This is a genomic window from Thermocrinis ruber (assembly GCF_000512735.1).
Classification (GTDB): domain Bacteria; phylum Aquificota; class Aquificia; order Aquificales; family Aquificaceae; genus Thermocrinis; species Thermocrinis ruber.
In genome coordinates this window covers 53,641-109,346 of sequence record NZ_CP007028.1, presented here as the reverse complement: position 1 = coordinate 109,346, position 55,706 = coordinate 53,641, and the positions used below count along the sequence as shown (strand labels likewise).

The window sequence follows — 55,706 nt, the reverse complement described above, 5'->3', positions numbered from 1 at the left end:
GCCAAGTACCTCTCTTTCATACTTGGAGTAGTCCTCTTGGACCTTTTGAGCTGTTTGAAAGAGCCCTCTTGTGGTATAGAGGCTGTCCTTTTCGGATAGCTTAGAGAGCATTTCCGCCCTTGACATTCCGGTAAAGTCAAAGGCACCTGCCTTTATTAGGGCTTCCAAGACCTTTTTATTCACCTTTACACTTTTAACAAAGTCCGCAAGGCTCTTCCACCTACCATTTCTCTTTGACACTATAAGCCTGGCGGTTTCCTCTCCCACACCCTTTATCCTTGCAAAGCCGAACCTGATCTTTTTCCTATCCTCTATGACAAAGTCTGCGTCGCTTTTGTTTATATCCGGTGGTAGTATTTGTATTCCAAAGTTCGTTCTTGCATCGTTTATTAGGTTTATAAACTTCCTGTCGGATTTTTCCATTGAGAACTTTACAGCAAAGAACTCCTCAGGATAGTACACCTTCATGTATGCGGTCCAGTAAGAAAGGTAGCCATAGGCTACGGAGTGGGATTTGTTGAAGGAGTAGCTGGCAAATTTTTCTATGTCTTCCCAAAGCTCTACGATCTTTTTCTCTGGGTAGCCCCTTTCAACTGCACCTTTTATAAATTTTTCCCTCATCTCCTGCATAACTTCCTTTTTCTTCTTTCCTATGGCTTTACGCAATGTGTCTGCTTCACCCGGAGTAAATCCTGCCAATATTTGGGACGCCTTCATTATCTGCTCCTGATAGACCCAAACACCGTAGGTTTCTTTTAAGATGGGCTCAAGTTCTGGGAATGGATACTCTATCGGCTCCCTTCCGTGCTTTCTGTTTATGTAGCTGTCCACCAGACCGCTTTTGAGTGGTCCAGGTCTGTATAGGGCTAAAACTGCCACTATATCGTCAAAGCTGTCCGGCTCAAGCCTCTTTAATAGGTTCTTCATACCGCTACTTTCCAACTGAAAGACGCCGGAGGTAAGTCCCTTCTTCAAAAGTTCATAGACCTTTGGATCATCCAAGGGAAGTTTTAAAAACTCTATCTCCTTTCCGTGCCTTTGTGCCACCATTTGACGTATCTTCTCAAGCTCTGTGAGGGTCTTGAGACCCAAGAAGTCCATCTTTACTAGCCCAACCTCTTCAAGCTTTACCATATCAAACTGGGTGGCGAGCTCTCCGTCATCGTAGTAAAGGGGTACAAGCTCCTCCAAGGGAACGGGAGATATAACCACGCCCGCTGCATGGAGGGATGTATGCCTTGTTAAGCCTTCCAAACGTAAAGCAATTTCCAAAAGCTTTTTAATCTCTGGGTTTTCTTGGGCAAGCTTTCTTAACTTCTTTGCGTTGATTTCAATATCGGTTCTGTGCTTTCCGTATTTTTCAAGGAGCTCCTCTATGGGTGTCAGTAGCATTTCCTCCAAGGATAGCCAAGTGCCTTGCACATCTCCCGGGGGTATGAGCTTCGCCAATTTGTCCGCCTCTGAGTAGGGAAGTCCCAAAGCCCGGGCGGTGTCCCTCAAGGTTTGCTTTGCCTTCATCACATTGTAGGTGATGATCTTGGCTGTGTTCTCTGCACCGTATTTTTCCCTTACATACTCCAATACCCTGTCCCTGTTTTCCATGCAAAAGTCCACGTCTATGTCTGGCATGGATACCCTTTCGGGGTTTAAAAATCTCTCAAAGAGTAGTCCGTGCTTTATGGGATCCACGTCAGTTATGCCAAGGGCAAAGGCAAGCAAAGAACCCGCCGCTGAACCCCTGCCCGGACCTACGGGAATTTTCTGTCCCTTAGCCCAGTTTATAAAGTCCTGCACAATCAGGAAATATCCCGCAAAGCCCATCTTTTCTACCACGCTGAGTTCATACTCAAGCCTGTCCCAGTATTCTTTGGAATCCTTGGCAAGCCCTTGCTCAATTCTCTGTCTAAGTCCCTTTACGGCAAGCTCCTTTAATAGCTCAGCCTCTGAGGAGTTTTCAGAAAAGCTTGGGAGAAGATAGCCTTTATTTTCAAGCACTTCAAACCTATCTTGGCACTTTTCGGCTACCTCCAAGGTGTTTAGCAAAGCCTTTTCCCATCCGTCAAACTTTCCTTTGAACCTCTCCCACATCTCCTGTGGGCTGGCAAAGTGTAGGTATTCGTTGGCGCATTTGAATTCGGTCCTTTGAAGCTCGTTCAGAGTTTTCTTCATCTGCACTGCCATAAGCACCTGATGGGCTATACGGTCCTCCGGCAGTAGGTAGTGGGCATCCCCTGTAGCTACGAGCTTAACTCCCAACTTCTTGCCTATTTCTATCAAATTCCTGTTGGCAACCTCCTGCTCCGGAAGTGAGTTTACCTGAAGCTCAAGGTACAGGTCTTCTCCGAATATATCCTTAAATTTCTTTACCCAATCCTCTGCCTTTTGGACATCTCCTATGCTGGCGTAATAAGTAGGCACACCTTTGAGGCATGCGGTTATAGCTATTAAGCCCTCCGAGTATTTTGAAAGGAGCTCGTAGTCTATTCTTGGTTTATAGTAAAAGCCCTCCTTGAAGGCAAGGGAAGAGAGCTTGTATATATTTTTTAGCCCCACGTCGTTTTTGGCAATCAGGATAAGGTGGTGATTGTATCTATCGGTAATGTTGTCCTCTGAGCCCTTACCTTTCCTGTCAAAGCGAGAACCCGTGGTAAAGTAGGCTTCCATACCCAAAAGGGGCTTTATACCATGTTCCTTCATGCTCTTGTAAAAGTCCAAGATCCCGAATAGGTTTCCGTGGTCTGTGATGGCAACTGCTGAGTAGCCAAACTCTTTAGCCTTGCTTGCCAGATCCTTTATCTTTATAGCCCCGTCAAGGAGAGAGTATTGGGTGTGCAGGTGTAAATGCACAAAGTCCGTCATGTTTATATAGCATAACCCAAAAGTGGTCCCCTCCAGTTAAAGCTCCAATACAATTATTATTACCCAATGGACTTAAGAGAATTGGAAAAAATTCAGTTAGACTGTTCAAAGAGGGTTGTCCTGGAGGATAGATTTGAGAAGCTTGAGCTGGTGGGTGGAATGGACCTGACCTTTGAAGACATAAAGAAAACACCCACCAGGGCTTGGGCAAGTTTGGTGGTGTTGGAGCTCAAAAGCCTAAGGCCCATCTATCAAAAGGTGGTGGAAGGCATGGTGGATTTTCCTTACATTCCTACCTTCTTAGCCTTTAGGGAAATGCCTTTGATGTTGGAGCTTTATAAGGAGGCAAAGGTAAAGGCAGATGTCTATTTTATAGACGGGCAGGGTATTGCTCATCCGAGGGGTTGCGGTATAGCGTCCCACTTTGGTGTGGAAACAAACACGCCTACTGTAGGGGTAGCAAAAACGATCCTGGTGGGAAAGGCACAAGAACCTCCCCCAAAGCGTGGAAGTTTTTCGCCCATCCACTACAGGGGAAGGGTGGTAGGTGCAGTACTCAGAACAAAGGACAACACTGCACCCATTTACGTGTCCCCAGGACACATGATCAGCTTGAACACTGCCCTTGAACTGGTTTTAAAGACATCTTTGTATCGCATACCGGAGCCCACCCGTCTTGCCCACAACCTTTTGCAAAAGGTGAGGAAGTCAGTATGAAAAGACATCCATGCATAAAAAGCTTTTTTGCCAACTATGTTCTCAAGCCCCTTTGCCCTGTGGTAAAGCCCGTCTTTAAAGCGGTCTTTAAGATAGAGGTCTTTGGCTTGGAGAATATTCCATCTGAGCCTTGCATAGTGGCGTCCAACCACAGAAGCCACTTGGACCCTCCCGTCCTGAACGCAGTATTTCCCGAGCCCTTGATATTTGTGGCAAAGGAGGAACTCTTTAAAATCCCCATCTTTGGCAAGCTGATCTCCCATATGGGAGCTATTCCAATAAAGAGAGGTGCGGGAGACGTGCAAGCTTTGAGCACAGTCCTTGAGCTTTTGGAGAGGGGCTGTAAGGTATGCATATTTCCGGAGGGCTCAAGGGCAGAGCCTGGACAGTTTCTCAGACCCAAGCCGGGCGTAGGCCTTTTGGCTATAAAGAGCAAAAAGAAAGTCCTGCCAGTCTATATAGATGGCACCGATAAGGTTATGCCAAGGGGCAAGAGCTTTCCAAAACTGGGAGCCAAAATAAGGGTGTTCATAGGAAAACCAAAAGATTATTCCCATGAGAAAAACTACAAGGAGGTAGCCATCAAAATAATGGAGGAAATAAAAGCTTTGAGTCATTTCAAAAACTAAGAATGGAGTTTATAATACCTTCCCTAATATGCACATATTAGTAACTGGCTGTGCTGGTTTTATAGGCTGGCGTGTGTCAAAAAGACTTTTGGAGGAGGGGCATCAGGTAGTAGGCATAGACAACCTCAACGATTACTACGATGTTAGACTGAAGGAATATCGCCTTGAAGACCTAAAGGCCCACAAAAATTTCACCTTTTATCAGGGAGACATAGAAAACCTTGAGTTTTTGGAGGGTGTTTTTAAGAAATACTCCTTTGATGCGGTGATAAACGAGGCTGCAAGGGCGGGAGTTAGGGCATCTCTGGAAAATCCCTTTGTTTATTTTACCACCAACGCCTTGGGCACTTTGAACCTTCTGGAGCTTTGCAAAAACTACGGTGTGCCAAAGTTTGTGCTTGCGTCCACCTCTTCCCTTTACGCGGGACAGCCCATGCCCTTCAAAGAGGACCTGCCGGTCAATACACCCATTTCTCCCTACGCCGCCTCAAAGAAATCTGCGGAGGTAATTGCCTACACCTATCACTACCTCTATGGCATAGATGTTTCTGTGGTTAGATACTTTACCGTCTACGGTCCTGCGGGAAGGCCGGATATGAGCGTTTTTAGGTTCATAAAGTGTATCATGGAAGAAAAACCTTTGGAAGTCTTTGGAGATGGTTCTCAGAGCAGGGATTTTACTTACATAGACGACATTGCGGAGGGGACCATATTAGCCCTAAAGCCCTTGGGCTATGAAATAATAAACCTTGGCAACAACCAACCTCACAAGTTATCGGAGGTGATAGGGCTTATAGAAAAGTTCACGGGCAAAACCGCGAGAGTAGAAAACAGGGAGTTTCATAAGGCGGACCTAAAGGCTACCTGGGCAGACATAACAAAGGCAAAGGAGCTTTTGGGCTGGCAATCAAAGGTTTCCTTAGAAGAGGGCATCAGGCGAACTGTTGATTGGTTTAAAGAAAACTGGCATTGGCTTAAGGATATAAAGCTATGAAGGTTTTAGTGACTGGAGGGGCTGGCTACATTGGTTCCCACATGGTAAAGCTTTTGGTGGAAAAAGGACATGAGGTTTTAACCTTTGATAACCTTTCCAACGGTCACGAGTGGGCAGTCATAAACCGCCAGTTAGTGGTGGGAGACCTTTTGAACTACAAGCAGATAGAAGAGGTGCTTTTGGACTTCAAACCCGATGTGGTTATGCACTTTTCCGCAAAGGTGGTGGTGCCTGAAAGCGTGGAAAAGCCCTTGCTTTATTACGAGAACAACTTTTACGGCACGTTGAACCTATTGCAGGCTATGAAGAGGGCAAAGGTAAAGTATTTGATCTTTTCCTCCACTGCGGCAGTTTATGGTATTCCCGAGAGGGTTCCCGTCAAAGAAACAGACCCTACAAACCCTATAAGTCCCTACGGCTGGAGTAAGCTATTTTCGGAGCAAGCTATAAAGGACTTTGGAAGGGCAGAAGGTATAAAGTATGGAATACTCAGATACTTCAACGTGGCGGGTGCAGACCCAGATGGGAAAATAGGACAGGTGAGCAAAAATCCCACACATCTCATCCTAAGGGCGCTGAAGACCGCAAAGGGTGAGTTGCCTTACATAGAGGTTTATGGCACAGATTATCCAACCCACGACGGGACAGGAATAAGGGACTACATCCATGTAATGGACCTTTGCCAAGCCCACTTGGATGTTCTGGATTACCTTATGAACGGTGGAGAGAGCGATGTGTTTAATGTGGGCTATGGAAGGGGCTACTCGGTGTTGGAGGTTATAGAAACTGTAAAAAAGGTGACGGGCGTAGACTTTAAGGTGGTCTATGCGGACAGAAGACCGGGAGACCTTCCTCAGGTGGTGGCTGATGCCACAAAGCTAAAAACTCTGGTGGGATGGACTCCCAAATACGACGACCTGGAGTTCATAATCAAAACCGCATGGAATTGGGAGAAGAACTATACTTATAAGGCATGTTTGTGATAAACTATGTTCTTGAGCACCTTGGAATAAAAGCTTAGGAGCATAAGATGGAACCTTTGGGAGATAAGTTTAGGGCGTTGGCGGAAGCCATAGAAAGGGAATCCGTCTTGGTGCACAGGGCTGCACTCATTGACGGATACAGAGACATATACAAGTTTTCAAACTTGGGCATAGATAAGCTTATTAAAAAAGCTACCGAATACGGTGGAAAAAAGGGTGCCAAAATCCTAAAGGAAAGGTACGGAGTGATAACCGACCGGTTGGACGAGGCTTTGGAAATTCTAACGGTGATCGCAGAATCCTCAAGGCTTATAGATGTTTTTGAGTTTGACATAGATGCCATGGAAATAAGGGTGGAGGGTTCCATCTTAGTGGAGGCGGTGGGAAGTAGTAAAAAGCCCGTCTGTGAGCCAATGGCTGGCTTTTTTTCCGGCTTTTTAAGTGAGCTTTTGGGTAAAAAAGTAGAAGTAAAAGAAACCGCATGCGCTGCGCAGGGACACGAAAAGTGTATTTTTAAAATATCTATTAAAGAATGAGTGTGCTAAAGGTTAGGACTACCAAAAGGACAAGTTTTGTGAATATAACTCATATGGTCAAAGAAGAGGTTAAAAAATCAGGGGTAAAATCCGGTCTTTGTTTGATATATGTACCTCATACTACCTGTGCGGTTTTTATAAACGAGGGGGCGGACCCGGATGTGATAAGGGATATTTCCTATGCTTTAGAAAGGCTGATCCCTTGGAGCGATCCAAACTACGCCCACGCAGAAGGAAACTCCGCTGCCCACATAAGGAGCAGTATAATAGGCAACTCAAGGGTGGTACCCATAGAGGATGGAGAGCTTACCCTTGGCACTTGGGAGTCCATATTCTTGGCAGAATTTGACGGTCCAAGGGAAAGAAAGATTATAATAAAGGTTATCCCATGCTAAAGGAAGATGTGGTAGAAAAGGTTGCCCAGTTGGCAAGGTTGAAGCTAACAGAGGAAGAGAAAGAAACCATAGGAAAACAACTTCTGAGTATATTGGAGTTTGTTAATCAGCTGAACGAGGTTAACACAGAGGGAGTGGATGCGGTGTGGTATGGACAGGAGGGAACACCTCTGAGGGAAGATATTCCCAAAAGGGAGTTTTCCCAGGAGAAAGCTTTGGCGAACGCACCCGAAAGGGAAAATGGCTTTTTTGTGGTGCCAAAAATACTTGAACTTTAATCCCAGAGTGTTAAGATTAAAACTTATGATAGAGGAACAGCAAAAGGAAATTTTGGAAAAGAGGAAAGCCTTAGAAAGTGCGTTAGCCTCCATAGAGAGGCGCTTTGGTAAAGGTAGCATAATGCCACTGAGAAGTGCGGAAAGGGTAAAGGTGGAGGCTATTCCCACAGGCTCCCTTGCCCTGGATATAGCCACTGGTGTGGGCGGAATACCCAAGGGTAAGATAATAGAAATTTTTGGACCAGAGTCTTCGGGCAAGACAACTTTAGCCTTGCATGTGATAGCGGAAGCCCAAAAGAGAGGTGGCATTGCGGTTTTCATAGACGCAGAGCATGCCCTTGATCCCAAGTATGCCCAAAAAATCGGGGTTGATTTGGATAACCTCTACATTTCTCAGCCAGATTATGGAGAACAAGCCTTAGAAATAGCAGAGAGTCTGCTCAGAAGCGGGGCGGTGGATGTGATCGTGATAGACTCCGTGGCTGCGCTGGTGCCAAAGGACGAGCTGGAGGGAGAGATCGGAGAAGCCCATGTGGGAAAGCAGGCAAGACTGATGGCTCAGGCACTCAGAAAGCTAAAGAGCTTAGCCCACAACGCCAACGCTGCGGTAATATTCATCAACCAGTTGAGGGAAAAGATCGGTGTTATGTTTGGAAACCCAGAAACCACGCCCGGTGGAAGGGCTCTGAAGTTCTTTGCGGACATGAGGTTGGACGTTAGAAGGATTGGAGACGCAAAGGAAGGGGATAGCAGAATAGGTAGCAGGGTAAGGGTAAAGGTGGTGAAGAACAAGCTGGCACCACCCTTCAGAGAGGCAGAGTTTGACATGATATACGGAGAGGGAATATGCAAGCTATGCGACCTCATTGATACCGCATCAGAGTTGGGTGTTATCAAGAAAAGCGGAGCGTGGTATAGCTACGGAGAGATAAGGCTTGGACAAGGTAGGGACCAAGCAAAGAAATTTTTGCAAGAAAACCCTGAACTTGCCCAAGAGATAGAAAAAAGGGTAAGGGAGGTGGCAAAGATTGCTGGCACTGATACTCAAGAGGGCGGTTGAGCTTGGCGCATCGGACATTCATTTAAAGGTTGGTTCTTTACCCGTACTGAGAATCAAGAAGAAAGGCTTAGTCCGTATGGAGGATGTTCATCCTATAGATGATAGGATGATGGCAAGCTTTGTGGAAGAGATCATAGGAAAAAACGTGAAAAAAATGGCCGAGTTTGAAGAGCTGGGCGAGACGGACACCTCTTACTCCCTAAGGGGCGTATCAAGGTTTCGTGTGAATATATACAAACAGAGGGGCTCCATAGGTATGGCCTTTCGGGTTATACCTTATTCAGTGCCTCCCTTTGAATCTTTAAACCTGCCCGAGGTTATGAGAAGGATAGTTTTGGAAAACACAAAAGGCCTAATATTGGTTACGGGTCCCACAGGTTCAGGGAAATCTACAAGCATAGCCTCTCTGATCAATGAAATAAACCTTAGGAAAGAAGCTACCATAATCACCATAGAGGATCCAATTGAATATCTCTTCAAAGACGAAAAGAGTTATATAGTCCAACGGGAGGTGGGAATAGACACCTCTTCCTTTGCGAAGGGGCTAAGGGCTGCACTCAGAGAGGACCCGGATATTATATTTGTAGGTGAGATAAGGGATACAGAGACCGCCATGATAGCCCTTCAGGCTGCAGAGACGGGACACTTGGTTCTTTCCACCTTGCACACTCTGGATGCAAAGGAGACAATAAACAGATTTATCGGGCTGTTCAACTTAGAGGTTAGGGAGCAAATAAGGGTTCAATTAGCGGAGACTTTGGTGGCAGTTTTTTCCCAAAGGTTGGTGCCAAGGGCGGATAGAACGGGTGTTGTTCCTGCGGTGGAGGTTTTGATAAACACCGCATCAATCAAGGAGTGCATTTTAGATCCCACGAAGACTGATGAGATCCCAATGCTACTAGAGAAAGGAAGACCTGTTTATGGCACACAGACCTTTGACCAACACCTAGAAGAGCTATACAGGAAGGGCATCATAGATTTCAACACCGCTATCGCTTACGCCAACAAGCCTACGGATATGGAGATCAAGCTAAAAGGTATTTCTGCCGGTGGAAGGGGCTACTTCTGATGAAAATAGCCATAGATGGACCCTCCGCCAGTGGCAAAAGCACCATTGCAAGACTTTTATCCCAGAGACTTGGAATTCCGTACTTAGAAACGGGGCTTCTTTACAGATTCTTTGGTTACATAGCCTATAAAAGGGGAACCATAGAACTACCACCGGATGAGCTTTTTAAAGAGGATTTCAAGGTTGTTATTGATGTGGGAAAAACCGAAGTGTATTGGAAGGGAAAAAGGCTATCTGAGGAATTAAGAGGAGAGGAGGTGGGAAGGTATGCATCCCTTTTGGGAGAAGTGCCCGCCTTTAGGGAAAGGATGATAAAGTTTTTTAGAGAGTTGGTGGGGTCTTCCCAAGTGGTAGGTGAGGGCAGGGATGTGGGCACCCACATATTCCCACAGGCGGATTACAAATTCTTCATCACCGCGTCGCCAGAGGAAAGGGCAAGGAGGAGATACTTGGAGCTAAAGGAAAGGGGTATGGATGTTTCTTATGAGGATATTCTAAAAGCCATCCAAGAGAGGGACTACAGGGATGCCAACCGCCCGCTGTATCCTTTCAAACCCGCAGAGGATGCCCTTATAATAGATACCACCAACAAAAGGGTGGAAGAGGTGCTTGAATACATACTCAGCATAATCAAGGAAAGATGAGCCTGAGAAAGCTAATCGCCACTGCAAGTGCATTAAGGGAGCTTGGCTTTGACGAGGTTTATATAACGGAAGATACAACGGAAGAAAAGCGTGAAGAGCCTATCAAGGAGGAAAAGGAAGATAAGGCTGAGCTTTTGAGGAAGCTTTACCAACAGATGGAAGAGGAAAGAAAATGTATTCTCTATGAAGGTGCCAGTGGCTATGTTTTCGGAGAGGGAGACCCAAACTCCCCGGTGGTCTTTATAGGGGAGGCGCCCGGAGAAGAAGAAGACAAGCTAAAAAGACCCTTTGTGGGAAGGGCAGGACAGTACTTAAACAGCAAATTGGAACAGGTGGGGCTAAAGAGGGAAAAGGTTTATATCACCAATGTGGTAAAATCAAGACCACCCGGAAACAGGACGCCCACAAGGGAGGAGATGATGACCTGCCTTCCTTATCTTAGAAAGGAGATAGAAATAATAAAACCCAAGCTTTTGGTTTGTCTGGGCTCAACCGCCATGAAGGGCATTCTTGGGAAGGAGTATCCTATCACTAAATACAGGGGACAGGTCTTCCCATACCCTTACAACCCAAGCATAAAGGTTTTCTTGACTTATCATCCCGCTTATGTGCTAAGAAATCCCTCCGCCGACAAAGAATTCACAGAGGACTTAAAAAAGGTAGTTCAGCTCATTTCTCAAGCCTGATCTTTAAAAAGCCATCCTCCAGCTTGGCACCCACCGGCTCATAATCCCTTAACTTTCTTGGAAGCATTATGTGGCTTTTGAAGTTTTTCCACCGCACCACAATTTCTCCGTCGCTCTTTATAACAGAAAGACCCTCTTTGCTCAAAAAGGGACTTCTTAGCTTTACGATGTATCCGTCGCCTTCCTCTATGAATTCATAGGGTTTTTCTTTGAAGAAGACCGTGGAAGGGTCCCTGTCTCCGTATATGAGGTCCGCAAGGATGCTGAGCCTTTCCTCGCCAACCACCTCATCCTCCATCAGGGGCACTTTAAAGATGGGTATGGGGTAAAACAGGGCTTCCATCTCTTCTAAGTATTTCTTTTGGGTTATGACCCACTTGGACATGCTTTCGCACTCGCTTAAAACGGGTGGCAACACCTTATTGACTACAACCGCATCCACATTCACACCAAAGAGGTTGAAGTATAGCATAGCCCTTTGGCTCTCTTTTAGAACCATCTTTTCTGGATTAGCCACAAGCCTAACGGAGGTTATCTCTGGGTCTATGAGTATCTCATCCACACCTTTTAGCTTTTCGTAGAAGTTTTCAAGGGCTTTGAAGTACTCATCATCGGGCAGTGGCACATCGGTGAGCCTTTGGGCAACAGGCCTTGCTATCTTCATTACGGTTCTTTCCACCTTGAAGATCTTTTTCATATACCACTTTAGAACAGTGGGCATAGAAACAAAACGCAGAGACTCACCAGTGGGCGGAAGGTCCAAAATAAGCACATCAAACTCCTTTTCCCTGTAGTATTTATTCACATACAGAAGACTGGTAACCTCCTCCATACCGGGTAAGATGGCAAGCTCCTCCGATACGATCTCACTCAGCCCAGTGGTATTAAAGAGCAGTTCCAAAAACCTATACACATCGCCCCAATACCTGTCTATCTCCTCCTGCACATCTATCTCTTGGATGTAAAGATTGTCGTTGATCTTTATGGGTAGTCCCTTTGCTTTGATCTTTTCTTCCTCCGGGATGTCAAAGGAGTCTCCAAGGCTGTGGGCTGGGTCCAAAGAGACCACGATGGTTTTGTAGCCAAGCTTTGAGAGCCTGTAGCCAGTAGCAGCAGAAACCGTAGTCTTTCCAACACCACCCTTTCCGGAAAACAGAATAATTCTCATAGGGTAAAAATATAATCGCTTCAGTTTTTCCTTTTGATGGCAGATTTTGACCGAAGAGGTGTTATAATTATTCCCTAAGTGAAAGAGAGTTTGAGGGTCCAACTTGGACCCTTGTCAACTTGGCAACTGAATATGGGAGTGGTGTTTTTATTTTGAAGATCTCAATTTTGATAGGGAGAAAGTTTTGATTTTCAAGCTTTTGGAGGGATAGTCTCACCGTAAAGTCGTAATTATGTAATGCCGTAATGCCGTAATTATGGTCGGTGGCGGAAAGCGTTGAGAGACAAGGGTTTAAATTTAACAATAACAGACTCAACTTTGCATGATCTCGGATTTCGGAAAATTAACTTCATTTGAAAGGGGTACCCTCTTGACAAAATTATTGATATGTCTTATTTTAGTTAATGTGGTCGTTTGGGGTTCCTAATGTACCGTGTGGAGTTGAAAGTATTCCGTTGGTTTAGGTTCTTAGCTATTTTGAGATGTTCCTAATGTACCGTGTGGAGTTGAAAGTGGTTGTTTGAGGGTGTGGGATGGCTTGGGTTGAGTATGTTCCTAATGTACCGTGTGGAGTTGAAAGTTGTATAACCTAATTCAAACGGAGCAAAGTATGGAACTGTTCCTAATGTACCGTGTGGAGTTGAAAGCCGCATATTTCCATATAGCTGGGAATGTCCATCCAATAATAGGGTTCCTAATGTACCGTGTGGAGTTGAAAGTAAACTAAGTTAAAAACCTGACTCTCATCACATTGCTGGGGTTCCTAATGTACCGTGTGGAGTTGAAAGTCAGAAACTCCTCAAGTCTGAAGGCGCCCTTCTCGTCGTAGGTTCCTAATGTACCGTGTGGAGTTGAAAGTTGTGATTTACTGCAATATAAAGCTTACAGAATACCGGTTCCTAATGTACCGTGTGGAGTTGAAAGATCCCTGTCTCGTCTATTGCAACTTTGCGGGCGTATGGTTCCTAATGTACCGTGTGGAGTTGAAAGTTGTGATTTACTGCAATATAAAGCTTACAGAATACCGGTTCCTAATGTACCGTGTGGAGTTGAAAGTCAAGGTCTGGCATTTGCACTCTTACTCTTGCGGTCTTTTCGTTCCTAATGTACCGTGTGGAGTTGAAAGTGCGTCTTTGTCTTGAACCTTGCCCACCTCTTCTATGTTCCTAATGTACCGTGTGGAGTTGAAAGGAACCAGTATCAATGCTAACGCCCTGAAGAACTCTAAGTTCCTAATGTACCGTGTGGAGTTGAAAGAATCACGCCCGTACAAGCCTCTACTTACGACTACTTTTTGTTCCTAATGTACCGTGTGGAGTTGAAAGCAAGCTTTGTTATCATCGTAGCACACAAAAAGAAGCTTTGTTCCTAATGTACCGTGTGGAGTTGAAAGCAAGCTTTGTTATCATCGTAGCACACAAAAAGAAGCTTTGTTCCTAATGTACCGTGTGGAGTTGAAAGTAGGATGGTGGATAAGACTTCTGCCTTGTCCGTTAGGTTCCTAATGTACCGTGTGGAGTTGAAAGCTCAGAAACGCCACAAAAGCCTCACCTAAACGAAGGTTAGTTCCTAATGTACCGTGTGGAGTTGAAAGCAGGTCGCTGGTGGCCGTGCGGGTGCATTATCGGGCGTTCCTAATGTACCGTGTGGAGTTGAAAGAAAAGTTGGAATTGAGTAATGATATAATTCTTTTGCATGAGGCATCTATTCGGGAGTTTAGTGTTGGTGTTGGCTGTGGGAGTAGCTTTTGGTTCCGATTGTGTGCCAAGGCTCAGTGTAGAAGAAGCGAGCAGGCAGGCAAGTCAGTATGTAGGGAGGGTTCTGTCTGTTAATCTTTCTAAGAACAAGAAGGGAGAGTGTTATTACAGGGTTAGGGGAACGGAGGGCACTGCGGTTATAGATGCCAACGATGGAAAGCTTTTGAGGTTTTACAGAAAGAGAGATTAAGGCATCCAAGGGTAATTTACACGTAGTCCGATTTCACAAAAGAAACTATATTTAATCTTTATGATTTTGGAAAAATACACTGGACCCATAGACCTTAAGTATATGACCTACGAGGAGCTTGAAAAGCTCGCCGAGGAAGTAAGGGACTACATCCTTGATGTTACCGCAAAAAACGGAGGGCATGTGGCACCGGGGCTCGGTGTGGTGGAGCTAACAATAGCCCTGCTGAGAGTTTTTGACCCTCCAAAGGATATTATAGTTTGGGATATAGGGCATCAGGCTTACCCTTGGAAGATCCTAACGGACCGCAAAGATAAATTCCCTACTCTCAGACAGTATGGAGGCATCTCTGGCTTTTTGAGAAGGGAAGAGAGCCCATACGATGCCTTTGGTGCGGGGCATAGTTCCACATCCATCTCTGCGGGTTTGGGTTTTAGGGTTGCCAAGGACCTTTTAAAGAGGGATGGCTATGTGGTTATGGTCATAGGCGACGGTGCAATGACTGCGGGTATGGCTTTTGAAGCCCTCAACAATGCGGGGCATCTCAGACCAAATAAGTTTATAGTCATCCTCAACGACAACGAAATGTCCATATCTCCCAACGTGGGGGCAATATCCACTTACCTTAGCAAGATCATAAGCGGGCGTTTTGTTCAAGAGACACGCCAAAAGATAAAGCGTTTGGTTCAACATCTGGGAGGTCCCGCGGAGAGGTTTATGAAGCTAACGGAGGAGTTTTTAAAAGGTCTGATCTCACCGGGTGTAATATTTGAGGAGCTGGGCTTTAACTACATAGGACCCATAAACGGACATGATCTGCCCGCACTGGAAAGCACTTTAAAGAATGTGAAGGAAATTGAGGGACCTGTTCTTTTGCATGTATACACCAAGAAGGGCAAAGGCTACAAGCCTGCAGAGAAGGACCCGGTTACATGGCACGGAGTGGCACCCTACAAGAGAGAATCGGGCGAGTTTATAAAGAAGCCTTCTCCTCCCACCTGGACTTCCGTTTTCGGAAAGGCAATCGTGAAGATGGCGGAGATGGACGAAAAGGTGGTGGTGATAACTCCAGCCATGAAGGAGGGCTCTGGGCTTGTGGAGTTTGCGGAGAAGTTTCCCAACAGGTTCTTTGATGTGGGCATCGCGGAACAGCACGCGTGCACCTTTGCGGGTGGCTTAGCAGCGGAGGGTCTAAAGCCCGTAGCATGCTACTATTCCACCTTTTTGCAAAGGGCGTATGACCAGGTTATACACGACATAGCTTTGCAGAAATTGCACGTGGTCTTTGCCATAGATAGGGCTGGTTTGGTGGGCGAGGATGGTCCAACCCATCACGGCGTCTTTGACCTTTCTTACCTGAGATGCATACCAAACATGATTGTCTGCGCTCCAAAGGATGAACAGGAGCTCATAGACCTTTTGTACACCGGTTTAAATCAGAACCTTCCCTTTGCCCTCAGGTATCCAAGGGGACCAGCCTACGGCGTGCCCACCGGTGATCCAAAGCTAATACCCGTAGGAAGCTGGGAGGAACTTTTGGAAGGGGAGGACGGTGTTATACTGGCGGTGGGCTATCCGGTCTATCAAGCCCTAAAGGCGGCGGAGGAGCTCAAAAAGGAAGGCATAAGGCTTGGAGTTGTCAATGCCCGCTTTGTAAAGCCTATGGACGAGCAAATGCTGCTGGACCTCTGCAGTAGGTATGACCTTTTTATAACAGTGGAAGACAACACGGTGGTGGGTGGCTTTGGCTCCGGAGTGCTTGAGTTTCTCTCTAATAGAGGTATTCTCAAGAGGGTGATCACTTTGGGTATTCCAGATAGATTCATAGAGCATGGCAATCAAAACCTTTTGAGAAACTTGGTGGGCATAGACGCAGAGGGCATAGCAAGAAGCGTAAGGAAAGCCCTAAGAAGAGTGCTTTAAACTTATACTTATGCTCTTTGGTTCCCTCTCCCTCTACTTTGTTGCCACTCTTTTGGGTGTGTGTGCCCTTTTTAAAAGACCTCTCTGTGGTCTTTTGTCTGTGTTGCTGATGCTACCTGCCTTTGGCTTGTATTTCTTTAGCCTTTTCTACAGCTACCTTAGAGAAAAAACCTTTCCCTTGGGGGACCCTTACGGTTTTATATCCTTCCTTGGAAATCTTTTTGTTCCTACCTTTCTTTTTTTGACGTATAAGTACAGAAACCTCCTGGGCTTTGCCCACTTGGTGGCTTTTGTGGGATTTTTGGCTACACTCTTTGCCTTGCCCTCTTCACCCTCTCCTTACAAAAGTACCCTTTATGGTCTTCATCTTCTTTTTGCATCCCTTAGCTATCTTTTTGCCCTAATGGGGGGACTTTCCGCCTTCCTCAGGCTTATCTTGGAGAGGCGCCTAAAAAAACATGTCTTTTTTCAGGCTTATGTACCTTTGGATAGTTTAAGAAGGGCAGAAAGGCTCTCTATAAACTTAGCCTTTTTGGGATTTACCTTTACCCTTATTTTTGGAAGCTTATGGGCACGCACCCAATTCGGAAAGCATTGGATAGATGACCCAAAGCTCATAACCACCCTATTGCTCTGGTTGTATTATGCGTTGCTTTCTCATCTAAACCTTTTGAAAAAACTCAAACCCAGAAGGTTCTCCGAGGGAGTTATCCTTGGCGCGATTTTTTCTTTGATCAATCTATTCTTTGTAAGGCACAACTTTTAACGATGATATAATAGGATAGCATGAAAAACATAGTGATCACTCCAATAACCTTTGAGCCTGTTTATGCTCAGCAGGTGGAGATTGTAGAAAGAAAGGGGACTGGACACCCAGATACTATATGTGATTACTTGGCGGAGGAGCTCTCCGTTGCCCTATGCAAGTGGTATCAGGAAAACTTCGGGGCAATTATGCACCACAACGTGGATAAAGCCCTCTTGGTGGGTGGTAGGGCAGAGCCCGTCTTTGGTGGAGGAGAAGTAATAGAACCCATAGAAATTTACTTGGTTGGAAGGGCTATTTTGGAAAAGGATGGTAAGGAACTTGAAAACGTGCAGGAATTTGTTCAAAATGTAGTTGAAAAGTGGATTTCTGAAAATTTAAGGAACTTGGATCCTAAAAAACATATAAAGGTGTACGCAAAGTTAAAACCTGGTAGCAAGGACTTGGTGGAACTTTTTGAAAGATTTCAAAAGAAGGGAGAGGTTCCTTTGGCAAACGACACCTCCTTTGGGGTAGGCTTTGCACCCTTCGATGACTTGGAGAGGGCGGTTTATCAAACAGAGCGGTTTTTAAACTCTTCAGAAATCAAGGAGGAGCACCCAGAAATAGGGGAGGATATAAAGGTTATGGGGGTGAGGTTCGGAGAGAAAATAAGGCTAACCGTTGCCCTTGCCTTTGTGAGCAAATACATAAAGAACGAAGACGAATACTTTGCTAAAAAGGAGGAAATTTTAAGGAAAACCAAAAACTACATACAGGAGCTTTTGGGAAGGGAAGTGGAACTCTTCATAAACACCGCAGACACAAAGGGTAGCGTTTATATAACCGTCACGGGCACCTCGGCAGAGCAGGGGGACGATGGACAGGTAGGAAGAGGCAACCGGGTTAATGGTCTTATTACTCCCTACAGACCCATGAGCTTGGAAGCGGCGGCAGGCAAAAACCCAATATCCCACATAGGTAAGATCTACAATACGGTAGCCAAGAAGATCAGCGAAAGAGTGGTGGAAGAGATCGAAGAGGTTGAGGAAGCGTACTGCTACATCGTTTCCCAGATAGGTAAGCCTATCAACGAACCACAGGTCTTGGATGTGAAGATAAGGACTAAAAAGAACCTAAGCGCCATCCAAGAGCTCGCACGTAAAATAGCGGAGGAAGAGTTGGAACGTATGCCAGATGTCTGGAAGGGCTTTTTGGAGCGTAGATACTCTGTAGCCTAAAGCTTTAGCTTCTTCTGACATTCCTCGCAGAAAAACCTGCCCTTTTGGTCTACCTCAAGGACGGAGTTTGAAAAGTTCATAACACATCGGGGGCTATTGCAGTGCAAAAGTCCAAAGGTGTGCCCAAGCTCGTGGTTGAGTTCTTTAAAAGTCCTTTCAAAAAGCAATCTTTCATCGGGAGTTTTTAGCCTGTAGATGCTAACAAGGGCGCACCTGCCATTTAGTTCTCCCACTCCAAATACAAAGTTCAAGCCTTCCTCGTAAAGGTCTACATCAGTTATACCCACCACCTTTAGCATGTTGGGTAAATGCACTGCCTTTATGCGTTCTAAAAGTTTGCTGGCGGAGAACTGTCCTCTGTGTGGATTGTAGGCGCTCTTGTAATAGACGGGGACATCCGAAATCCGAACTTCAAAGCCAAAAACCTCCTTTACATTTTTCGCACAGGCAAGCAAAAGTCTCTTTTCCACAGAACCCACCGCAATAAGATAGATAAACATTGGGTTTCTAGTTTAAAATAAATAGCCCTGTGGAAGTCAAGGTAGGCATAGTTGGATGCGGGGTAGTTGGGACTGGCACCGTTGCCCTGCTTTTGGAAAACGCAAAGGTCATTGAGGAAAAAACGGGCATCAAGCTTTCCATAAGCAAGGTTGCGGACAAAGACTGGAGCAGACCTCGGGAGTACGAGGTGCCCTCCACCCTAAGGACCACCGATTACAGAGAAGTTATAGAAAGCTCGGACATAGTGGTGGAGCTGGTTGGGGGTAAAGACTTTGCCAAAAGGCTCCTCTTGGAAGCCCTTGAGAGGGGAAAGCACGTAGTCACTGCCAACAAACACCTGCTGGCGGAGGATGGAGAAGAGATATTCAAAAAAGCCAAGGAAAAAGGGCTTATGGTGGGCTTTGAGGCGTCGGTGGGCGGTGGAATACCCATAATAAAAGCACTGAGAGAAGGGCTTGTGGGAAACAGGGTGCAGAATATCTACGGCATCCTTAACGGCACCACCAATTACATACTTACCCAAATGTTAGAGCAGGATGTTAGCTTTGACACTGCCCTTAAGAGGGCTCAGGAGCTCGGATACGCGGAGGCGGACCCTTCTTTGGACATAGACGGATGGGATTCTGCCCATAAGATAACCCTTTTAGCCTTCGTTGGCTTTGGAAAACTCTTTCCCTTTGAAGAGGTCTATGTAGAAGGCATAAGGAACATAGACCTCTTGGATGTGGAGCTGGGAAAAGACTTGGGCTACACTTTGAAGCTCTTAGCCATAGCCAAAAGGATGGATTCGGAGGTTGAACTGAGGGTGCATCCCACCTTTATTCCCTCCGATAACCCACTGGCTAAGGTCTCCGATGTATACAATGCAGTTTTGGTGGAAGGGGATTTTGTGGGAAAAACCATGTTTTACGGGAGGGGTGCGGGCTCAAAACCTACCGCCTCTGCGGTGGTGTCGGACATAGTGGATATTGCCAAAAGTATAGGCTCCTGCAAAAGTCAAAGTTGGCTTTGGGAAAGCAAAGAAGGGTTTAGAATAAACAAAAACTTTTACAGCAGGTATTATCTGAGGTTTGATGTGCCCGATAGGCCGGGAGTGTTGGCAAAGATTGCAAATGTCCTGGCAGAATATCAAATTAGCATAGCCTCCGTTTTGCAAAAGGAAAAGGTCTGCAAAATGGCGGGCAGAGAGGGGCAACCTATAGTGCCACTGGTGATCCTTACCCACAAAGCCTATGAGATGGACATGCAAAGGGCTATAAGGGAAATCCAACAGCTACCCGTGGTGGAAGGAAAGCCTGTTATCATAAGAGTTGAGGAGGAAGCCTATTGAAGCTTTTGGCACCCTCAATACTGTCTGCGGACTTTTACAGGCTTGGCGAGCAGATAGAGGCAGTTATCAAAGGTGGTGCGGACCTTCTGCACTTTGATGTAATGGACGGGCACTTTGTGCCTAACATAACCTTCGGACCTGTAGTTCTTGAGAGCATAAAAAAACACTGCAATATTCCCTTGGATGCCCATCTGATGATAGAGAACGTGGATAAGTACATTCCCGAGTTTATAAAGGCTGGGGCGGACATGGTCAGCATACACATAGAGAATAACTATCATATCCATCGTTCCATAGAGCTTATAAAGAGTCTTGGCGCAAAGGCGGGAGTAGTGATAAACCCCGGAACTCCTCTTTCCCTTTTAGAGGAGGTGCTCCACTACGTGGATTTTGTGCTTTTGATGTCGGTAAATCCGGGCTTTGGGGGGCAAAAGTTCATTCCAAGGTCTTTGGAGAGGTTAAGAAGACTAAAGGAGATGGTGAACGCCATCAATCCCAAAGTGCTCATTGAAGTGGACGGAGGCATAAAAGAAGAGAACATTTTAGAGGTGGCAAGGGCTGGTGCGGACATTTTGGTGGTGGGCTCGGGCATCTTTGCCCATCAGGATGTTCAAGCCCAAACGAGAAAATTGAAAAATCTTCTTATCTCTTCAGAGGCACTGTAAACCTTTGCAGATCAAAGATGTTAAAGGTCAAATACAACTCCTTTATGTGTTTACCTCTTGTGCCACTGTAGTTGTCCCTTGCCAGCAGTCCCAGGCTCCAACAGGCACCTCTATAATCAAGGCTTGCCTGTCGCACAAGGTCTTTGCCTATTCTGTTATCCCTCGTTAAAAGAAGACCAAAGACCGCTGTACCGTAGGAGGTACTAAAGCTCAAACTTGTTTGGTCGGTGGTTCTTTGATTTAGCAGGTTTCTTGCAGTCTGATAGCTTAAGGTCAAGCTATTATTTTTGTAGCTCAGGTTAAGGCTGTTGCTTGTTCTCAGGGGGAAACCTCCTTCTGTGTCGTATAGGCTATCTGTGGTTAAGCTCACGCCTTCAAAAGGCTTCAACGAGACGATGGTTCTTATGGGTAGAAGTCTTCTGTCTGCGGTTATGCCTCCGTAGGTATATTTTCCAAGGTAATTGTAGGCGGAGCTAACGTATAGGTTTAAAAACTCCTTGTCTTTGTAGCCCATACTGCCTGTCCATAGGGCATCAATCTGGCTTGTTCTGTTAAGTTGGTCTCTGTTGTCAAACCTTGGATTGTTAAAGTCCTTTTCTCTGAAGCTGTAACCTACCTTTAAAAAGTTCTTGAACTTAAAGTTTCCCGCTTGCAGGTCAAAGATAAAGGGCACGCTCTCTGAAAAATAGAGGCTGGATACGGTTTGTTTGTAGCCCTGTTGGTTCAAGCCAAAGTAGTAAAGGTTTTCAAAGACAAGGTTAGAGTAAAAAACTCTGCCAAAAAGATTTTTGGGGATCGAAAGCTCCGGAAAGAGTGTGAGCCTTTGACCTCTTAACCCTTCCTCTCTGTAAAAGTTGGTGTAAGAGGAAAAAAGGCTAAAAAATATGGGTCCCCAAAGCTGTTGAGACTTCCAATAGAGGGCAATTTCTGGTAGTTTTTGTAGCGTTCTTTCGTTGTTGAGTGAGGTGGTGTCATAAAAGTGTTTGGCTTCAAAGGTTATCAGGAATCTTTCAAAATCCTTTTTGTAGATCACATAGGAGGTAAGGTATGGAACTGTTCTCTCCCTTGCCCTGAGGTAAGTGTCTTCCAAAAGGTAAGGGTCGGAGATGGTGTCCAAGCCCGCCTTGAAATTCCCGAGGTCTAAACTCAGTTGAACTCTGTATCTGTTTTCTCTAAAGGTGGTAGGGTCCCTACCTTCCCACCACTTGCCAGGGGGTATGGGTTCTTTGTAGTAAGAAACTTTAAACTGCAGGTCGTCCTCTTTGAAAAATGCCTGCCTGTATTCTATGGAAAAGCCTTTAGCTTGCTTGTCCCTTAGGTCTATGGTTAAGGTGGCGTCTTTATCCTTGGAAATAGCCCAGTATATAGGCTGTTGGTAGATGAAAGTGTTGTAGGTGTTTGACCCTACCGTTGGAGGCAAAAGTCCAGACCTTCTCTCACCCACAGGATAGGCAAAGATGGGAAGGTAGGCAAAGGGGACCCTAAAGAGCCTTAGGGAGTTGTTTTCGGAGATTACATATTTTTGGTCTATGCGTGCCTTGGAAAAACAAAGAACCATTTCCTTTCTATCTGGAGGACATGTAGTTATCTCTCCGTTTTCAACCGTGTATGTATCTCCTTCCATTTCTGCTTTTTCGGCCTTAAAGTAGAACCTTTGGAACCTACCCTCTGCGTTCAAAAAGTAGCCCACCTTTTTGTTAAGGTCTATGTATGCGTAAGAGCCTTTTTTTACTTCAAGCTTTCCATCGGTAGACCTAACATACACATTTCCCTCTGCAATAACCTCTTTGGTCTGGGGATTGTATCTTACCTCGTCTGCCCTTATGTAGTAGTTCTCATAATAGACCTCCACCTCCTCCCTTGCAACGAGCGTGCCATCGGGCTCACGCTCCATGTACTTAGAAAAAACTTCTACACCAAAGGTCAAACCAAAGCACAGCAGAAACAGAACAAAAAGCACTCTAAAATTATACATATCAGGCTTTTGAAGCTTTTTACGAAAAAGCACGGAGGTATAGAAATTTATAGGAGGTCTCCTCCTTCCCTTTTTATTAAGCCCTTCAAAAACTCCTTTGCCCTTTTAAGAAGGGGGTTAAACTTAGAAATCAACCCTAAAGAATAAATAAACCAGAGGAGGTTTTCCATGAAGGTGGTCAAGCGGGCGGGTGTATTGGAAGATCTTGATATTGGGAAGATAAGAATTGTGATAGACTTTGCCTGCAAAGGTCTAAGGGTGGACCCTCTTGAGCTTGAGATGGACGCACAGATACAGTTTAGAGACGGCATCACCACCAAGGAAATTCAGCAACTGCTTATCAGAACAGCTGCGGAGAAGGTTTCCGCAGAAAACCCTGATTGGACTTACGTTGCCGCAAGGCTTTTGCTTTACGACCTTTACAAGGATGTGGGACATCTCAGAGGCTATAAGGTCAAGGACAAAATCAACGGCAAATACAAACCCTACAACCCTGAAAGCTTTTATGAACTCATAAAAGAGTGCACTGAAAGAGGTATATACGGAGAGTATTTGCTTGAAAACTACACAAAGGAGGAGATTGACCAGCTTGCCCACTACATAAAACCAGACAGAGACCTTCTCTTTACCTACACGGGCATAAAGGTGCTCTATGACAGGTACTTGGTCAGGGACGAAGAGGGAAGGGTGATTGAACTTCCGCAGGAGATGTATATGCTCATTGCCATGACCTTGGCGATCCCAGAAAAGAAAGAAGAGAGGCTAATGTGGGCAAAGACCTTCTATGACCTTATGTCCGAGCACCTCATATCTTTGGCTACGCCCACATTGATGAACGCAAGACGGCCTTACACTCAGCTATCTTCCTGCTTTGTTTTGACGGTAGATGACGACCTTTATGACATCTTTGACAACGTGAAAAAGGCTGGGATGATCTCCAAGTTTGCGGGTGGGCTTGGCATATACCTTGGAAAGATAAGGGCGACGGGTGCTCCCATAAGAAAGTTCAAGGGTGCAAGCAGTGGAGTTCTGCCTGTAGTGAAGATTATCAACGACGTGATGGTGTATGTGGATCAGCTTGGGATGAGGAAGGGAAGTGCGTCAATTACGTTGGATATATGGCACAAGGATGTTTTGGACTTTTTGGAAGTCAAAACCAACGTGGGCGATGAGAGAAAGAAAGCCCACGATATACATCCTGCCATTTCCATACCAGACCTTTTCATGAAAAGGCTAAAAGAAAACGGCAAATGGACGCTTTTTGACCCTTACTGGTGCAAGAACGTCCGAGACGGCAAAAACTTGGAAGACTTTTACGGAGAGGAGTTTGAGGAACTTTACCTAAAGCTGGAAAAGGAACTTCCAGACTACGCAAAGAAGGAGATTTCTGCCTTTGAGCTGTGGAAGAGACTGCTTACTGTGATTTTTGAAACGGGAGAGCCCTACATCTTCTTCAGGGACACCGCCAACAGGTTAAACCCTAACAAACACTGCGGTATGGTCTATTCCTCAAATCTTTGCCACGAGATAGTGCAAAATCAAAGTGCATCCACCCATATCTCAGAAACACTATCAGAGGACGGCACTATAACCCATGTGAAAAAGTCTGGAGATGTAGTGGTGTGCAATCTGGGTTCTATAAACCTTGGTAAAGTTTGGACAAAAGAGGACTTGGAAAGGGTTGTTCCCATCCTCGTGCGGATGCTGGACAATGTGATAGAGATGAACTTTTATGCCATAAAGGAGGCGGAGTACACCAACAAACGCTACAGGGCAATAGGCATCGGTGTTAGCAACTACCATTACTGCCTTGTGAAAAACGGAATTCCTTGGGAGTCAGAAGAGCACCTTAGGTTTGCCAGCAGCCTCTTTGAAAGGATAGCATACTACGCCATAAAGGGTTCCATGGAGCTTGCCAAAGAAAGGGGCAAATATCCGCTTTTTGACAGCTCAGACTGGAGCAAGGGCATATTCTTTGGAAGGACGCCAGAAGAAAACCAAAGGCTTTCTCAGGAAAACGGAAACAACTTTGATTGGATAGGGCTGGCAGAGGAGGTTAAAAGGAATGGAATGAGGAATGCATACCTCTTAGCCCTTATGCCCACTGGTTCTACTTCTTTGATAGTATCCGCTACTCCTTCCATAGACCCGATCTTTGCTAAGTTCTACAAAGAGGAAAACATGTCGGGCATTTTGCCTCAAGTTCCGCCCGAGGTGGACAAATACTTTTGGTACTACAAATCCGCCTACAACATAGACCAGGAGTGGATCATCCGTGCGGCGGCAGAGCGTCAGAAGTGGATAGACCAAGCCCAAAGCTTGAACTTGTTTATTGACCCTGAAAGGATAGACGGTCCTACCCTCTCTAAGCTTTACACCTTGGCTTGGGAACTTGGGCTAAAGACTGTGTATTATTGTAGGAGTAAGTCTATGACGGACATAGAGGAATGCGAAAGCTGTGCAACATAAGGTTGTTGATCTTTGACCTTGATGGTACGCTCATTGACTCTGCGGAGGACATAGCCCTCCATGTGGGTCGTGTTTATAGAGAGCTCAAGAGCAAGGATGTGCCCGCCGATGAGGTTAAAAAGAACATAGGAGACGGTGCTCGAAGCCTTTTGGCAAACTTCTTTCAGGGACAAGAGTTAGAAGAGGCCCTGGAGAGGTTTTTACACTACTACATCTCAGAGCCCGTAATACACACCAAGCCCTACGAAGGAGTGATGGAGACCTTGGAGGGCTTGAAGGAAAGGGGAATACTTTTAGCTGTTGCTACCAACAAGCCCCACGCCATAACTTTGGAGGTGCTAAAAAGGCTGAAGATGTTCCACTACTTTGACGAGGTGCTGGGTGCGGACCTATTACCGGAGAAAAAGCCTTCCCCTTTGCCTCTGTTGGAAATAGCCAAACGTTTGGAGGTTTCTCCTGAACTTGGCCTGATGGTGGGAGACTCAGAAAACGATATTCTGGCAGGAAGGAGGGCTGGTATGCTAACTGCCCATGCCCGTTGGGGATACAAAGCTCCTCAGAGCCCACCGGACTATCATTTGGACCATCCCAAAGACCTTTTACACCTAATTGACTGACTGGTCGGTATGTTATAATTTTGCCCAACATGTGGATACTTCTTTTAAGCTTGGTTTTTTTGTTTGCCTGCGGGAAAAAGGAACAAAAACCCCAAGAGCAAAGAACACAAAAACCTGTGGTCATAACCACCTACACAGTCTCAAGCCAGGAGGTGGAGGAGTATTACACCACAAAGGGCTACTTTGAGTCTCCTCAGGATGTAATTCTTAAGCCAGAGGTAAGCGGGAGGGTTGCCCAGCTTTATGTGGAAGAGGGTGCCTTTGTAAGGAAAGGACAGCCCCTTTTGAAGATAGACCCATCCGAGTACGAAAACACCCTCAGACAGCTTCAGGCACAGCTCTCTCAGGCAAAGGTCAATTACGAAAACCAGAGGGCTATAGTTGAGAGAAGAAGGATGCTCTTTGAGAAGGAGTTGATTGCAAAGGAGGAGTATGACAACGCCTTGGCACAGCTCAAGGCACAAGAGGAGCTTTTAAAATCCATAAGTTCCCAGATAGCCAACGCCCAGCTTATGGTTTCGAAGACTGTCCTTAGGGCACCCTTTTCTGGCTACATTGCCCAACGTTTTGTAAGTGTGGGAGACTATCTAACTCCCCAGTCTCAAACCTTCAGGCTTGTATCCTTGAACCCTCTGAGAGTGGTCTTTCAGATTCCCCAGGAGCTGATAGCCTTTGGCAAGGTGGGTAAAATGGTGGATTTGGAGGTGGAGGGTGTGGGAACATTAAAAGGAAAGGTAGTCTTTGTGTCTCCCACCGCAGACCAAAGCAGGCTTTTGACCCTAAAGGCACTGGTGGATAACAGAGAGAATCTGATAAAGCCGGGCATGTATGCTTTAGTTAAACTGCCCACCCAAAAGGTTTCTACCTTTGTAGTTCCCGAGAGGGCTGTTGTTCTGAGGGGAACCAAAAAGATCGTGTGGAAGGTGGAGGGACAAAAGGTTATGCCAGTGGAGGTACAGGTCCTAAAGCAGGGAGATGGAAAGGCATACATCAAGGCAGACCTTAAGGATGGTGATCAAATAGCCTTAGATAACGCCTTCTTGCTCAGGGAAGGCGTTGCGGTGGAGATAAAGCGGTGAGGGTAATAGTACTTTTGCTTTTGGTTTTGGGTTTTGCTGGGGCTATTACCTTAGAGCAAGCCCTTGAGATTGCCAAAGAGAGGGCAAACCAGATAAGGCTCTCAGAACTGGACATAAAAAAGGCAGAGGAAGAGATCAAGAGGGCAAGGGCTGGCATTCTACCACAGGTAAGCATCTCATACAACTACACCTACCTTGGGCAGGACTTAGCCTTGGGAACTATACCCAATAACAGGCACAGCGCAGTCCTCCAACTAAACCAGACCATCTTTAACAAACAGGTCTTTGAACTTATAAAGCTGGCAAACATCCAAAGGGAACTTCAGAACCTTATCAAAGAGGACATGCAAAGAACATTGGAAAGTCAAGTTAAGGACCTATTCTATGGACTCTTATACAGAAAGGCAATTATAAAGCTTCAAGAGGAGAACCTTGATTACTGGGAGGAGAACTACAAAAGGGTATCTGCCAAGTTTTCTGCGGGGGTTGTGCCCAAGGTGGAGCTCTTGAGGGCACAGTCCCAGCTTGAGCAGGCAAGGTCCCAGCTTGAGCAGGCAAGGGCGGATTACCTGAGGGCTTTGGAGAACTTCAAAGCCCTTTTAAAGCTTGAGGGAGACGTGGAACCGGAAGGTGCATTGGAGATGAAGGAGTTTAGTCTCAAGGAGGAAGAGCTTTTACAAGCTTTGAAAGAGAAAAACTCCACCCTCAGAGTTGCTAAAAAGTTGGTAGAGTCGGCACGGGGTACGGTGGAATTAAAAAGGGCACAAAACTTTCCCATAGTAAATGGCTTTGCTAATTATCAGCTGTTCACGGGCAAAAGGTCGCCCGTTGGAGATACCGATTGGCTAAAGGGCTACTCCTTTGGAGTGAGCATCAATTACCTGATCTTTGATGGCTTTTCAAGGAAAGCGGAAATATCGGAGGCGGAGTTGGACCTTCTCAAACAGAGAGAAAACCTATTGCAGTTAGAGTACGACCTTAAGGCAAGGTTAAGGAGCACACTACTTTCCATAAATTCCCTCAAGGCTCAAATAAGGGCAGTGCAGAGTTCTTTAGAGTTCGCCAAGGAGAGCTTGAGGTTATCCACCGAGAGATACAGACTGGGAGTAGGCAGTCAGTTGGAGGTCTTGGAGGCAAGGGCAAACTACAACAACCTCTTGGCAAATTATTATCTTCTTCTTTATCAATATAACTCCTCCTTGGCAAGCTTGGAAAGGCTTATACAATGAGTTCTGCAAGGGAAAGGCTACTTGAATCTGCAAAGATACTCTTTTCTCAAAAGGGTTATTACGCCACCAGTGTGGAGGACATTGTGGAAAGCGCAGGGTTCTCCAAGGGCACCTTTTACTTTTACTTCAAAAGCAAAGAGGAGTTATTTAAAAGCTTGGTAGAGGAGATGCATTTAAACATTGTGAAAAGGTTGGAGGGTTTTTTGGAGAGGGATTTGCCCTTGGAGGATGCACTGATTGAATACGCCAAGGTTTTTTTGGAGGATATATACCAAAACAGGCATATAGCCCAAATTTTTCTCTTCCAACTGGTGGGAACCAATGAAGAATTTAGGGAGCTTTATTACACCAAAATAGCCCACTTGAGGGAACTGTTAACCAAAATGGTGGATAGGGCTATTCAAAGGGGAGAGATAACCTACAAAAACGCAGAAAATATAGTTAATTTGTATGCGGGATTTTTGAGAATGTTGATACTTGAGTATGTTTTTAGGGAAAAGGAGCCAGATTTGGAGAGGGTAAAAAGCTTAGCGCAAGAGGGTGTGAAGGTACTCTTTAGAGGGCTAAAAAATGCTTAGAATCTTTGTTTTTTTGGTTTTTCTAATCCATCAAGCTTGGGCAATAGGGTTGTCTGAAGTTATTCAAAGGGCTTTGGAGAAAAACCCTGAACTTTCAGCCCTAAGGCAAGAGCTACGGTCTGCCGATCTATCACTTTCTGCAGAAAAGCAGCTCTTTTTGCCCGAGTTCTTTTTTACATACACCTACACCTACAACTTTGAAAAGCAGACCTTCAACATACCCATCTTCAGCGGGTTGCGAGTGGAAAGTGCCAAAAGATCTTATCAGACCTTTCAGGCGGGGCTCAGATATACGGTCTTTGATGGGTTTGCCAGAAACTTCTCCGTTGCCTTGGCAAGTTCAAACCTAAAAAGCAAGGAATTTTTACTGAAAGAGAAGGTGGAAAGCTTAAAGCTTGATGTTATCTCCGCATACCTGGATGTGCTCTCCGCAAAGGGTGTGGTTTCCGCCATAGAGAAACAGAGGTCTGCGGTTTTGCTTCAGGTTCAGACTGCGGAAGCTTTCTATCAGAAGGGTCTTGTTGCCATAACGGATGTTCTGCAGGCAAAGGTGCGTCTGGCGGAGGTGGAAAGAGACCTAAGAAAGGCACAGGGGGATTACAGGGTTGCCCTGGCAAACCTCTCCAGACTTTCTGGCATACCCGAGGAAAAACTTTTAAACTTGGAAGAGCCAAAGGCAGAGGTGGATGTGAAACCTTTGGAGTTCTATTTGCAAAGGGCAAAGGAGAGAAACATTCTCAAGGCCCAAAGGCAAGCCATAGAAGCCTTTAGGGCACAAAGGGGCATTGCCAAAAGCCAGTTTTTCCCAAAGCTCTTTGTGGAGGGAGTTTATACCTACTCAGACCAAAATCCCAACATTAAACCAAAGGGTGTGTTTGGTATTGTGGGTGGCGTTGTCCTGAGCTTTCAGGGTATAAGACCATACTATCAGGAGCTCTCCTTTGGTGCTTTGGAGCTGAAGGCACAAAAAGAGTATGAAGACCTCTTGGATAAGGTCCAGCTTGAGGTAAAGAGGACTTACGAGGAGCTGTTGGTTGCCCAAGACAACCTAAAGGTTGCCCAATCTGCCCTGGCTTTTGCGGAGAAGTTCTTTGAGCTTTCCAAAGAGCAGTATGCCAACCAGATAATAAGCCAGAGGGAGCTTTTGGAAGCGGAAGCCAGCTTAACCAAGGCGAGGGTAGATAGTGTAATTGCCTACTATCAGTTTCTTAAGCAGTACTATAGGCTTTTAGTGGTCTCCGGGCTTGGGGTAGAGCCATGAGAAAGACTTTGGGCGTAGTCCTTTTGGTGCTTATAAGTCTTCTTTTTGTTGTCTATGCGGTGCGGTGGGTCAAGCACAGAATGGAATATGCAGTTAGCGATGCGGTCTTTGTAAAGGCAGACCAGATGGCAACCCTTTCCTTTCAGGTCTCTGGCAAGGTTGTAAAGATATACAAGGATCTGGGAGACTTTGTGAAGGCGGGTGAAGTGCTGGCGGAAATTGAACCGGAGGATTACAAGCTTCAGGTGGAAGCCTTGGAGGAAAAGATAAGGTCCCTCAGGGCAAAAAGGTCTGCCTTGCAACTTGAGATAAGCAGGGTCTCAAAGGAGCTGAGCTTGGGTGTGGAAAGCTCCTACTTAGCCTTTGAAGAGCTTGCAAAAAGGGAAGAGACCCTTCTGAGTCAAAAAAGGGAGGTTGAAGCCCAGTTGGAGCTTTTGAAAAGGGACAGGGAGAGGTTCAAGGAGCTTTTGGATAAAGGGCTCATTCCTCAAAGAAAGTACGAAGAGATAGACACCAACTACAGAGTGATGCTTGAGAGGAAAAAAGCCTTAGAAAAGTCCATAGAGGAGGTTCAAACTGCCAAAAGGAGGGCTATGGTGGGCGTGAGCACTGCAAGGGCATCCCTAGGAAGGGTTCAGGAGCTTCAAAAACAGTTGGAGGTTTTGGATGGGGAGCTTTCCGCCTTAGAAAGGCAGAGAGAGTTAGCCAAGAGAAACCTTGAATACACAAAGCTTATGGCACCCTTTGATGGGGTAGTAGCCAAGAGGTTCATAAGCGTGGGGGATTTGGTAAGACCCGGTCAGCCCGCCTTTAGCGTTATGAACTTGGACAGCCTTTATGTGGAGGTGCTTTTAGAAGAAACAAAACTAAAGGGTGTGCAAAAGGGGAGCAAGGCTTACGTTAGGCTTGATGCCTACCCGGGCTTGGTCCTTGAGGGAGAGGTGGAGGAAATAAGCCCAGCCTCCGCTGCCACCTTTGCCTTGGCTCCAAGGGATGTTTCTGCGGGGGAATTTACCAAGGTAGTTCAGAGGATTCCCGTTAAGATCAAGCTAAAAAACGAGGACAAAAAACTCCTCCGGGTGGGCATGGGCGGAAGGGTGGAGATAAAAAGGCAATGATGGAAGAAAAGCCACTTCATGAGAGCCTAAGCACCGCCCAGCGGGTATTTTTAACCTTTTCTTTGATGGTGGGGGTCTTTATGGCTATTTTAGACACCACCATCGTGGACATTATAGTGCCGAAGATGATGGCACCATTATCCACAGACCTCTATGGGGTGCAGTGGGTGATCACCGCATACATGACCGCCGCAGCCACTGCCATAATGCTGGTAGAGTGGTTGGAAACCAAGGTGGGGTTAAAGAAGGTATTTATCGCCGGGCTCTTTCTGTTTACCACCTCCTCCTTTTTTGCGGGCAACGCCCAGAATTTGGAGTGGATGATCACCGCAAGGGTGTTTCAAGGCTTTGGAGAGTCCCTAATAATTGTCAGTGCGGAAGCTATGCTCTTTTCTGCTTACGCACCAGAAAAGAGGGGGCTGGCGATGGGGATTTATGGCTTGGGTGTTAGCTTTGCACCCGCCCTTGGTCCTACCCTTGGGGGATGGATCGCCGAACACATAGACTGGCGGTGGGTCTTTTACATAAACATTCCCATAGGCATTCTCAACTTTTTGGGTGCGGTGTTTTTCCTGCCCGATTACAAGCCCAAGCATACCTTTAGGTTGAACTTTGTTTCTTTTTTCTTCCTATCGGTGGCTACCGTTTCACTGCTTATAGTTCTCTCAAAGGGTCAGCAGTTGGGTTGGTTCTCCTCCGAGCTCATTGGCCACCTTACCTTTCTTTCTATAGGCTCCTTTCTTCTCTTCGCCCTTTCCGAGCTTTTATCAAAAAACAAACTGATAGATTACTCCATCTTTCGTATAAAAGAGTTTGTAGTAGCCTTTTGGGTCTATTGCTTTGTGCTTGGCTTTTCCATGTATCAGGTCTTTTACCTTCTACCCTTGTACTTTGAAAAGCTTAAGGGTCTTACCACCTTTCAGGCGGGACTGCACATACTTCCCTTAGCCCTAAGTGTAGGTTTGTTTTCTCCCGTAGCAGGGCTCATAAGCGATAAAAAGTCCAGCCTTCTACCCTTGGTTATTGCCTCTGCTTTATACCTATACTCGGTTTTCTTTATACTTTCGGACTTTAACTACTACACACCTGCCCTTAAGGCTGCTTTTCTTTTAGTGCCTTTGGGTATAGGCATGGGCTTCTTCTTTGCACCCATTACCAACCTAGCACTCAAGAATTTGGGCGCTAAAACCACTCTGGGTGTTAGCCTTATGCACTATATAAGGTTTGTGGGTGGTTCCTTTGGCACTGCCTTGGCTACCAACGACCTTCAAAAGTTTATGGCGGAAAGCTACGATAGAATGGTGGAGATTCAAAACTACCAAAGGGCTTGGTCCTTTTTGGAAACCTTAACCGAGTGGGGAGGCTTAACAGAGGAAAAGGCAAAGTATTACCTTCAGTCCATTCAAAGCCTCTATGCCCTCTCAGACAGCTTTGAAAGGACTTTTTTTAATGCGGGATACTGGGCTCTCTTGGGAGTTATTCCCATACTCTACCTTCTTTATCAATCCAGAAAGAGCCTAAAGCCCTCCATGAATGAAAGGGCTTGATGGTATTCCCTTTGGGTTATTCTCCTGCTAAGTTCTGGATACTTCCAAGCCATGTAAGAGGGATAATACTGATCCATCACGTTCACAGCCATGTTTTTAGACAGAGAAGCTAAAAACTCCGCTACCTTTTCGGTTCCTGCGAGACCATTGGGAAGCACCAGGTGCCTTACGAGAAGCCCTCTGACAGCTATTCCTCTCTCGTCAAGGATCAGGTCTCCCACCTGCCTGTGCATCTCTCTTATGGCAGCCATGGCAACCTCTGGGTAGTTTTTAACCTTTGAATACCTTCTGGCAATCTCTCTGTCCGCATACTTCAAATCCGCCAGGTATATATCCACTATGCCCTCTAATAGTCTCAAAGATTCCAAGCTGTCAAAGGAAGAGGTGTTATAGACTATGGGTAATCTAAAACCCTTCTTGACCGCAAGGTAGAGGGCAGAAAGTATCTGAGGCACCACATGGGAAGGAGTCACCAAGTTCAAATTGTGGCATCCCATCGCCTGAAGCTCCAAAAATATTTCTGCAAGCTCCTCAGGGCTTACCTCCCTTCCTTCTCCCAACTGGCTGATCTGATAGTTCTGACAGTAAACACATCTCATGTTGCAGTAGGAGAAAAACACTGTTCCGGAACCTCTGTAGCCCCTTATGGGTTTCTCTTCTCCCCTGTGAGGAAAGTAGCTATCCACTATGGCGTTCTTTCCAGTTTTGCAAAAGCCAAGCTCCCCCTTAAGTCTATTTACTCCACACCTATGGGGACATACCTCACAGCTTTCCAAAAGGGACAGAGCCCTTTCTATTCTTTCCTTCCATTGCCCTTCTGTTAAATTGAGGTAAGAAGGATAAACCATAGGTTAAAAGTTATTCCAAGAGCGGGCGACGGGAATCGAACCCGCGACCTTCTGCTTGGGAAGCAGACGCTCTACCACTGAGCCACGCCCGCTCACCCTATTAGAGCTTGATACCACTTGCATTTTTTTGCAAGATATTGTATATTATAATCCATCAAAACCTTAAAAGGAGGGACAGACATGACCAAGGCAGAGCTCGTTACTGCAATAGCCAAAGGGGCGGGCTTAACCAAAAAGCAAGCAGATGCAGCCCTCAAAGCTGCAGTGGCAGCCGTTTCAAATGCCCTCAAAAAGGGAGAAAGGGTAGCCATTCCAGGTTTTGGAATCTTCACCGTGCGTAAAAGGGCTGCCAGAAAGGGTAGGAACCCAAGGACCGGCGCCGTGATCAACATTCCTGCAAGGAAAGTGGTTGTCTTTAGGCCTGCAAAGGACCTGAGGGAAGGGGTAAAGTAAAATTTCTTTTGGGGAGGTTATCCTCCCCTTCTCTTTTTTTAATTGGACAGATTTATAGCCACTAAGAAGATTGGCAATACTCTGATTATAGAGGGAGAGGAGTTACAGCACGTATTTGCAAAGAGGATAAAGATAGGTCAGGAGCTTGAACTTTTTTTTGAGGATAAGCTCTACCTTTGTCTTCTTGAAAAACTTAACCCAAAAGGTGCCTTTTGCATTGTAATAAAAGAGCTTGAACTTGCTACACCCTTACCCTTTATAACCCTTTATCAGTGCGTGCCTGTGGAGCTAAAGACTGTGGACTTCATAGTGGAAAGGGTCAGTGAAGTGGGTGCATACCGCTTGGTGCCGACCCTATCAAAAAGAAGCTTTCAGAATATCACAGCCATAAACAAAAGAATGGAAAGGTGGAAGAGGGTAGCCCTTTCTGCCTTCAAACAGTGCAAAAGACCAAAGCCACTGGAAATTGCACCTCCCACAAGGCTTGAGGAATTAAAAGCAGATGCGGACCTGAACCTTCTGTTAGATAACTTTGGGGGAGAAAAAAGTCTAAAGGACCTGAACTTGAATGGAGTAAAAACAGTATCCTTGGTGGTGGGTCCGGAGGGAGGGTTTACCAGGCAAGAATCGGAGCTCTTGCGCGAAAGAGGATTCATACCCATAAAACTCTATCCTTACATCCTGCGTTCAGAAACCGCCGCACTGTTAGGTGTGGGACTTATTATGAACCTTAGTACTCCGCCTTAGTCCACATGTCCTCAGTGAACCTAACCACCCTATTTCTTCCCTCTTCCTTTGCCCTATATAGGGCAACGTCCGCAAACTTTATACACTGCCAGATCTTATCACTGTCCACTGGAAATTCAGAGACACCTATGGAAATTGTTTTCTTCAATTGGGCAGTTCCTATGTCTATAACTTTGCTTTCCAATGCCTTTCTTATCTTTTCAGCCACATGAACGCTGTATCCCGGTTGAACATCCATAAGCAGAACTAAGAATTCCTCCCCTCCGTATCTGACCACAATATCTGATTCCCTTATTGAAGACTTTATTGTCTTTGCCACCTCCACAAGCACCTTATCCCCCGCCTCGTGCCCATAAACATCATTGACCTGTTTGAAGTAATCTACGTCTATAGCCAGTATGCCAAGGGTTGTGCCCCTTCTTTTTATCTGGGCAGTAATAGTGTTTATGGTCTCTTCCAAAAACCTCCTGTTGTATAAACCAGTAAGGGGGTCTATTATTGAGTGCTCCTTTAACAGGTCCATGTAGATCCTTGCTTCTAAGACGGGTGCAGATTCATCCAAGTAGCCTTTAATGTAAGGGATCAAGAGCTCTATGAATTCTTCCATCTCTGGTTCATACACAATCTGAAAGATATTTCCCACCTTACCGCCCACATAAACCGGAATACAGTAATACCTTAGGCTACCAGAGATGCATGCTTCGTTGTCTATGAAGTTTGGACAAAGACAAATAAATTCCCTTGAATCCACGGGCGTACCTGTTCTCTTTGCCCTGCATTCGTCCGCGTTATCATATATAACTTCATTGCACCAGCTTTCCATACCCTCTACCCATACAGGTTTGATACGGTTTCCCTTTGGGTCAACCTCGTAGAAGGAAAACTTATCCAAGCTCATATACTCTTTGAATATGTCTATAAGGCGTTTATACACATCCTGCTTTGTTTTATCTTTCTCTACTACCCTCTTGAATTTGTATATTTTCAATAGTTCATCCACCATTTTGGAAGTATCGCTCAGTATATCCCCCGTCTTAAGAACACTATACCCTATCATAGCCCTAACCTTATCCTCTATCTCCCTCAACATTCTATCAAGATGTTCAAAAGTTTTGTTCATATTGTCTGTCAAATCTTTAGCTTCGTCCTTCAACTCGGTTGCTAGCCTATAAGTGAAGTCTCCGTTCTTTGCCCTTTGTACTGCATATTTTATTTGTTCCATAAGCTTCACATATGGTTGAAAGAATTTTTTTAGGATGATACCCGCACTGATCATTCCAAGGAAAAAGATAAAACCCAAAGCAAGAAGAAAGATTAACGACATATTTCTTACGGGAGTTATATCCATGGTTAAACTTATAGCACCAAGAACCTCTCCCTCCTTTGCTTGATGGCAGTTTAGACAGTTGATGCCCTTTGTGGGCACCGCCTTATAGGGTATGACTACCTTGTAGGTAGCCTTTCCAATACTTTCCTCCAAGAATTCAACGACTTTTCCCTCTGCCAAGACTTTTTTTCTAAGTCATCCTGTGGGGTTTCCAGTAAGCTACCGGGACCAAACTGTTTAATAACACTTTCACCTCTTATTACCCTTATGCTTTCCACCGTCGGAATCTCTCTGATCCTGTCCAAAAACTCATTTCTCTTGTCCATAACACCCATTACCATGTATGAGGTCAGGGTATCTCTGACCAACTCTGCAATGGCCAAGGCTTTGCTTTTTGATTCTCTTAATGCGAACATCCTATAACTCAGTGCAAGTATAGAAATAACCAGCAAAAAGATCAGGCTCAGCAGCAACCAGACCCTAATGGTTAGCCTTCTTTCCATTACCTCCTTAGGTTAGCGGCTTGCCCAAGCATCTCGTCCGCAGCGATTATACCTTTTGTGTTAAATTCAAAGGCCCTTTGGGCGATTATAAGGCTTACCATCTCCTCCACTATGTTTACATTGGAGGATTCCAAGTATCCCTGAAGGAGTGTTCCTAGACCTTGATTGCCCGGGTTGTCTATAACTGGTTCTCCTGAGGCATCAGTTTGGATAAACAGGTTGTTCCCGATCCTTCTCAGTCCTGCGGGATTAATAAACTTGGCAAGTTCTATCCTTCCTACCTCCTCCACTGCAGTGGCACCCTGCCTGAGTACAGAAACTGTCCCATCGGCACTTATACTTACGCTGATGGCATCTGCTGGGATGGTAATCTCCGGGTCAAGGGGATATCCGTCTGGGTTTACTATCCTTCCTTCCGCATCAAGGCGAAACTGACCGTTGCGAGTGTATGCAATGGTTCCGTCTGGAAGGACCACCTTGAAGAATCCATCACCTTGAATAGCTATATCCAACTGGTTTCCCGTTTGAAATATGTTTCCCTGTGTGAATATGCCGTAGGTATCAGAGACATAGACTCCCAAGCCTATTTGGAAGCCAGAGGGATTTCTGGTGGTTGGTGAGGTAGGTGCCCCCGGCTCCCTTATAGTTTGATAGACCAAATCTTGAAAGGTAGCCCTCATCTTCTTAAAGCCCACTGTATTAACGTTTGCCATATTGTGGGATATTACATCAAGGTTTGTTTGCTGGGCGGTCATCCCAGAGGCTGAAGTCCAAAGGGCTCTAAACATAGCACATCCCTCCTTTTTTTATAGTTTCAATTCTATTTTATTCCACCTTAAACAATTTGCACACATGGGCGTGTATTCTTTGTAACGTGTTCCACAAACACATTCCCAAGCTTTTAAAGACTCTTCCAATATTTTTGCACACATCCTGTCCTCTTCCCTATGGGAGGATGAAGATACAGCCAAAGTCCTGTAATAGTCTGGCAGGACCTCTAAAAGAGGTTTAACCTTAGAAAAGAGACCTAAACGCAAATAGACCAAAGCTAAAACTACTGTGTTTATCTGATCCCTTCGCCTTTCTATTATGTCCATAAGCTTTGTAAGTAAAGCTTCTTTTCCTAGCAAAATCATCAAAATTTGGTTATGAAGCCCATCCTCAAAGCTCCTTTCAAAGAGCTTTATCGCGTCCCTTTCCTTTCCTGAATCAGCATAGGCAAGTATATGTGCGGAGTAAGTTAGAGGAGTTCTATAAACGTCAAAGGCTTTCTCAGCATAATCTTGATCCTTGGAAGTTATATAAAGGCTTGCCAGCAATTCAGCCAGAATCTTTTTTTGGTTTTCCCTGTCCCACTTTTCACAATTTTTTAACACCTTTTCCTGAAGCTCCACCGCATCTTTTAAGTTGCCCTTCAAAAAGTTAATGTCCCTTAGTCCTTTCAACGCTAAGAGGTTATCAGGCTCCCGCTCTATAATCCTTTCAAACTTCTCCTGAGCCTCTTCTATGTGATGTAGTTTTAGAAGCATTAACGCACAAAGGGGACTGGAAAAATTCAGAAGTTTGTTGATATCTTCCCTTTCGTAGGCACCGTAGCAAGCAAAGGTTTCCGTGAAGGGATTTCCTTGAAAACTCTGTTCTGCTTTTAAAAAGAATCCTCTGTTTAGCCTCTCAACACCCTCTTTGAGGTTTTCCACAATTCTCCTAAGGGACCACTCCCTTGGCATAAAGTATAAAAAGGCAAAAAGAAAACCAAGAAAAATACTCAAAAGCACCAACACGAATAGAGGAGCATATCCTTTGTAATTAAAGAAAGAAATTTCCACTATCAAGGTGTTCTGAACCACAAAAACCAAAAAGAGGACTATCAGAAAAATTAAGAGAATAAGCTTAATAAATCTCAAACCTCAACCCTCCTAGCGGTTGAATAAAGCCACTCAAGGTCATAGTAATCTCTCCATTCCTTTTGGAAGATATGAACTATTATATCCATAAAGTCTATGAGCACCCAGTAAGCGTTTTCCAAACCTTCCACATGGTCTGGGTATATTCCCTCTTTACTTAAACTTTCAATCAGATAATCCGTAAGGGCTCTGGCATGAACAGCAGAGTTGGCAGTAACTATAACAAAGTAGTCCGCTATGTTTGTATGCTTAGAAACATCCAATACTACTATATCTTCTCCCTTCTTCTCTTCAAGAAGTGAGACAATCTTTTTCAAAAGCTCCATTATCTCTTAGCCAACCTTTGTAGTTCTTTGTAGTAACTGTTTTCTCCAAAGGTCTCTTTGTACTTTTCCATAAGCCTTAGACCTTCCTCTCTGCTACTTCTTGCCATATCATCCCATCTTTTGATTTGCTCTTCCAAAAAGGCTATTCTCTTTTGAATTGCTTTTTTCTCTTCCTCGTCCTTTGCAGAGCTCAAGCTCTTTCTTGCCTCCTCAATCCATTTTTTGTATACCCTCTTCCTTCTTTCTGCTTGCTTTTCCACCAACAGAAGGGACTTTATGTATCTGTAGAGAACCTCCGCCTGAGATACCTGTTCTGGATAATTTATCAGAAGGTCTCTGTATCTTAAGCTGGCTGAATAATAATAGCCATAGTCTTCGTAAAATTTGCCCACGAGATATTCATGGTCCGCAAGCCTTTTTTCAGCCCTTTCTAACACTTCTAACACTCTGTCCGCATACGCACTGTTTGGGTATTTGTTTAAAAACTCCTTAGCCTTTTCTATTGCCTTGTATGTGTAGGTTTGATCCCTGTAAGCATCGGGTGCCACTTTCATATAGCTGTCTATGAGTAGGTATTGAACCCTTTCTGATTCGGGCGCCTCTGGATAATTAAAGAGAAAGTCCTCAAAATAAACCACCGCGTTCACATAGTCTTTGCTCAAATAATAACTTTCTCCTATCGCTAACTTTATCTCCTTTATCTGTGCAGGGGTTAGGTTTTCAAGATACTTCAGGGCTTCCTTGAGTTTTTCCACAGCCTTTTTGTAATCCCTGTTGCCATAGGCAGACATTCCCTCCGAGTATAGCTCCACCGCAAGCTTTGCCCTCTTTTCTTCTGTTACCTTCGCACAGGAGAACAGAAGGGATAGGATGAATGCGATAAAAAACCACCTACCTAACATGTCTGATTTCATACTTATTGTAATCCAAGTTTTCATCCTCTATGATAACTACGTGATCCATTTTCTTTGCATTTATGTAACTTTCAACTGCTCCCTTTCTACCCTTGGGCACATAAACTTCCACAAAACCAGCGCCATGGTTTTCTATATCCAAGTCAAGCTCAAGGACATAAAGATTGTCTCCCTTTACCCTGCCAGAACCATTACAGTGGGGACAATCCTCTGTCAGCATTTGGGTTAAGCTTTTTCCACTTTTCCTTCTTGCCATCTCCAACACACCCAACTTGGTAAAACCGTATATCTGAACATTGCAAAGGTCTTCTCCGAGGGCTTCCTTGAGGGCGTTTATCACCTTATCTTTATTGCCCTGTTCCTTCATGTCTATAAAGTCTATCATTATTATTCCGCCCAGGTCCCTTAGGATGATCTGCTTGGCAATCTCTTTTACCGCCTCCAAGTTGGTCCTTAGGGCGTTTTCCTCCTGGGTATCACCGCAGGCGTCCCCGCTGTTTACATCTATAACAGTCATGGCTTCGGTTTCTTCTATTACAATGTAGCCTCCTCCCTTTAGCCAGAGGCGTTTTTGAAGGGCTCTTTTCAGGGCTTCCCTCAGACCAAAAGATACTGCTAATGCACTTGCATCTTTCACATAGTAAAGCTTGTTCAAGAGGGACGGCTCAAAGCCTTCCAAGAAGTTTGATATCTGATGCCAAAGCGAAACATCGTTGCAAAAGATACCCTCAAGGTCCGACCAGTGGGACCTTATCAGTTCCAAATGTTGGGGCAGTTCTTCCAAAAGAAGCTGAGGTTTTTTATTGCCTCTTAGCTTTGCCTTTAGGCTCTGATAAAGCCCTCTCAATTGCTGTAGCTCCCTCAGTATGTCCTCTTTACTTGCCCTAGCTGAAGCAGTTCTAAGTATTACTCCCTCATTCTGAAGGTCTTCTTTTATAAGATCCAGAAGCTTACACTTATCCTCAGTGGATAGCTTTGAAGAACATTTCACCTCCTGAGTTTCTGGCATATACACGATGTATTTACCGGGTATTTTTATACGATTGGTAAGCTTTATACCCTTTTCTCCCAGTTCATCCCTCACCCCCTGGACCAAAATCCAATCTCCAACCTTTAACATTTCTCCTTTCAAAGGTAGGTATGCCTCTTTGTCTAGACCTATATCTACAAAGACACCTCCCATGCCTTTTGCCAATCTTTTTACCTTTCCCAAGAAGACGCTTCCCACAACCCTCCTTCTATCCTTGCTATCAAGCCGTATCTTTACAACCTCATCTCCTTCCAAAAGAAAGGAAAATACATCGTTTTTTAAGCCTAAGACCACTAACTTTTTTGCCATGAGCTTATAACTTCCTTAAGGGTAAGCAGTATTACCAAAGAGACCAAAGCTACATACAGGGTACCAAGGAAGGCGTTGGTGTAGTCGTTCATTATGACCCTCTGGGCTATCTCAAAGGAGTTTATGCCCGCTGGCAGTTCTCCCATGGCAACATTTTGGGATATAAAGTTTGCGTGGGCTAAAAAGCCTATGCGTGGGTCTGGGTGGAATACCTTGAGGATGCCCGCACTTATGGTGTTTATTGCCATCAGAAGGGCTGGGAAACCTGCCACCCATAGGTATTTAAACTTACGGTTTTTTGCAAGATATAGAACCGCAAGGGTCAAGGCAGTAGTAGCCAAAAGCTGGTTGGATATGCCAAAGAGGGGCCAGAGGCTCCTTATACCACCGTATGGGTCGATTACACCCGCATACAGAAAATAGCCCCAGAGGGCTACGGTTATAAAGCTGGCGGTCATGTTTGCCCAGGGGTTGGAGTAATCCCTAAAGCTTTTGATAACTCCACCCAAAAGGTCCTGAAGGATGTATCTTCCCACCCTTGTGCCACTGTCTATGGTGGTAAGAATAAAGACCACTTCAAAGAGTATGGCAAAGTGATACCAGAAGGAGAGGAGGGCTTCTCCTGTTATGCGGGCAAAGATAAGAGCTATGCCTATGGCAAAGGCGGGAGCGCCACCAACCTTTGAGAGGATGGTTGGTTCTTCTATTAACTGCGCTATCCTCTTTAGCTCCTCCGCGGATATGTTAAAGCCCCAGGAGGAGATAATCTGGGCGGCGGTCTCTTCTGTCTTTCCTATAATGCTTGCGGGGCTGTTTATGGCAAAGTATAGCCCCGGTTCCATAGAAACCGCCGAGATGAGTGCCATTATTGCCACAAAGGATTCGCCCAGCATTGAACCATAACCCACCAGCCTAACGTGGCTTTCTTTGTCTAAAAGCTTTGGTGAGGTTCCGGAGGATATCAAGGCATGAAAGCCCGAGACCGCACCGCAGGCTATGGTGATCATCAAAAAGGGAAAAAGAGAACCCTGCCAAACGGGACCTATGCCTGTTTGTGCATACTGAGTTAGGGCGGGCATTTTGACCTCTGGATTGGCTATAAAAACGCCCAATCCTATGATGATTACAGTGCCCAGTTTCATAAAGGTGCTTAGGTAATCCCTCGGTGCCAGCAAGAGCCATACGGGCAAAGCGGAGGCAAAAAAGCCATAGATCATCAAACCAAAGGCTATTTGAACCTCCGAGAAGGTAAACAGTTTGCTTAAGGTTGGATGGGTTGCCACAAACCTACCCAGCACCAGAGAGAGCATCAAGAGGGAAATGCCTATAGCAGTTGCCTGTAGGACCGCCCCCGGTCTGATCTTCCACATGTATAGTCCCATGAGCATGGCTATGGGAATGGTGGCAAAGGAGGTAAAAGCAGACCATGGGCTCATGGCGGTAGCCTTGACCACCACCAAAGCAAGAACTGCCAGCAAGAACTGCCAGCAAGATGATAAGGATGGAGTAAATAACCAAGAGGACCACGAACCCACCGAACCTGCCCAAATACTCCCTTGCGATGGCACCCAAGCTTTTACCGCCCATCCGCATGGATATAGTAAGGATGAGCATGTCTTGGACCGCACCCGCCACCACCGCACCTATGGGGATCCAGATAACGCCCGGTAGATAGCCCATCTGTGCTGCAAGGACAGGACCAACCAGGGGACCAGCACCGGAGATGGACGCAAAGTGATGTCCAAAGAGCACCCACTTGTTGGTGGGCACATAGTCCAAGCCGTTGTAAAACTTGTGGGCGGGGGTAGGATTTTGGTCTGAGACTTCAAAAACTTTGTAGGCTATGTAGTAGCTGTAATACCTGTAGCCCAGAATGTAAAGGGAGAGGGCACATAGTAAAATCCAGCCCGCACTTACGGGCTCCTTTCTGTAAATAGCTAAGACATAAAAGGCAAGGGCAAAGAGTATGGAGAGAGCAACAAGTATTAGCCTATCCTTTAAGTTCATAACAGGTGGGTTCTAAAGAACTCTATGGTCTTCAGCCACACATCCTTGGCATACTCTTCGTGATAGACCTCAGGTCTTGTGTCGTTGAAAAAGGCGTGATCCACACCCGCATAGATCAAAAACTGGGCATTTACTTTGTTTTCGTTGCACTTTTGGATGGCTTCCATCACCTCGGAGAGGGGTACGAAAGCATCCATGCCCGCATGCACCGCAAGGACTGGTGCTTTTATCTTTGAAAAGTCAATCTCCGCAAGCTTGTATAAACCGTAATATGGCACAAGGGCTTTAAAGTCCTCTATCCTTGAGCCAAAATACCAAACACATGTGCCACCACAACAGTATCCAGTTGCACCAAACATAAACTCGCCCACCCTCGGCACATAGCCCATGTCTTCCTTTTTAAAGTATTCGAGGGATGCCCTAACCATGTTCTCCGCTTCCTGCAGACGGTTTTGCATAAGGTCCATCATCAGCTTCCCTGCATCCTCTGGGTTGTCCGCAGTCTTTCCTTTGTAGAGGTCTATGGCGAAGGCGTAAAAGCCCTCCCTGGCGAAGCGCTCGCACACATCTTCTATGTGTTTGACAAGCCCCCACCACTCGTGAAAGACCATAATAAGGGGTGCTTGTTTTTGCATATTTTCAGGCTCCGCCAGATAGCCAGAAACCTCCACTCCATTCACATTAAAACTTATCCTTTGACCCATGGCAATAACCTCCTGTCTTTGAATTATAACATCTCAAGGGCGGATTTTAGAACTTCCTTTGCTTGCTCTTGGGTGGGCATTTCCACATAGACCCTGATCAAAGGCTCAGTGCCAGAAGCCCTCAAGAGGAGCCATCCATCTCCCTCAAAGACGAGCTTTAGCCCATCCTTTGTTATGACCTCCTTAACTTTGAACCCACCAATCTGAGAGGGAGGATTTTTTATAAGTTCCTTTAGCTTGTTCTTTTTCTCTTCCTCCGCATGAAGGTCATGCCGTAGGTAGTAGGCACTGCCATAAGTTTCAAAGACCTCCTCCACTATTTGGGAAAGGCTCTTTCCCTTGGTATATAGGAGCTCCAAAAGGCTGAGCCCAGAAAAGAGCCCATCCCTTTCAGGCAAAAAGTGTATTATTCCATATCCTCCGCTCTCTTCGCCACCAAAGATGACCTTTTCCCTAAAGAGAACATCGTTTATGTGCTTGAAGCCCACTGGCACCTCCAAAAGCTTAACACCCTCCGCCCTGCATATCCGATCCACCAAATAGCTGGTGGAGACGGTCTTTACCACCACGCCGTCCTTTAAGCCTTTGTTCTTTAAAAGGTGTAGCAAAAGAAGGACATATATGAGTTGGGTGTTCACAAAATTTCCCTTTTCATCGCAGAGGGCTACGCGGTCTCCGTCGCCGTCGTTGGCTATGCCCACCCTTGCCCCCAAGGCACGCACCTTATCAAAGAGCGGTCCAAGGTACTTCTCTATGGGCTCTGGTGGATGCCCACCAAAGAGGGGGTCCCTTTTTGTCCTTATGCCAACCACGCTTAAGGGTGTGTTAAGGAGTGCCTCCGAGAAGAGTCCCGCTGAACTGCCATGCATAGCATCGTGCACCAAAAGGTCCTCCTCTTCAAAGAGCTCTAAGTTTATAAGTTCCTGGACCTTTTTAATGTAAGGACCTTTCAGGTCTATAAGCTCGGGCTTTTTGTTGTCTACCTTTACCTCCTGCGTGCGGTTGGCTAGCTCCTCTACCTTTTTCACAAATTCCTCCCTGGCAGAGCCTCCAAAGGATTCCTTTATCTTGTAGCCGTTGTACTTGCCCGGGTTATGGGAGGCGGTGATCATCACACCACCGTCAAAGCCCAGGTACTTTACCCCAAAGGATACCATGGGCGTCGTGCATTCTTCCTCCGAAAGATAAGCTTCAAGCCCAAGGGTCAAAAAGACCTTGCATACCTCCTGTGCAAACTCTTTGCTTAAGAACCTCCTGTCGTAGCCCACCACCACCCTCTTTTTACCCTCCTCTTGGAGCACCAGCCCATGGGCGTAGGCTACTTTTCTTACGTTTTCAAAGGTGAACTGCTCTCCTATTACCGCCCTCCAACCATCGGTGCCAAATCTTATTGACATAGGCAAAATTTTAACGAAAAATTATTTTTATAGTGCCCGTAGCTCAGTTGGATAGAGCGTGGGTCTCCGGAACCCAAGGTCGGGGGTTCAAGTCCCCCCGGGCACGCTTATAATTTAATAGATAGACGGCCCGTAGCTCAACTGGACAGAGCGTGGGACTACGGATCCCAAGGTTGCGGGTTCGACTCCCGCCGGGCTGGCTTTTACTATGAAGCAAAGGGAACCTATCGTAGCCATAGCTACACCCTATGGAGAAAGTGCCATTGGCGTTGTAAGACTCAGCGGTCTGGGTGTTTTGGAAAAGGTTTTGCCCTTTGTGGAGCTAAAAGGTAAGCTAAAGCCCAGGTATGCCCACTTCGTGAAGGTCCTTGACGCGGAGGGAAATCCTATAGACGAAGGCATAATGATCTATTACCAGTCTCCCAAAAGCTACACCGGTGAGGATATGGTGGAGTTGTTTTTGCACGGAAACCCTTTGATATTAAAAAAGGTGGTAGAGCTTTTTCTTCAGAACGGTGTAAGGCTTGCGGAGCGGGGTGAATTTACCAAAAGGGCCTTTTTGAACGGAAAGATGGACCTCCTTCAGGCGGAGGCGGTGGGAGACCTAATATCCGCCAAGTCTGAGCTTGCCCTAAAAAGTGCCCTAAGACAACTCAGAGGAGACCTATCCCAGCTCATTGTTCCCCTCAGGGAAAAAATCCTTAACCTCTGCGCCTTTGTGGAGGCAAGCATAGAGTTTGAGGAACAGGACATACCAACCCTGAGCGAGGAAGAAATAAAAAGCCAACTTGAGGAAATAAAAACCAAAATAGAGGAATTGCTTGCCACAGTCCGAACGGGGGAGTTTTTGAGAAAAGGCGTCAATCTGGCAATAGTGGGCAAGCCCAATGTAGGTAAATCCTCTCTCTTTAACAAATTGCTGGGCACCCAAAGGGCAATCGTCACGGACATTCCGGGCACCACGCGAGACTTTTTGCAGGAGCCTTTGAACTTGGAAGGCATCCCAATAAACCTCATAGATACCGCAGGCATTAGACATTCTGAGGATCCAGTGGAAAAAATTGGCATAGAAAGGAGCATACAAAAGCTAAACACCGCCCATCTTATACTCTTTGTGGTTCAGGCTCACGAGCCTGTTGAAGAGGAAGACCTGTACATCTACTCCCTTGTGAAGGATAAAAACCATATAGTGGTTCTAAACAAGGCAGACCTTGGCTTTTGGGAAGGGCACAGAAAGTTATTTCCGAGCTTTGTACTGGTCAGTGCCAAAGATGGAAGCGGTATAGAAGAGCTAAAGGCCACTATCCTTTCCAACTTGGGTGCGAGCGTGGGCGAAGGGCTTTATATTTCCCTGAGGCATGCAGACCTCTTGCAAAAATCCTTGGGTGTTATAAAATTAATACTGGAAAAAAACTTAAAAGAGTTGTCGCCCGAGATCCTAATGCTATACCTCAGAGAGGTTCAACTTTATTTAGAAGAGCTTTTAGGTGCTATTACAACGGAGGAGCTTTTGGGAGAGATATTTTCTAACTTTTGCATAGGCAAATAATAAGGAGGTCAAAGGATGGAAGAAACCCAAGTTCAGGAGAGGAAACTTTACTCCTACGAAGAGTTAAAGAAGATGTCCTTTGCAGAACTACAAAAGATCGGCAGGGAGCTTGAGCTGAGGCGTGTCACTGGTCTCAGAAAGGAGGAGCTCATAGAAGACATACTCCAAGCTCAAGCCCAGTTGGAGGGTTTGAACTTCGTAAAGGGTGTTTTGGAGATTCTGCCGGAGGGTTATGGCTTTATCAGAAAACAAGAGAACAACTACATGCCAAGTCCTGGGGATGTTTATGTGGCACCTTCCCAGATTAAAAAGTTTGGACTGAGGACGGGAGACCAGATCATAGGTTTTGCAAGACCACCGCAAGATAGAGAAAAGTATCAAGCCCTAATTAGGATAGAGTCCGTGTGTGGGCTTAGCCCAGACCCAGAGATCCTACGGTCAAGACCTCAATTTGAAAAGCTAACACCCTTCCATCCCACCGAAAGGTTCAATCTTGAAACCACACCGGATGAGCTATCCACAAGGGTAGTCAGCCTTATAGCACCCATAGGCAAGGGTCAAAGGGGTCTCATAGTAGCACCACCAAAGGCAGGAAAAACGGTCCTTCTTCAAAAGATCGCTAAAGCTCTAATACAGAATCATCCAGAGGTCTATCTAATAATCCTGCTCATAGACGAAAGACCGGAAGAGGTTACTGAGATGAGGAGGATTGTGGGAGATGGGGCGGAGGTTATAGCTTCCACCTTTGACGAGCCACCAGAAAGGCACATGCAGGTGGCGGAGCTTGTCATAGAAAAGGCAAAGAGAATGGTGGAGCTAAAGCAGGATGTGGTGATCCTCTTGGACTCTATGACACGCTTCGGCAGGGCTTCCAACGCAGTAACTCCTTCCACGGGTAGAGTTCTCTCCGGTGGTATAGAGGCAACCGCTTTGCAAAGACCTAAAAAGTTCTTTGGTGCTGCAAGAAACATTGAAGAGGGAGGTTCTTTAACCATCATAGCCACTGCCCTCATAGAAACGGGCTCAAGGATGGACGATGTTATCTACGAAGAATTTAAAGGCACTGGAAACATGGAGATCCATCTTGACAGAAAGCTCATGGAAAGAAGAATATTCCCAGCCATCAACATAGAAAAGTCTGGCACCCGCAAGGAGGAGCTACTCTTGGAAGAGTGGGAATTGCAGAGGGTTTGGGTGCTCAGAAAGTTCTTGGCGACCATGGACCCGGTGGAGGCGATGGAGTTCCTTTTGGACAAGCTCAAAAAGTTCAAAACCAACAAAGATTTTCTAAAGGCGATGCACTCTTAAGGTGTTAATATAAGCCCTTTTGACATACATCTTTGCAAAACCTTTGGATTAGGATGTAGTGAGGAATATTTTTGCTCCTTTATCCGCCGGAAGGATCTCTTCCAAAATATCCCCATACTCTTGACAATACCACACTCAAAGTTTATTATAAAAATCTATGCAATCTTCCAAAAAGGATTACTACGAGATTCTTGGGGTTCCAAGGAACGCGACGCAGGAGGAAATAAAGAAGGCATACCGACGTCTTGCCAGAAAGTATCATCCCGATTTTAACAAGGACCCAGAGGCACAGGAGAAATTCAAGGAGATCAACGAAGCCTATCAGGTCCTTTCGGACCCAGAAAAGAGAAAGCTCTACGACCAGTATGGACACGCCGCCTTTCAGACTTCTTCCGGTGGTAGTGAATACAGCGAGCAAGCTTGGAAAGATATTTTTGAAACCGTAGAGGACCTCTTTAGAGGCTTTGGCTTTGAGGATATATTTGAGAGAAGGGGGAGAAAGCGTTCTCAAAGAAGACCCATAAAGGGCGAAGATATATACTACACGGTGGAGCTCACTTTGGAGGAGGCTTACTCCGGCAAAGTGGTGAGCGTCCCACTAGTTAGGGAGGTTCCATGCCCTGCCTGTGAAGGCTTAGGATATGATAGATATAAAGGAGAAAGGACTTGTCCTACTTGTGATGGCAGAGGTAGTATATACCAAAGGCAGTTTTTCATAAGCATCTCTCAAACCTGTCCTACCTGTGGTGGAGAGGGAGTAATCAGGGAGCCTTGTAGTAGATGCGGTGGAAAAGGTACCGTTCCAGAAAGGGAGGAGGTGAAGGTACGGATTCCCCCGGGTGTGGATAACGGTAGCAGGGTTCTTGTAGAAGGGAAAGGTCATGCAGGACTATACGGCGGTCCACCCGGCGACCTTTATTTGCTTGTGAAGGTTTTGCCCCATAGGCTCTTTGAAAGGAGAGGAGATAACCTTTACTTGGATGTAAACCTAAAGCTCACCGAAGCGGTTATGGGAACTGAGCTTGAAGTACCCACCTTAAATGGTGAGAAGATTAAGGTGAAGATCCCCGCAGGCGTGAAAGAGGGAGACACAGTCCGAGTGGAAGGGAAGGGTATGCCAAAGCTCAGGGGCGGTGGTTTTGGAGACCTATTCCTTAGGGTCCATATAGACATACCCAAGCTGAGCTTTTGGGAAAAACACTTCGGAGATGGCAAAAAGATCAAACAGCTTCTTGAAGAGTTAGACAAACTACTACCTGAACCCACCAGATTGAGGGTAAGACAGCCATGAAGAGGGAAGTTAAAAAGAAATACACCATAGGCGTAGTGGCAGAAATGTATAACATACATCCGCAGACCCTCCGCCTTTATGAAAAGGAGGGCCTCATAAAACCATACAGGAGCAAAGGAAGGACCAGATATTACACGGAGGAAGACCTAAAGAGGTTGGAGCTTGTGCTTACCCTCTCCCGGGAGCTTGGGGTAAATTTGGCGGGCATTGAAATCATCCTGAGAATGAAGGAGCAGATGGAGGAGATGGAAAGGCAGATCCAAAAACTCTTGGAAATCATCCAAAAAAGCTTACGGGAGGAAGAAAGTGAAGAAGTTAAGGCAATCGTGCTCTCTAGCAAAAGTGTGGTGGCACGCCTTCAGGATATAATTAACAGGCATGAGAATAAGGGAGACTGACCTACCGGGTATAGGCAAAAAGTATGTGGTGCTATTAAAGAGCGGTAAAGAGCTTGTGATAATAATCCACAATACGGGCAGGAGGGAGATATATCTTATGGAGGATGAAGAGCCCAGATGTGTTATAGAGCTGACCGATGAGGAGGCAAAGGAGCTTGGCTTTTTGGTGGCGGGTGCCACATACCAACCTATTTCCACAGAAAAGATGGAAATGATCCTCCAACAGGTGGTGATGGAATGGGTAAAGGTTCATCAAAACTCAAACTTTGTTAATAAGACCATCGCGGAGCTTGAAATAAGGAGAAAGACTGGCGTTTCCATAATTGCCATAGAGAGGGGAGGGAAAGTGATCCCAAGTCCAGACCCTTACAAAGAACATATAAGGGCAGGAGACACACTGATTGCGGTGGGCACCAGACAGCAAATGAAAGCCTTTTTAGACCTATGCGGAGGATGTAGCACTTAGGATGCACTCTCACGAGATCCTCTTGTGGATAGGACTTCTCTTTACCCTGCTTTTTGTTTTTGGCTTTTCTCTTAGGTTTTTAAAGGTTCCCTACATACTCTCCTTCATGTTGGCTGGACTTGTGGGAAAGGAACTCTTCCACGAAAAAGTAATAGAGTGGGTTACCTTTTTAGAGCATTCTGCGGTGATATTTCTCTTCTTTTTCATAGGGCTTGAGTATTCCTTTGAGCGCCTTGTGGCTATGAGGAACATTCTAAAGCCCGGCTTGGCGGACCTTTTTATAAATTTCCTTCCAGTGTTTCTTGTGGCATATATTGCTACCAAAGATTTTCTCTTTTCTGCGGTGGTTGCCTCTGCCCTTTACCCTTCCAGCACTGCCATAACCGCCAAGCTACTGTCCGACTACAAAAGACTTGTTTTCCCAGAAGCGGAACTGCTCATAGGCATTCTCATATTTGAAGACCTCATTTCAATAATACTGCTTTCCCTACTCTCCGGCGGAATTAATGGTGGGCAGGAGGAGCCTACCTTTCTTTTGCTAAGAAGCGTTCTCTCCCTTTTGGTGTTCTTTTTTGCCTTTTACCTTCTTAGAAACTTAGCCTACAGGACGGTCGGTGAGATAGATAAGATCTCAGAGGAGACTATCTTTCCCTTTTTGATCGTAGGTGCTTTACTCCTGCTGTGTGGTCTTGGAGAATGGATGGGAGTGTCCTCTGCCCTGATTGCCTTTATGCTGGGCGTTGTGGTTCCAGAAGACAGTTTAACTTACAAGACGGTAGAAGAAAGGTTAGCTGACCTAAAAGAGCTCTCTTTGGGTGTCTTTTTCTTTTCCTTTACCTACTCTGCCAACATAAGCTTTGATCAGAACCTTTATCTTTTGATTGCCTTGCTTTTGCTTTCCTTGATCACAAAGCTCATATCCACCTATTGGGGTGCCCGGCTTTATGGGCTTAGTAAGAGGGTTTCCATAAGGGCTAGCCTTTCCTTCTTAGCAAGGGGTGAATTCTCTTTGATCTTTGCCAGCTTACTTCCAGCCACCCAGGCTTTGGTCTTTTTGGTAGTTTTTATCACATCCATTCTTGGAAGTATAGCCTTTGTCTATGCACCAAAAGTGGCATCTGCCTTAACCAAGCCCAAGGGATAGGTATTCCCTTATCAGAACTCCCTCCTTTATGCCCCAATCACTTACCACAATCTCCCTTTTACCAAACAAAAGCATAGCCCTGTAGAAGATCATAAGTCCCGGGATTATCACCTTTGCCCGCTTTGGCTCTATGTGTGGAAAGGTCTTTACCCTGTCTTCTGCCTTCATACTGCTGAGGGTCTCCAGCCAAAACATAATATCCTCCAAAGTTAGCTTGGAGCCATGCACCAAAGAACCTTGATAGGGAAATACGTTGTTCTTTATTGCGCTTATAGTGGTAATGGTTCCACCCAACCCCACTAAAACATCGCAGGGACGGACCACATCCTTTATTAGCTCATCCAAAAAATTCTTCAAAGACTCCAGCTCGTAAGGCTTGGGAGGGTCGCTTTGTATAAACTCCTCCGTAAGGTTAACTATGCCCACCGGAAGGGATTTTAGGTACTCAACCTCTGTGCCCTTTCCACATACAAACTCTGTGGAACCTCCCCCTTGGTCTATTATGCAAAATTTTCCCTCCGGTCTTAGAGAAAAGGCGACCGCTAAGAAGGCAAGGCTACCCTCCTCATCCGGAGATATTACCTTTAACTCCAATCCCGTCTCATCCTTTACTCTCTTTAAGAACTCTTGAGAGTTTTTTGCCCTACGTAGTGCTTCTGTGCCAATTAAGACTATTCTTTCTGCTCCATACTGTTTTGCCACTTGTATGTATTTTTTGATGGTCCGCAATGTCTCTTCCATAGGCTCCTCTTGGAGGTAACCGTTCTCCTTCAACCCTGTAGCCAAGGCGGTAATGTTGCCCTCTTCGTATATGATCCTAAAAGATTTGGAAAAGTCTGCTATGCTCAACCTGCAGGAGTAGGAACCAACATCTATAGATGCAACCTTCACTGAAGTAATTATACATCAATAGTCCCATCTACTACTTGACCCATCCCTTTGTGGGTGTAATATTCCAAATCTATGGAAAGGGCTTACTGCAAACATCAGCATGTGTTCCATGTGCCCAAGAAGGAGGCGGAGGGGCGCGTGCTTTTGGTGTTTTTGCTGACGCTGGCTTTTATGTTTGTTGAGATCGCCTCTGGCTATATCTTTGGTTCTGTTGCCCTTTTGGCGGACGGCATACATATGGGAACTCACGCCTTAGCCTTTGGAATATCCTTCACTGCCTATATGCTGGCAAGAAGGTGGTCAAGGGATGTTAGCTTTTCCTTTGGTACTTGGAAGGTGGAGGTGCTTGGGGCATACACCAGCGCAGTGCTTTTAAGTATGATGGCTTTCCTTGTTCTTATAGAAGCCCTGTCAAAGCTCATAAACAGGGTAGCGGTTAAATATGAAGAAGCCCTTTTGGTTGCCTTTGGAGGATTGTTGATAAACTTGGTTAGTGCCTTCGTCTTGTCCCACGAGGAGGACCACAAGCATGACGTTAATCTGAAGTCCGCCTACCTTCATGTGCTTACAGACGCATTGACCTCAATATTGGCAATAGGTGCCCTTTTGGGTGGCAAATATTTTGGCATGTGGTATTTGGACCCTCTCTCTGGGATTGTGGGCTTTTTTGTGATCATCAACTGGGCGTATGGACTTCTCAAAGAAACCGCCTGGATACTCCTTGATAGGGAGATGCGCTCCCCCATAGTGCAAAGGATAATTAACAGCATAGAAAGGGATGGCATCAGCAAAGTCCAAGATATACACCTCCTCCGCATCCATCACGACAAGTATGCGTGCATACTTACTATAACCACCACTCAGGACCTTCCTGCGGACGACTACGTAAAACGCCTTGAGGAAATAGAAAACTTAGTTCATACTACGGTGGAGGTGGTATATTGTACGGATTCTGTTGATAAAAACATATAACAATGTTAATATATATTGAAGGATGAAGCATTTGAGTGAAGAAATCCTTGAAGAGTGGGCAGAGCTTTTAAAGGCTTTGGCTCATCCCATAAGGCTAAGGATTTTGGCAACCTTGATAGAAGGCAGGCAGTGTGTCAAAAACCTTAGCGAGCTCCTCAAAATCTCCCAACCCAACGTATCCCAGCACCTTGGAATACTTAGGAACAAAGGTATAGTAGGTTGTAAAAGGGATGGTTCTGTAGTTTGCTACTATATAAAGGATGAAAGGGCTTTAAAAATCTATGAAATATTAAGCAAGGAGGTAACAAAATGGCAGGAAACGTCATCACATTAACAGAAAGCAACTGGCATGCGGAGGTCATTAACTCAGACAAGCCAGTTCTAGTGGATTTTTGGGCTCCCTGGTGTGGTCCCTGTAGGATCATAGCACCCATCATAGAAGAGTTGGCGGATGAGTTTGCGGGCAAAGTGAAGGTTGGCAAGCTAAACACCGACGAAAACCCCAATATAGCTATGCAGTATGGCATAAGAGCAATACCCACCTTGATGCTTTTCAAAAACGGTGAAGTAGTTGATACAAGGATTGGCGTTCAACCTAAAGAAGCCATAAAGCAAATGCTCCTTAGCCACATATGATCTCTGAGGATATACTGTATGATTGTGTTATAGTGGGGGGCGGTCCAGCGGGATTGACCGCTGGGCTTTACTGTGCAAGGGCAAAGATGAACACCCTCCTTCTGGAGAAGGGGACCATCGGGGGACAGATAGCCATTACAGACTTGGTGGAAAATTACCCAGGATTTCCAGAAGGGATAAGCGGTAAAGAGTTGTCCCTCAGGTTCAAAGAGCAGGCAGAAAGATTTGGTTTGAAAATCCACAGGAAGGAAGTGGTAAAGATAGAAAAGGTGGGTAAAGAATTAATCTTGCACCTTAGGACCGGGGAGCTCTTGAGGAGCAAAACGGTTATTCTTGCTGTAGGAGCAAGCCCAAGAAAGTTGGGTGTAAAGGGGGAGGAAGAGTTCTTGAACAGAGGAGTATCCTACTGTGCTACCTGCGATGGTGCCCTCTTTGATGGAGTACCTATTGCAGTAATAGGTGGAGGAGATTCCGCCTGTCAGGAAAGCTTGTTTTTAACCCGTTTTGGTAGTGTGGTTTATCTGATCCACCGAAGAGATCAGCTGAGGGCTCAAAAACATCTTCAGGAAAAGGTGCTTTCCCATCCCAAGATCAAGTTCTTACCCAACAAGGTGGTGGAAGAGATAAGGGGTACAGATGCAGTGGAGAGCTTGCTTCTTAAAGATACCCAAACGGGGGAGCTTTCCACCTTGGAAGTGGAAGGGGTGTTTATTTTCATCGGTTTGGAGCCCGCCACAGGCTTTCTTAAAGGTTTTGTCAAAACGGACGATAAAGGATATATCATCACCGATGAGAGAATGAGAACCAGTGTGGAGGGTGTGTTTGCATGTGGAGATTGCCGAAGCGGAGCCACCGGTCAGGTGGCTGTGGCGGTGGGGGAAGGGTGCATAGCTGCCATAGAGGCAGAAAAATACCTACAGGAGAACTTCTAATGTGAATTACCAGGGAGGATTTGAAACCTTCAAAGAAGCTACCAGATATATGTTCCAACCTGATCTGGCGGATGTATTACTTGTTCTTTTTGGTTTTGTAGCCTCCGTATTTGTTCTTATAGTTCTTCCTTATGCCGTCTCAAAATACCTTGCCAGCAGGTCTGTAAGGAGGGAGTTTGAGGTTGTCGGAAAGCAGATGGGGCTTAATGAAGAAGAAATAGCTTTGCTATATAAGTGTGCAAGCACGTTGGAAGAGCCAAATAAAGTTTTTTACAGCAAGTATGTATTTGAAAGGTGTGTGGGAAAGCTTGTTAAGGAAAGCTCGGATAATATACCCATCATTGTTAGTGTTAGAAAGAAGCTCAAATTTGAGCATTTACCATGGTTTCTACCACTTGCTACCACGAGAGACATAGAGGTCTATCAGACAGGTTTTGTTTCATACAAAGGAAAGTCATACGGTGCTGCAGTTTGGGAAAAAACAGAAGAGGATCTAAAGATAGCTATCCTTGATAGAGCTCCGGAATTTCCACAGCCCGGTGAAAAAGTTAGGTTTTCCTTTTTAAGAGAAGACGATGGCAGGTATTACTTTGAAGCGGAAGTTTTGAACACCTACCTTGAAGGTGGAAAAGTGATTTTGGTTGTTCCTCATACCGAAAAGCTTGGTAAAGTCCAGCTAAGGGACTCCATAAGATGGAAGGTATCCATCCCTGCACGAGCGTTCTTTTTCAACAGGAAGGTAAAAGCTGAGGAACTATCTCTTATTGAAGAGCTACCTGATGAATCCTTTTTGGAAGGAACCATAGAGAACATAAGCACGGAAGGAGTTAAGGTTTGTTTTAATAGGTTCCTTTCAGCAAAGGAAGGCGATAGCTTGCTTTTAGAATTTGAATGGAAGGGTGAAGCTTTTAAAAACATTTTGGCGGAGATAAGGCATATATCGGGCTCTACCGATAGAACGTGTTTTGGTTTAAAATTTTTAAACTTGAAAAAAAATTACGAGGACACCATAAGAAGGTTTATAATAGAGGAGCAGAGGGAAGCACTAAAAGCTTATAAGATGGATAGATAAATGGCTTTTCAAAGCATATTTCTTTTCTTCATGGCCTTCAATATTCTCTTCCTCGCTTGACGTTCCCTTCTCTTTTTCTTTTCACTTGGCTTTTCGTAGAATTGGCGCCTCCTGACTTCTGTAAGTATCCCTTCTTTCTCTACAAGCCTTTTAAATTTTTTAAAAGCCTTCTCAAAGGGTTCGTTTTCATCCACTATCACAAACACCAACCTTCTTCACCTCCTTATTAAATTATAACACATTTCCGTAATATTCAGCTTTTGAAGTTGCAGTTTCCCAAAGCACTACCTTTATAACCTTCACCTCTTCCAAAAGTCCCACCGCCCTCAATTTGT

At 45.5% G+C, this 55,706-nt stretch carries 56 protein-coding genes, 3 tRNA genes, 1 pseudogene and 1 CRISPR repeat array (2 of these 61 only partly in view); of the genes and pseudogenes, 40 read left to right on the top strand and 20 right to left on the bottom strand.

Annotated elements, in window-relative coordinates; genetic code table 11:
* Positions 1–2,859, bottom strand: partial view of a DNA polymerase III subunit alpha gene (gene dnaE, locus THERU_RS00600; protein ID WP_025305343.1) — the 5' portion only. Its footprint begins 591 nt before the window's first position; the window shows 2,859 of its 3,450 coding nt (coding positions 1–2,859); its start codon is at positions 2,857–2,859; its stop codon lies beyond the left edge, outside the window.
* Positions 2,860–2,925: 66 nt separating this feature from the next.
* Here dnaE and THERU_RS00595 point away from each other — a divergent pair, with 66 nt between their 5' ends.
* The 11 genes from THERU_RS00595 to THERU_RS00545 are packed head-to-tail and all read left to right on the top strand — an operon-like array spanning position 2,926 to position 10,850.
* Positions 2,926–3,576: an endonuclease V gene (locus THERU_RS00595; RefSeq protein ID WP_025305342.1), complete on the top strand. Its 651-nt coding sequence runs from the start codon at positions 2,926–2,928 to the stop codon at positions 3,574–3,576.
* Positions 3,573–4,205: a lysophospholipid acyltransferase family protein gene (locus THERU_RS00590; RefSeq protein WP_025305341.1), complete on the top strand. Its 633-nt coding sequence runs from the start codon at positions 3,573–3,575 to the stop codon at positions 4,203–4,205. Before THERU_RS00595 ends, THERU_RS00590 begins: the two co-directional genes overlap by 4 nt.
* 28 nt (positions 4,206–4,233) lie before the next feature.
* Positions 4,234–5,199: a GDP-mannose 4,6-dehydratase gene (locus THERU_RS00585; protein WP_025305340.1), complete on the top strand. Its 966-nt coding sequence runs from the start codon at positions 4,234–4,236 to the stop codon at positions 5,197–5,199.
* Positions 5,196–6,182: a UDP-glucose 4-epimerase GalE gene (gene galE / locus THERU_RS00580; RefSeq protein ID WP_025305339.1), complete on the top strand. Its 987-nt coding sequence runs from the start codon at positions 5,196–5,198 to the stop codon at positions 6,180–6,182. Before THERU_RS00585 ends, galE begins: the two co-directional genes overlap by 4 nt.
* A 47-nt stretch (positions 6,183–6,229) precedes the next feature.
* The gene (locus tag THERU_RS00575; protein WP_025305338.1) at positions 6,230–6,718 is read left to right on the top strand and encodes a V4R domain-containing protein; all 489 of its coding nucleotides are present in this window, start codon (positions 6,230–6,232) and stop codon (positions 6,716–6,718) included.
* The gene (locus THERU_RS00570; protein ID WP_025305337.1) at positions 6,715–7,113 is read left to right on the top strand and encodes a secondary thiamine-phosphate synthase enzyme YjbQ; all 399 of its coding nucleotides are present in this window, start codon (positions 6,715–6,717) and stop codon (positions 7,111–7,113) included. Before THERU_RS00575 ends, THERU_RS00570 begins: the two co-directional genes overlap by 4 nt.
* Positions 7,107–7,391 (top strand): Asp-tRNA(Asn)/Glu-tRNA(Gln) amidotransferase subunit GatC, encoded by a 285-nt coding sequence (gatC, locus tag THERU_RS00565; RefSeq protein WP_025305336.1) that lies wholly within the window; start codon positions 7,107–7,109, stop codon positions 7,389–7,391. Before THERU_RS00570 ends, gatC begins: the two co-directional genes overlap by 7 nt.
* A 25-nt stretch (positions 7,392–7,416) precedes the next feature.
* Positions 7,417–8,451: a recombinase RecA gene (gene recA, locus THERU_RS00560; protein WP_038531930.1), complete on the top strand. Its 1,035-nt coding sequence runs from the start codon at positions 7,417–7,419 to the stop codon at positions 8,449–8,451.
* Complete coding sequence (locus tag THERU_RS00555; RefSeq protein ID WP_025305334.1) at positions 8,420–9,520, top strand: type IV pilus twitching motility protein PilT; 1,101 nt, start codon at positions 8,420–8,422, stop codon at positions 9,518–9,520. The genes recA and THERU_RS00555 overlap by 32 nt, the downstream gene beginning before the upstream one ends.
* Positions 9,520–10,164 carry a (d)CMP kinase gene (gene cmk / locus THERU_RS00550; RefSeq protein ID WP_038531928.1) on the top strand — a complete coding sequence of 215 codons (645 nt, stop codon included), beginning with the start codon at positions 9,520–9,522 and terminating at the stop codon, positions 10,162–10,164. The genes THERU_RS00555 and cmk overlap by 1 nt, the downstream gene beginning before the upstream one ends.
* Entirely contained in the window at positions 10,161–10,850 is a 690-nt protein-coding gene (locus tag THERU_RS00545; protein WP_038531926.1) for a uracil-DNA glycosylase, read from the top strand. Before cmk ends, THERU_RS00545 begins: the two co-directional genes overlap by 4 nt.
* On the opposite strand, the gene THERU_RS00540 is transcribed toward THERU_RS00545, so the two are convergent.
* Positions 10,834–12,018, bottom strand: coding sequence for a TRC40/GET3/ArsA family transport-energizing ATPase (locus THERU_RS00540; RefSeq protein ID WP_025305332.1), 1,185 nt, complete (start codon positions 12,016–12,018; stop codon positions 10,834–10,836). The genes THERU_RS00545 and THERU_RS00540 overlap by 17 nt on opposite strands.
* A gap of 419 nt (positions 12,019–12,437) precedes the next feature.
* Positions 12,438–13,677: a CRISPR direct-repeat array (repeat unit 29 nt; unit sequence GTTCCTAATGTACCGTGTGGAGTTGAAAG).
* Positions 13,678–13,713: 36 nt separating this feature from the next.
* Between THERU_RS00540 and THERU_RS00535 the strand changes: the two genes are divergently transcribed.
* From THERU_RS00535 to THERU_RS00520, 4 genes are read left to right on the top strand one after another with little or no spacing between them, the layout of a single operon-like run.
* Complete coding sequence (locus tag THERU_RS00535) at positions 13,714–13,965, top strand: hypothetical protein (RefSeq protein ID WP_025305331.1); 252 nt, start codon at positions 13,714–13,716, stop codon at positions 13,963–13,965.
* Between the two features lie 60 nt (positions 13,966–14,025).
* A complete protein-coding gene (gene dxs, locus THERU_RS00530; protein WP_025305330.1) occupies positions 14,026–15,888 on the top strand; it encodes a 1-deoxy-D-xylulose-5-phosphate synthase in 1,863 nt (620 codons plus the stop codon).
* 10 nt (positions 15,889–15,898) lie between these two features.
* Entirely contained in the window at positions 15,899–16,654 is a 756-nt protein-coding gene (gene ccsA, locus THERU_RS00525) for a cytochrome c biogenesis protein CcsA (RefSeq protein ID WP_025305329.1), read from the top strand.
* A gap of 20 nt (positions 16,655–16,674) precedes the next feature.
* Positions 16,675–17,874, top strand: a complete 1,200-nt coding sequence (locus THERU_RS00520) for a methionine adenosyltransferase (protein WP_025305328.1) — start codon at positions 16,675–16,677, stop codon at positions 17,872–17,874.
* On the opposite strand, the gene THERU_RS00515 is transcribed toward THERU_RS00520, so the two are convergent.
* On the bottom strand, positions 17,871–18,374 hold the full coding sequence (locus THERU_RS00515; RefSeq protein WP_025305327.1) for an archaemetzincin family Zn-dependent metalloprotease: 504 nt from the start codon (positions 18,372–18,374) through the stop codon (positions 17,871–17,873). The genes THERU_RS00520 and THERU_RS00515 overlap by 4 nt on opposite strands.
* A 29-nt stretch (positions 18,375–18,403) precedes the next feature.
* Here THERU_RS00515 and THERU_RS00510 point away from each other — a divergent pair, with 29 nt between their 5' ends.
* Together THERU_RS00510 and rpe are read left to right on the top strand one after the other, a co-directional pair.
* On the top strand, positions 18,404–19,705 hold the full coding sequence (locus THERU_RS00510; RefSeq protein ID WP_025305326.1) for a homoserine dehydrogenase: 1,302 nt from the start codon (positions 18,404–18,406) through the stop codon (positions 19,703–19,705).
* Entirely contained in the window at positions 19,702–20,370 is a 669-nt protein-coding gene (rpe, locus tag THERU_RS00505; RefSeq protein WP_025305325.1) for a ribulose-phosphate 3-epimerase, read from the top strand. Before THERU_RS00510 ends, rpe begins: the two co-directional genes overlap by 4 nt.
* Here the strand turns inward: rpe and THERU_RS00500 are convergent.
* Positions 20,348–22,345 (bottom strand): LPS-assembly protein LptD, encoded by a 1,998-nt coding sequence (locus THERU_RS00500; protein WP_051402167.1) that lies wholly within the window; start codon positions 22,343–22,345, stop codon positions 20,348–20,350. The genes rpe and THERU_RS00500 overlap by 23 nt on opposite strands.
* A 168-nt stretch (positions 22,346–22,513) precedes the next feature.
* Between THERU_RS00500 and THERU_RS00495 the strand changes: the two genes are divergently transcribed.
* From THERU_RS00495 to THERU_RS00460, 8 genes are read left to right on the top strand one after another with little or no spacing between them, the layout of a single operon-like run.
* Positions 22,514–24,814: a ribonucleoside-diphosphate reductase subunit alpha gene (locus THERU_RS00495; RefSeq protein WP_025305323.1), complete on the top strand. Its 2,301-nt coding sequence runs from the start codon at positions 22,514–22,516 to the stop codon at positions 24,812–24,814.
* Complete coding sequence (locus THERU_RS00490; RefSeq protein WP_038531922.1) at positions 24,793–25,431, top strand: HAD family hydrolase; 639 nt, start codon at positions 24,793–24,795, stop codon at positions 25,429–25,431. The genes THERU_RS00495 and THERU_RS00490 overlap by 22 nt, the downstream gene beginning before the upstream one ends.
* Before the next feature lie 29 nt (positions 25,432–25,460).
* Positions 25,461–26,510: an efflux RND transporter periplasmic adaptor subunit gene (locus THERU_RS00485; RefSeq protein WP_025305321.1), complete on the top strand. Its 1,050-nt coding sequence runs from the start codon at positions 25,461–25,463 to the stop codon at positions 26,508–26,510.
* Positions 26,507–27,739 (top strand): TolC family protein, encoded by a 1,233-nt coding sequence (locus tag THERU_RS00480; RefSeq protein ID WP_025305320.1) that lies wholly within the window; start codon positions 26,507–26,509, stop codon positions 27,737–27,739. The genes THERU_RS00485 and THERU_RS00480 overlap by 4 nt, the downstream gene beginning before the upstream one ends.
* Entirely contained in the window at positions 27,736–28,317 is a 582-nt protein-coding gene (locus THERU_RS00475; RefSeq protein WP_025305319.1) for a TetR/AcrR family transcriptional regulator, read from the top strand. The genes THERU_RS00480 and THERU_RS00475 overlap by 4 nt, the downstream gene beginning before the upstream one ends.
* Entirely contained in the window at positions 28,310–29,578 is a 1,269-nt protein-coding gene (locus THERU_RS00470; protein ID WP_025305318.1) for a TolC family protein, read from the top strand. Before THERU_RS00475 ends, THERU_RS00470 begins: the two co-directional genes overlap by 8 nt.
* Positions 29,575–30,696 (top strand): HlyD family efflux transporter periplasmic adaptor subunit, encoded by a 1,122-nt coding sequence (locus THERU_RS00465; protein WP_025305317.1) that lies wholly within the window; start codon positions 29,575–29,577, stop codon positions 30,694–30,696. Before THERU_RS00470 ends, THERU_RS00465 begins: the two co-directional genes overlap by 4 nt.
* A complete protein-coding gene (locus tag THERU_RS00460) occupies positions 30,696–32,243 on the top strand; it encodes a DHA2 family efflux MFS transporter permease subunit (protein ID WP_025305316.1) in 1,548 nt (515 codons plus the stop codon). The genes THERU_RS00465 and THERU_RS00460 overlap by 1 nt, the downstream gene beginning before the upstream one ends.
* On the opposite strand, the gene THERU_RS00455 is transcribed toward THERU_RS00460, so the two are convergent.
* Together THERU_RS00455 and THERU_RS00450 are read right to left on the bottom strand one after the other, a co-directional pair.
* On the bottom strand, positions 32,198–33,091 hold the full coding sequence (locus THERU_RS00455; protein ID WP_025305315.1) for a radical SAM protein: 894 nt from the start codon (positions 33,089–33,091) through the stop codon (positions 32,198–32,200). The genes THERU_RS00460 and THERU_RS00455 overlap by 46 nt on opposite strands.
* 20 nt (positions 33,092–33,111) lie before the next feature.
* Positions 33,112–33,183: transfer RNA gene (locus tag THERU_RS00450), tRNA-Gly, on the bottom strand.
* An 88-nt stretch (positions 33,184–33,271) separates the two neighbouring features.
* Here THERU_RS00450 and THERU_RS00445 point away from each other — a divergent pair.
* Together THERU_RS00445 and THERU_RS00440 are read left to right on the top strand one after the other, a co-directional pair.
* Positions 33,272–33,544, top strand: a complete 273-nt coding sequence (locus tag THERU_RS00445; RefSeq protein WP_025305314.1) for an HU family DNA-binding protein — start codon at positions 33,272–33,274, stop codon at positions 33,542–33,544.
* A 42-nt stretch (positions 33,545–33,586) separates the two neighbouring features.
* A complete protein-coding gene (locus THERU_RS00440; RefSeq protein WP_025305313.1) occupies positions 33,587–34,291 on the top strand; it encodes an RsmE family RNA methyltransferase in 705 nt (234 codons plus the stop codon).
* Here the strand turns inward: THERU_RS00440 and THERU_RS00435 are convergent.
* From THERU_RS00435 to THERU_RS00395, 11 genes and pseudogenes are all read right to left on the bottom strand, one after another.
* On the bottom strand, positions 34,275–35,798 hold the full coding sequence (locus THERU_RS00435; protein ID WP_245565826.1) for a GGDEF domain-containing protein: 1,524 nt from the start codon (positions 35,796–35,798) through the stop codon (positions 34,275–34,277). The two genes, THERU_RS00440 and THERU_RS00435, sit on opposite strands and share 17 nt — an antisense overlap.
* A complete protein-coding gene (locus THERU_RS08655; protein WP_245565825.1) occupies positions 35,735–36,121 on the bottom strand; it encodes a hypothetical protein in 387 nt (128 codons plus the stop codon). The genes THERU_RS00435 and THERU_RS08655 overlap by 64 nt, the downstream gene beginning before the upstream one ends.
* Entirely contained in the window at positions 36,121–36,909 is a 789-nt protein-coding gene (gene flgG / locus THERU_RS00430) for a flagellar basal-body rod protein FlgG (RefSeq protein WP_025305312.1), read from the bottom strand. Before flgG ends, THERU_RS08655 begins: the two co-directional genes overlap by 1 nt.
* 18 nt (positions 36,910–36,927) lie before the next feature.
* Entirely contained in the window at positions 36,928–38,025 is a 1,098-nt protein-coding gene (locus THERU_RS00425) for a LapA family protein (protein ID WP_025305311.1), read from the bottom strand.
* Positions 38,022–38,351, bottom strand: a complete 330-nt coding sequence (gene rsfS / locus THERU_RS00420) for a ribosome silencing factor (RefSeq protein WP_025305310.1) — start codon at positions 38,349–38,351, stop codon at positions 38,022–38,024. Before rsfS ends, THERU_RS00425 begins: the two co-directional genes overlap by 4 nt.
* Positions 38,351–39,265 carry an outer membrane protein assembly factor BamD gene (locus THERU_RS00415; RefSeq protein WP_025305309.1) on the bottom strand — a complete coding sequence of 305 codons (915 nt, stop codon included), beginning with the start codon at positions 39,263–39,265 and terminating at the stop codon, positions 38,351–38,353. The genes rsfS and THERU_RS00415 overlap by 1 nt, the downstream gene beginning before the upstream one ends.
* Complete coding sequence (locus THERU_RS00410) at positions 39,243–40,604, bottom strand: Rne/Rng family ribonuclease (RefSeq protein ID WP_025305308.1); 1,362 nt, start codon at positions 40,602–40,604, stop codon at positions 39,243–39,245. Before THERU_RS00410 ends, THERU_RS00415 begins: the two co-directional genes overlap by 23 nt.
* Positions 40,589–42,139, bottom strand: coding sequence for a carbon starvation CstA family protein (locus tag THERU_RS08730; RefSeq protein ID WP_281168723.1), 1,551 nt, complete (start codon positions 42,137–42,139; stop codon positions 40,589–40,591). The genes THERU_RS00410 and THERU_RS08730 overlap by 16 nt, the downstream gene beginning before the upstream one ends.
* A 100-nt stretch (positions 42,140–42,239) precedes the next feature.
* Positions 42,240–42,611: pseudogene (locus THERU_RS08725) on the bottom strand (carbon starvation CstA family protein); the annotation flags it as partial.
* Positions 42,608–43,315, bottom strand: coding sequence for a dienelactone hydrolase family protein (locus THERU_RS00400; protein WP_025305307.1), 708 nt, complete (start codon positions 43,313–43,315; stop codon positions 42,608–42,610). The gene THERU_RS00400 and the pseudogene THERU_RS08725, both read right to left, overlap by 4 nt.
* A gap of 23 nt (positions 43,316–43,338) precedes the next feature.
* The gene (locus THERU_RS00395; RefSeq protein ID WP_025305306.1) at positions 43,339–44,712 is read right to left on the bottom strand and encodes a phosphoglucomutase/phosphomannomutase family protein; all 1,374 of its coding nucleotides are present in this window, start codon (positions 44,710–44,712) and stop codon (positions 43,339–43,341) included.
* 32 nt (positions 44,713–44,744) lie between these two features.
* Between THERU_RS00395 and THERU_RS00390 the strand changes: the two genes are divergently transcribed.
* The 8 genes from THERU_RS00390 to THERU_RS00355 all read left to right on the top strand — a co-directional run bounded on the left by THERU_RS00390 (position 44,745) and on the right by THERU_RS00355 (position 50,868).
* Positions 44,745–44,818 (top strand) — tRNA-Arg (locus THERU_RS00390).
* A gap of 20 nt (positions 44,819–44,838) precedes the next feature.
* Positions 44,839–44,912: transfer RNA gene (locus tag THERU_RS00385), tRNA-Arg, on the top strand.
* Positions 44,913–44,920: 8 nt separating this feature from the next.
* Positions 44,921–46,261 carry a tRNA uridine-5-carboxymethylaminomethyl(34) synthesis GTPase MnmE gene (mnmE, locus tag THERU_RS00380; protein ID WP_025305305.1) on the top strand — a complete coding sequence of 447 codons (1,341 nt, stop codon included), beginning with the start codon at positions 44,921–44,923 and terminating at the stop codon, positions 46,259–46,261.
* 15 nt (positions 46,262–46,276) lie between these two features.
* Positions 46,277–47,569, top strand: a complete 1,293-nt coding sequence (rho, locus tag THERU_RS00375; RefSeq protein WP_025305304.1) for a transcription termination factor Rho — start codon at positions 46,277–46,279, stop codon at positions 47,567–47,569.
* Between the two features lie 157 nt (positions 47,570–47,726).
* Positions 47,727–48,860: a molecular chaperone DnaJ gene (gene dnaJ / locus THERU_RS00370; RefSeq protein ID WP_025305303.1), complete on the top strand. Its 1,134-nt coding sequence runs from the start codon at positions 47,727–47,729 to the stop codon at positions 48,858–48,860.
* On the top strand, positions 48,857–49,258 hold the full coding sequence (locus tag THERU_RS00365) for a heat shock protein transcriptional repressor HspR (RefSeq protein WP_025305302.1): 402 nt from the start codon (positions 48,857–48,859) through the stop codon (positions 49,256–49,258). The genes dnaJ and THERU_RS00365 overlap by 4 nt, the downstream gene beginning before the upstream one ends.
* Positions 49,239–49,724 (top strand): cation:proton antiporter regulatory subunit, encoded by a 486-nt coding sequence (locus tag THERU_RS00360; protein ID WP_025305301.1) that lies wholly within the window; start codon positions 49,239–49,241, stop codon positions 49,722–49,724. The genes THERU_RS00365 and THERU_RS00360 overlap by 20 nt, the downstream gene beginning before the upstream one ends.
* 1 nt (position 49,725) lies before the next feature.
* Entirely contained in the window at positions 49,726–50,868 is a 1,143-nt protein-coding gene (locus tag THERU_RS00355; RefSeq protein ID WP_025305300.1) for a cation:proton antiporter, read from the top strand.
* Here the strand turns inward: THERU_RS00355 and THERU_RS00350 are convergent.
* Positions 50,848–51,759: a Ppx/GppA phosphatase family protein gene (locus tag THERU_RS00350; protein WP_025305299.1), complete on the bottom strand. Its 912-nt coding sequence runs from the start codon at positions 51,757–51,759 to the stop codon at positions 50,848–50,850. The two genes, THERU_RS00355 and THERU_RS00350, sit on opposite strands and share 21 nt — an antisense overlap.
* Before the next feature lie 72 nt (positions 51,760–51,831).
* On the opposite strand from THERU_RS00350, the gene THERU_RS00345 reads away from it, so the two are divergent.
* From THERU_RS00345 to THERU_RS00325, 5 genes are read left to right on the top strand one after another with little or no spacing between them, the layout of a single operon-like run.
* Positions 51,832–52,731 (top strand): cation diffusion facilitator family transporter, encoded by a 900-nt coding sequence (locus THERU_RS00345; RefSeq protein ID WP_025305298.1) that lies wholly within the window; start codon positions 51,832–51,834, stop codon positions 52,729–52,731.
* Between the two features lie 22 nt (positions 52,732–52,753).
* Positions 52,754–53,065, top strand: a complete 312-nt coding sequence (locus tag THERU_RS00340) for an ArsR/SmtB family transcription factor (protein WP_025305297.1) — start codon at positions 52,754–52,756, stop codon at positions 53,063–53,065.
* Entirely contained in the window at positions 53,041–53,367 is a 327-nt protein-coding gene (gene trxA / locus THERU_RS00335) for a thioredoxin (RefSeq protein ID WP_025305296.1), read from the top strand. Before THERU_RS00340 ends, trxA begins: the two co-directional genes overlap by 25 nt.
* On the top strand, positions 53,364–54,299 hold the full coding sequence (trxB, locus tag THERU_RS00330) for a thioredoxin-disulfide reductase (RefSeq protein WP_025305295.1): 936 nt from the start codon (positions 53,364–53,366) through the stop codon (positions 54,297–54,299). Before trxA ends, trxB begins: the two co-directional genes overlap by 4 nt.
* A gap of 49 nt (positions 54,300–54,348) precedes the next feature.
* Entirely contained in the window at positions 54,349–55,371 is a 1,023-nt protein-coding gene (locus THERU_RS00325; protein WP_025305294.1) for a flagellar brake protein, read from the top strand.
* A gap of 8 nt (positions 55,372–55,379) precedes the next feature.
* Here the strand turns inward: THERU_RS00325 and rpsU are convergent, their stop codons facing one another.
* A complete protein-coding gene (gene rpsU, locus THERU_RS00320; RefSeq protein ID WP_025305293.1) occupies positions 55,380–55,580 on the bottom strand; it encodes a 30S ribosomal protein S21 in 201 nt (66 codons plus the stop codon).
* A gap of 22 nt (positions 55,581–55,602) precedes the next feature.
* A protein-coding gene (locus THERU_RS00315; protein ID WP_025305292.1) for a 6-pyruvoyl trahydropterin synthase family protein crosses the window boundary here: on the bottom strand, positions 55,603–55,706 show its end. The gene runs 397 nt beyond the window's last position; 104 of the gene's 501 nt are visible here — the last part of the coding sequence; its start codon lies off the right edge, out of view — the gene reads right to left on this strand; the stop codon is at positions 55,603–55,605.

What these genes read in the sequence shown, in the direction of transcription:
- recA (WP_038531930.1), top strand. Translation starts at nt 7,417, where the DNA reads ATGATAGAGGAACAGCAAAAGGAAATTTTGGAAAAGAGGAAAGCCTTA.
- THERU_RS00470 (WP_025305318.1), top strand. Translation starts at nt 28,310, where the DNA reads ATGCTTAGAATCTTTGTTTTTTTGGTTTTTCTAATCCATCAAGCTTGG.
- dnaJ (WP_025305303.1), top strand. Translation starts at nt 47,727, where the DNA reads ATGCAATCTTCCAAAAAGGATTACTACGAGATTCTTGGGGTTCCAAGG.
- THERU_RS08655 (WP_245565825.1), bottom strand. Translation starts at nt 36,121, where the DNA reads ATGGAAAGAAGGCTAACCATTAGGGTCTGGTTGCTGCTGAGCCTGATC.
- THERU_RS00345 (WP_025305298.1), top strand. Translation starts at nt 51,832, where the DNA reads ATGGAAAGGGCTTACTGCAAACATCAGCATGTGTTCCATGTGCCCAAG.
- THERU_RS00455 (WP_025305315.1), bottom strand. Translation starts at nt 33,091, where the DNA reads ATGGTTTATCCTTCTTACCTCAATTTAACAGAAGGGCAATGGAAGGAA.
- THERU_RS00520 (WP_025305328.1), top strand. Translation starts at nt 16,675, where the DNA reads ATGAAAAACATAGTGATCACTCCAATAACCTTTGAGCCTGTTTATGCT.
- ccsA (WP_025305329.1), top strand. Translation starts at nt 15,899, where the DNA reads ATGCTCTTTGGTTCCCTCTCCCTCTACTTTGTTGCCACTCTTTTGGGT.
- THERU_RS00495 (WP_025305323.1), top strand. Translation starts at nt 22,514, where the DNA reads ATGAAGGTGGTCAAGCGGGCGGGTGTATTGGAAGATCTTGATATTGGG.
- THERU_RS00340 (WP_025305297.1), top strand. Translation starts at nt 52,754, where the DNA reads ATGAAGCATTTGAGTGAAGAAATCCTTGAAGAGTGGGCAGAGCTTTTA.
- THERU_RS00410 (WP_025305308.1), bottom strand. Translation starts at nt 40,604, where the DNA reads ATGGCAAAAAAGTTAGTGGTCTTAGGCTTAAAAAACGATGTATTTTCC.
- THERU_RS00415 (WP_025305309.1), bottom strand. Translation starts at nt 39,265, where the DNA reads ATGAAATCAGACATGTTAGGTAGGTGGTTTTTTATCGCATTCATCCTA.
- THERU_RS00475 (WP_025305319.1), top strand. Translation starts at nt 27,736, where the DNA reads ATGAGTTCTGCAAGGGAAAGGCTACTTGAATCTGCAAAGATACTCTTT.
- THERU_RS00465 (WP_025305317.1), top strand. Translation starts at nt 29,575, where the DNA reads ATGAGAAAGACTTTGGGCGTAGTCCTTTTGGTGCTTATAAGTCTTCTT.
- THERU_RS00590 (WP_025305341.1), top strand. Translation starts at nt 3,573, where the DNA reads ATGAAAAGACATCCATGCATAAAAAGCTTTTTTGCCAACTATGTTCTC.
- THERU_RS00595 (WP_025305342.1), top strand. Translation starts at nt 2,926, where the DNA reads ATGGACTTAAGAGAATTGGAAAAAATTCAGTTAGACTGTTCAAAGAGG.
- THERU_RS00490 (WP_038531922.1), top strand. Translation starts at nt 24,793, where the DNA reads ATGCGAAAGCTGTGCAACATAAGGTTGTTGATCTTTGACCTTGATGGT.
- THERU_RS00515 (WP_025305327.1), bottom strand. Translation starts at nt 18,374, where the DNA reads ATGTTTATCTATCTTATTGCGGTGGGTTCTGTGGAAAAGAGACTTTTG.
- THERU_RS00540 (WP_025305332.1), bottom strand. Translation starts at nt 12,018, where the DNA reads ATGAGAATTATTCTGTTTTCCGGAAAGGGTGGTGTTGGAAAGACTACG.
- THERU_RS00360 (WP_025305301.1), top strand. Translation starts at nt 49,239, where the DNA reads ATGAGAATAAGGGAGACTGACCTACCGGGTATAGGCAAAAAGTATGTG.
- THERU_RS00445 (WP_025305314.1), top strand. Translation starts at nt 33,272, where the DNA reads ATGACCAAGGCAGAGCTCGTTACTGCAATAGCCAAAGGGGCGGGCTTA.
- galE (WP_025305339.1), top strand. Translation starts at nt 5,196, where the DNA reads ATGAAGGTTTTAGTGACTGGAGGGGCTGGCTACATTGGTTCCCACATG.
- THERU_RS00355 (WP_025305300.1), top strand. Translation starts at nt 49,726, where the DNA reads ATGCACTCTCACGAGATCCTCTTGTGGATAGGACTTCTCTTTACCCTG.
- rho (WP_025305304.1), top strand. Translation starts at nt 46,277, where the DNA reads ATGGAAGAAACCCAAGTTCAGGAGAGGAAACTTTACTCCTACGAAGAG.
- THERU_RS00400 (WP_025305307.1), bottom strand. Translation starts at nt 43,315, where the DNA reads ATGGGTCAAAGGATAAGTTTTAATGTGAATGGAGTGGAGGTTTCTGGC.
- flgG (WP_025305312.1), bottom strand. Translation starts at nt 36,909, where the DNA reads ATGTTTAGAGCCCTTTGGACTTCAGCCTCTGGGATGACCGCCCAGCAA.
- THERU_RS00460 (WP_025305316.1), top strand. Translation starts at nt 30,696, where the DNA reads ATGGAAGAAAAGCCACTTCATGAGAGCCTAAGCACCGCCCAGCGGGTA.
- dxs (WP_025305330.1), top strand. Translation starts at nt 14,026, where the DNA reads ATGATTTTGGAAAAATACACTGGACCCATAGACCTTAAGTATATGACC.
- trxB (WP_025305295.1), top strand. Translation starts at nt 53,364, where the DNA reads ATGATCTCTGAGGATATACTGTATGATTGTGTTATAGTGGGGGGCGGT.
- THERU_RS00365 (WP_025305302.1), top strand. Translation starts at nt 48,857, where the DNA reads ATGAAGAGGGAAGTTAAAAAGAAATACACCATAGGCGTAGTGGCAGAA.
- THERU_RS00570 (WP_025305337.1), top strand. Translation starts at nt 6,715, where the DNA reads ATGAGTGTGCTAAAGGTTAGGACTACCAAAAGGACAAGTTTTGTGAAT.
- rsfS (WP_025305310.1), bottom strand. Translation starts at nt 38,351, where the DNA reads ATGGAGCTTTTGAAAAAGATTGTCTCACTTCTTGAAGAGAAGAAGGGA.
- THERU_RS00395 (WP_025305306.1), bottom strand. Translation starts at nt 44,712, where the DNA reads ATGTCAATAAGATTTGGCACCGATGGTTGGAGGGCGGTAATAGGAGAG.
- THERU_RS00500 (WP_051402167.1), bottom strand. Translation starts at nt 22,345, where the DNA reads ATGTATAATTTTAGAGTGCTTTTTGTTCTGTTTCTGCTGTGCTTTGGT.
- cmk (WP_038531928.1), top strand. Translation starts at nt 9,520, where the DNA reads ATGAAAATAGCCATAGATGGACCCTCCGCCAGTGGCAAAAGCACCATT.
- mnmE (WP_025305305.1), top strand. Translation starts at nt 44,921, where the DNA reads ATGAAGCAAAGGGAACCTATCGTAGCCATAGCTACACCCTATGGAGAA.
- THERU_RS00585 (WP_025305340.1), top strand. Translation starts at nt 4,234, where the DNA reads ATGCACATATTAGTAACTGGCTGTGCTGGTTTTATAGGCTGGCGTGTG.
- THERU_RS00575 (WP_025305338.1), top strand. Translation starts at nt 6,230, where the DNA reads ATGGAACCTTTGGGAGATAAGTTTAGGGCGTTGGCGGAAGCCATAGAA.
- THERU_RS00325 (WP_025305294.1), top strand. Translation starts at nt 54,349, where the DNA reads ATGTTCCAACCTGATCTGGCGGATGTATTACTTGTTCTTTTTGGTTTT.
- trxA (WP_025305296.1), top strand. Translation starts at nt 53,041, where the DNA reads ATGGCAGGAAACGTCATCACATTAACAGAAAGCAACTGGCATGCGGAG.
- THERU_RS00535 (WP_025305331.1), top strand. Translation starts at nt 13,714, where the DNA reads ATGAGGCATCTATTCGGGAGTTTAGTGTTGGTGTTGGCTGTGGGAGTA.
- gatC (WP_025305336.1), top strand. Translation starts at nt 7,107, where the DNA reads ATGCTAAAGGAAGATGTGGTAGAAAAGGTTGCCCAGTTGGCAAGGTTG.
- THERU_RS00545 (WP_038531926.1), top strand. Translation starts at nt 10,161, where the DNA reads ATGAGCCTGAGAAAGCTAATCGCCACTGCAAGTGCATTAAGGGAGCTT.
- THERU_RS00485 (WP_025305321.1), top strand. Translation starts at nt 25,461, where the DNA reads ATGTGGATACTTCTTTTAAGCTTGGTTTTTTTGTTTGCCTGCGGGAAA.